At 73.6% G+C, this 55,612-nt stretch carries 55 protein-coding genes (2 of these 55 running past the window's edge); 23 read left to right on the top strand and 32 right to left on the bottom strand.

Annotated features, from left to right (window positions below):
* On the top strand, positions 1-353 hold the 3' portion of the coding sequence (locus AB0I91_RS25935) for a superoxide dismutase (RefSeq protein ID WP_499639256.1). Its footprint begins 235 nt before the window's first position; the window shows 353 of its 588 coding nt (coding positions 236-588); its start codon lies off the left edge, out of view; its stop codon occupies positions 351-353.
* 4 nt (positions 354-357) lie between these two features.
* Here AB0I91_RS25935 and AB0I91_RS25930 read toward each other — a convergent pair whose 3' ends face one another.
* From AB0I91_RS25930 to AB0I91_RS25920, 3 genes are read right to left on the bottom strand one after another with little or no spacing between them, the layout of a single operon-like run.
* Positions 358-663 (bottom strand): GNAT family N-acetyltransferase, encoded by a 306-nt coding sequence (locus tag AB0I91_RS25930; RefSeq protein WP_498784346.1) that lies wholly within the window; start codon positions 661-663, stop codon positions 358-360.
* A gap of 26 nt (positions 664-689) precedes the next feature.
* Positions 690-1,676, bottom strand: coding sequence for a hypothetical protein (locus AB0I91_RS25925; protein WP_499639254.1), 987 nt, complete (start codon positions 1,674-1,676; stop codon positions 690-692).
* Positions 1,673-2,167, bottom strand: a complete 495-nt coding sequence (locus AB0I91_RS25920) for a SigE family RNA polymerase sigma factor (RefSeq protein WP_499639252.1) — start codon at positions 2,165-2,167, stop codon at positions 1,673-1,675. The genes AB0I91_RS25925 and AB0I91_RS25920 overlap by 4 nt, the downstream gene beginning before the upstream one ends.
* Positions 2,168-2,341: 174 nt before the next feature.
* Here AB0I91_RS25920 and AB0I91_RS25915 point away from each other — a divergent pair, with 174 nt between their 5' ends.
* Positions 2,342-3,076, top strand: coding sequence for a GNAT family N-acetyltransferase (locus AB0I91_RS25915; protein ID WP_499612409.1), 735 nt, complete (start codon positions 2,342-2,344; stop codon positions 3,074-3,076).
* On the opposite strand, the gene AB0I91_RS25910 is transcribed toward AB0I91_RS25915, so the two are convergent.
* Both AB0I91_RS25910 and AB0I91_RS25905 read right to left on the bottom strand, forming a co-directional pair.
* Entirely contained in the window at positions 2,999-3,907 is a 909-nt protein-coding gene (locus AB0I91_RS25910; RefSeq protein ID WP_498784338.1) for a S1C family serine protease, read from the bottom strand. The genes AB0I91_RS25915 and AB0I91_RS25910 overlap by 78 nt on opposite strands.
* Positions 3,908-4,014: 107 nt before the next feature.
* A complete protein-coding gene (locus AB0I91_RS25905) occupies positions 4,015-5,232 on the bottom strand; it encodes an SGNH/GDSL hydrolase family protein (RefSeq protein ID WP_498784336.1) in 1,218 nt (405 codons plus the stop codon).
* A 191-nt stretch (positions 5,233-5,423) separates the two neighbouring features.
* Here AB0I91_RS25905 and AB0I91_RS25900 point away from each other — a divergent pair, with 191 nt between their 5' ends.
* Entirely contained in the window at positions 5,424-6,188 is a 765-nt protein-coding gene (locus tag AB0I91_RS25900) for a hypothetical protein (protein ID WP_498784334.1), read from the top strand.
* Between the two features lie 41 nt (positions 6,189-6,229).
* Here AB0I91_RS25900 and AB0I91_RS25895 read toward each other — a convergent pair whose 3' ends face one another.
* The 3 genes from AB0I91_RS25895 to AB0I91_RS25885 form a co-directional block, all read right to left on the bottom strand.
* Positions 6,230-7,375, bottom strand: coding sequence for a glycosyltransferase (locus tag AB0I91_RS25895; protein WP_499639249.1), 1,146 nt, complete (start codon positions 7,373-7,375; stop codon positions 6,230-6,232).
* Between the two features lie 103 nt (positions 7,376-7,478).
* Entirely contained in the window at positions 7,479-8,624 is a 1,146-nt protein-coding gene (locus AB0I91_RS25890; RefSeq protein WP_498784329.1) for a glycosyltransferase, read from the bottom strand.
* A gap of 49 nt (positions 8,625-8,673) precedes the next feature.
* Positions 8,674-9,165, bottom strand: a complete 492-nt coding sequence (locus AB0I91_RS25885) for a MarR family winged helix-turn-helix transcriptional regulator (RefSeq protein ID WP_498784327.1) — start codon at positions 9,163-9,165, stop codon at positions 8,674-8,676.
* Between the two features lie 74 nt (positions 9,166-9,239).
* On the opposite strand from AB0I91_RS25885, the gene AB0I91_RS25880 reads away from it, so the two are divergent.
* The 3 genes from AB0I91_RS25880 to sigJ all read left to right on the top strand — a co-directional run bounded on the left by AB0I91_RS25880 (position 9,240) and on the right by sigJ (position 13,043).
* Complete coding sequence (locus AB0I91_RS25880; protein WP_499639247.1) at positions 9,240-11,255, top strand: MMPL family transporter; 2,016 nt, start codon at positions 9,240-9,242, stop codon at positions 11,253-11,255.
* Between the two features lie 82 nt (positions 11,256-11,337).
* Complete coding sequence (locus AB0I91_RS25875) at positions 11,338-12,078, top strand: SDR family oxidoreductase (RefSeq protein ID WP_498784323.1); 741 nt, start codon at positions 11,338-11,340, stop codon at positions 12,076-12,078.
* Positions 12,075-13,043: an RNA polymerase sigma factor SigJ gene (gene sigJ / locus AB0I91_RS25870; protein WP_499639245.1), complete on the top strand. Its 969-nt coding sequence runs from the start codon at positions 12,075-12,077 to the stop codon at positions 13,041-13,043. Before AB0I91_RS25875 ends, sigJ begins: the two co-directional genes overlap by 4 nt.
* 111 nt (positions 13,044-13,154) lie before the next feature.
* Here sigJ and AB0I91_RS25865 read toward each other — a convergent pair whose 3' ends face one another.
* Entirely contained in the window at positions 13,155-13,877 is a 723-nt protein-coding gene (locus tag AB0I91_RS25865; protein ID WP_498784319.1) for an SAM-dependent methyltransferase, read from the bottom strand.
* A gap of 224 nt (positions 13,878-14,101) precedes the next feature.
* Here AB0I91_RS25865 and AB0I91_RS25860 point away from each other — a divergent pair, with 224 nt between their 5' ends.
* The gene (locus AB0I91_RS25860) at positions 14,102-15,976 is read left to right on the top strand and encodes a pectate lyase-like domain-containing protein (protein ID WP_499639243.1); all 1,875 of its coding nucleotides are present in this window, start codon (positions 14,102-14,104) and stop codon (positions 15,974-15,976) included.
* 49 nt (positions 15,977-16,025) lie between these two features.
* Here the strand turns inward: AB0I91_RS25860 and ilvD are convergent, their stop codons facing one another.
* From ilvD to AB0I91_RS25840, 4 genes are all read right to left on the bottom strand, one after another.
* Positions 16,026-17,723 (bottom strand): dihydroxy-acid dehydratase, encoded by a 1,698-nt coding sequence (gene ilvD, locus AB0I91_RS25855; protein WP_499639241.1) that lies wholly within the window; start codon positions 17,721-17,723, stop codon positions 16,026-16,028.
* A gap of 92 nt (positions 17,724-17,815) precedes the next feature.
* A complete protein-coding gene (locus tag AB0I91_RS25850) occupies positions 17,816-18,544 on the bottom strand; it encodes a hypothetical protein (protein WP_499639239.1) in 729 nt (242 codons plus the stop codon).
* Positions 18,545-18,632: 88 nt separating this feature from the next.
* Positions 18,633-20,009, bottom strand: a complete 1,377-nt coding sequence (locus AB0I91_RS25845; protein WP_498784311.1) for a GntP family permease — start codon at positions 20,007-20,009, stop codon at positions 18,633-18,635.
* Positions 20,010-20,043: 34 nt separating this feature from the next.
* A complete protein-coding gene (locus AB0I91_RS25840) occupies positions 20,044-20,583 on the bottom strand; it encodes a gluconokinase (protein ID WP_499614847.1) in 540 nt (179 codons plus the stop codon).
* A 111-nt stretch (positions 20,584-20,694) separates the two neighbouring features.
* Between AB0I91_RS25840 and AB0I91_RS25835 the strand changes: the two genes are divergently transcribed.
* Both AB0I91_RS25835 and AB0I91_RS25830 read left to right on the top strand, forming a co-directional pair.
* A complete protein-coding gene (locus AB0I91_RS25835; protein WP_498784307.1) occupies positions 20,695-21,432 on the top strand; it encodes a FadR/GntR family transcriptional regulator in 738 nt (245 codons plus the stop codon).
* 232 nt (positions 21,433-21,664) lie between these two features.
* Positions 21,665-22,618: a hypothetical protein gene (locus tag AB0I91_RS25830; protein ID WP_499639237.1), complete on the top strand. Its 954-nt coding sequence runs from the start codon at positions 21,665-21,667 to the stop codon at positions 22,616-22,618.
* A gap of 12 nt (positions 22,619-22,630) precedes the next feature.
* Here AB0I91_RS25830 and dacB read toward each other — a convergent pair whose 3' ends face one another.
* Positions 22,631-24,181, bottom strand: coding sequence for a D-alanyl-D-alanine carboxypeptidase/D-alanyl-D-alanine endopeptidase (gene dacB / locus AB0I91_RS25825; RefSeq protein ID WP_498784304.1), 1,551 nt, complete (start codon positions 24,179-24,181; stop codon positions 22,631-22,633).
* A gap of 236 nt (positions 24,182-24,417) precedes the next feature.
* Here dacB and AB0I91_RS25820 point away from each other — a divergent pair, with 236 nt between their 5' ends.
* Positions 24,418-25,224 carry an SAM-dependent methyltransferase gene (locus AB0I91_RS25820; protein ID WP_499614855.1) on the top strand — a complete coding sequence of 269 codons (807 nt, stop codon included), beginning with the start codon at positions 24,418-24,420 and terminating at the stop codon, positions 25,222-25,224.
* A gap of 122 nt (positions 25,225-25,346) precedes the next feature.
* Complete coding sequence (locus tag AB0I91_RS25815; RefSeq protein WP_499639235.1) at positions 25,347-25,763, top strand: cold-shock protein; 417 nt, start codon at positions 25,347-25,349, stop codon at positions 25,761-25,763.
* A 52-nt stretch (positions 25,764-25,815) separates the two neighbouring features.
* Here AB0I91_RS25815 and AB0I91_RS25810 read toward each other — a convergent pair whose 3' ends face one another.
* A complete protein-coding gene (locus tag AB0I91_RS25810; RefSeq protein ID WP_498784298.1) occupies positions 25,816-26,727 on the bottom strand; it encodes a LysR family transcriptional regulator in 912 nt (303 codons plus the stop codon).
* A 74-nt stretch (positions 26,728-26,801) separates the two neighbouring features.
* Here AB0I91_RS25810 and AB0I91_RS25805 point away from each other — a divergent pair, with 74 nt between their 5' ends.
* Positions 26,802-27,848, top strand: a complete 1,047-nt coding sequence (locus tag AB0I91_RS25805) for an alpha/beta fold hydrolase (RefSeq protein WP_499639233.1) — start codon at positions 26,802-26,804, stop codon at positions 27,846-27,848.
* Between the two features lie 6 nt (positions 27,849-27,854).
* Here AB0I91_RS25805 and AB0I91_RS25800 read toward each other — a convergent pair whose 3' ends face one another.
* The 3 genes from AB0I91_RS25800 to AB0I91_RS25790 form a co-directional block, all read right to left on the bottom strand.
* Positions 27,855-28,106, bottom strand: a complete 252-nt coding sequence (locus AB0I91_RS25800; RefSeq protein ID WP_499639231.1) for a putative antibiotic biosynthesis monooxygenase — start codon at positions 28,104-28,106, stop codon at positions 27,855-27,857.
* 116 nt (positions 28,107-28,222) lie between these two features.
* Positions 28,223-29,302: a glycosyltransferase family 4 protein gene (locus tag AB0I91_RS25795; RefSeq protein WP_499639258.1), complete on the bottom strand. Its 1,080-nt coding sequence runs from the start codon at positions 29,300-29,302 to the stop codon at positions 28,223-28,225.
* Positions 29,303-29,307: 5 nt separating this feature from the next.
* Positions 29,308-31,455, bottom strand: coding sequence for an amylo-alpha-1,6-glucosidase (locus AB0I91_RS25790; protein WP_499639229.1), 2,148 nt, complete (start codon positions 31,453-31,455; stop codon positions 29,308-29,310).
* Between the two features lie 147 nt (positions 31,456-31,602).
* On the opposite strand from AB0I91_RS25790, the gene AB0I91_RS25785 reads away from it, so the two are divergent.
* Complete coding sequence (locus AB0I91_RS25785) at positions 31,603-32,649, top strand: glucose 1-dehydrogenase (protein WP_498784290.1); 1,047 nt, start codon at positions 31,603-31,605, stop codon at positions 32,647-32,649.
* A 75-nt stretch (positions 32,650-32,724) separates the two neighbouring features.
* Complete coding sequence (locus AB0I91_RS25780; RefSeq protein WP_498784288.1) at positions 32,725-33,090, top strand: DUF1330 domain-containing protein; 366 nt, start codon at positions 32,725-32,727, stop codon at positions 33,088-33,090.
* A gap of 4 nt (positions 33,091-33,094) precedes the next feature.
* Here AB0I91_RS25780 and AB0I91_RS25775 read toward each other — a convergent pair whose 3' ends face one another.
* Together AB0I91_RS25775 and bla are read right to left on the bottom strand one after the other, a co-directional pair.
* A complete protein-coding gene (locus AB0I91_RS25775) occupies positions 33,095-33,667 on the bottom strand; it encodes a D-alanyl-D-alanine carboxypeptidase family protein (protein ID WP_498784286.1) in 573 nt (190 codons plus the stop codon).
* Positions 33,667-34,605, bottom strand: a complete 939-nt coding sequence (bla, locus tag AB0I91_RS25770) for a class A beta-lactamase (RefSeq protein WP_499639227.1) — start codon at positions 34,603-34,605, stop codon at positions 33,667-33,669. The genes AB0I91_RS25775 and bla overlap by 1 nt, the downstream gene beginning before the upstream one ends.
* 83 nt (positions 34,606-34,688) lie before the next feature.
* Here bla and AB0I91_RS25765 point away from each other — a divergent pair, with 83 nt between their 5' ends.
* The gene (locus tag AB0I91_RS25765; RefSeq protein WP_498784283.1) at positions 34,689-35,576 is read left to right on the top strand and encodes a LysR family transcriptional regulator; all 888 of its coding nucleotides are present in this window, start codon (positions 34,689-34,691) and stop codon (positions 35,574-35,576) included.
* Positions 35,577-35,578: 2 nt separating this feature from the next.
* A complete protein-coding gene (locus tag AB0I91_RS25760; RefSeq protein WP_499639225.1) occupies positions 35,579-36,481 on the top strand; it encodes a serine hydrolase in 903 nt (300 codons plus the stop codon).
* A gap of 1 nt (position 36,482) precedes the next feature.
* Here the strand turns inward: AB0I91_RS25760 and AB0I91_RS25755 are convergent, their stop codons facing one another.
* A complete protein-coding gene (locus AB0I91_RS25755) occupies positions 36,483-37,679 on the bottom strand; it encodes an MFS transporter (protein WP_498784279.1) in 1,197 nt (398 codons plus the stop codon).
* 6 nt (positions 37,680-37,685) lie between these two features.
* Positions 37,686-38,255, bottom strand: coding sequence for an RNA polymerase sigma factor SigC (gene sigC / locus AB0I91_RS25750; protein ID WP_499639223.1), 570 nt, complete (start codon positions 38,253-38,255; stop codon positions 37,686-37,688).
* A gap of 63 nt (positions 38,256-38,318) precedes the next feature.
* Here sigC and AB0I91_RS25745 point away from each other — a divergent pair, with 63 nt between their 5' ends.
* Positions 38,319-39,035: a zf-HC2 domain-containing protein gene (locus AB0I91_RS25745; RefSeq protein WP_498784275.1), complete on the top strand. Its 717-nt coding sequence runs from the start codon at positions 38,319-38,321 to the stop codon at positions 39,033-39,035.
* Here AB0I91_RS25745 and AB0I91_RS25740 read toward each other — a convergent pair.
* The 4 genes from AB0I91_RS25740 to AB0I91_RS25725 form a co-directional block, all read right to left on the bottom strand.
* Complete coding sequence (locus AB0I91_RS25740) at positions 39,017-40,219, bottom strand: ATP-grasp domain-containing protein (RefSeq protein WP_499639221.1); 1,203 nt, start codon at positions 40,217-40,219, stop codon at positions 39,017-39,019. The two genes, AB0I91_RS25745 and AB0I91_RS25740, sit on opposite strands and share 19 nt — an antisense overlap.
* Entirely contained in the window at positions 40,216-41,286 is a 1,071-nt protein-coding gene (locus AB0I91_RS25735; protein ID WP_498784271.1) for a pyridoxal-phosphate dependent enzyme, read from the bottom strand. Before AB0I91_RS25735 ends, AB0I91_RS25740 begins: the two co-directional genes overlap by 4 nt.
* 97 nt (positions 41,287-41,383) lie before the next feature.
* On the bottom strand, positions 41,384-42,082 hold the full coding sequence (locus AB0I91_RS25730) for a DJ-1/PfpI family protein (RefSeq protein ID WP_499639219.1): 699 nt from the start codon (positions 42,080-42,082) through the stop codon (positions 41,384-41,386).
* Positions 42,083-42,157: 75 nt separating this feature from the next.
* A complete protein-coding gene (locus AB0I91_RS25725; protein ID WP_499639217.1) occupies positions 42,158-42,991 on the bottom strand; it encodes a LysR family transcriptional regulator in 834 nt (277 codons plus the stop codon).
* Positions 42,992-43,085: 94 nt separating this feature from the next.
* Between AB0I91_RS25725 and AB0I91_RS25720 the strand changes: the two genes are divergently transcribed.
* Positions 43,086-43,958 (top strand): SDR family oxidoreductase, encoded by an 873-nt coding sequence (locus tag AB0I91_RS25720; protein WP_499639215.1) that lies wholly within the window; start codon positions 43,086-43,088, stop codon positions 43,956-43,958.
* An 86-nt stretch (positions 43,959-44,044) separates the two neighbouring features.
* On the opposite strand, the gene AB0I91_RS25715 is transcribed toward AB0I91_RS25720, so the two are convergent.
* From AB0I91_RS25715 to AB0I91_RS25700, 4 genes are all read right to left on the bottom strand, one after another.
* Positions 44,045-44,941, bottom strand: a complete 897-nt coding sequence (locus AB0I91_RS25715) for an SDR family oxidoreductase (protein WP_498784264.1) — start codon at positions 44,939-44,941, stop codon at positions 44,045-44,047.
* Positions 44,942-44,976: 35 nt separating this feature from the next.
* A complete protein-coding gene (locus AB0I91_RS25710) occupies positions 44,977-45,747 on the bottom strand; it encodes an SDR family oxidoreductase (RefSeq protein WP_499639213.1) in 771 nt (256 codons plus the stop codon).
* Between the two features lie 398 nt (positions 45,748-46,145).
* Entirely contained in the window at positions 46,146-46,859 is a 714-nt protein-coding gene (locus AB0I91_RS25705) for a TetR/AcrR family transcriptional regulator (protein WP_499639211.1), read from the bottom strand.
* Between the two features lie 69 nt (positions 46,860-46,928).
* Entirely contained in the window at positions 46,929-48,095 is a 1,167-nt protein-coding gene (locus tag AB0I91_RS25700) for a PucR family transcriptional regulator (RefSeq protein ID WP_498784046.1), read from the bottom strand.
* Between the two features lie 294 nt (positions 48,096-48,389).
* Here AB0I91_RS25700 and AB0I91_RS25695 point away from each other — a divergent pair, with 294 nt between their 5' ends.
* On the top strand, positions 48,390-49,604 hold the full coding sequence (locus AB0I91_RS25695; protein ID WP_499614941.1) for a YncE family protein: 1,215 nt from the start codon (positions 48,390-48,392) through the stop codon (positions 49,602-49,604).
* A 138-nt stretch (positions 49,605-49,742) separates the two neighbouring features.
* Entirely contained in the window at positions 49,743-50,903 is a 1,161-nt protein-coding gene (locus AB0I91_RS25690; RefSeq protein ID WP_499639209.1) for an MFS transporter, read from the top strand.
* Between the two features lie 10 nt (positions 50,904-50,913).
* Here the strand turns inward: AB0I91_RS25690 and AB0I91_RS25685 are convergent, their stop codons facing one another.
* Positions 50,914-51,570 (bottom strand): response regulator, encoded by a 657-nt coding sequence (locus AB0I91_RS25685; protein WP_498784049.1) that lies wholly within the window; start codon positions 51,568-51,570, stop codon positions 50,914-50,916.
* A complete protein-coding gene (locus AB0I91_RS25680) occupies positions 51,563-52,687 on the bottom strand; it encodes a sensor histidine kinase (protein WP_498784051.1) in 1,125 nt (374 codons plus the stop codon). The genes AB0I91_RS25685 and AB0I91_RS25680 overlap by 8 nt, the downstream gene beginning before the upstream one ends.
* 85 nt (positions 52,688-52,772) lie before the next feature.
* Between AB0I91_RS25680 and AB0I91_RS25675 the strand changes: the two genes are divergently transcribed.
* The 3 genes in view from AB0I91_RS25675 to AB0I91_RS25665 are tightly spaced (at most 46 nt apart) and all read left to right on the top strand, a layout consistent with a single transcriptional unit that may run on beyond the window.
* Positions 52,773-54,200, top strand: coding sequence for a serine hydrolase domain-containing protein (locus AB0I91_RS25675; protein WP_499639207.1), 1,428 nt, complete (start codon positions 52,773-52,775; stop codon positions 54,198-54,200).
* A 46-nt stretch (positions 54,201-54,246) separates the two neighbouring features.
* Entirely contained in the window at positions 54,247-54,855 is a 609-nt protein-coding gene (locus tag AB0I91_RS25670) for a cyclodeaminase/cyclohydrolase family protein (protein WP_498784055.1), read from the top strand.
* On the top strand, positions 54,852-55,612 hold the 5' portion of the coding sequence (locus AB0I91_RS25665) for a bifunctional methylenetetrahydrofolate dehydrogenase/methenyltetrahydrofolate cyclohydrolase (RefSeq protein ID WP_499639205.1). The gene runs 148 nt beyond the window's last position; only the first 761 of its 909 coding nucleotides appear in the window; the start codon lies at positions 54,852-54,854; the stop codon falls past the right edge of the window. Before AB0I91_RS25670 ends, AB0I91_RS25665 begins: the two co-directional genes overlap by 4 nt.

The raw sequence follows: 55,612 nt of genomic DNA, 5'->3' as shown, positions 1-55,612 counted from the left end.
CCGCCGACCTGCTCCAGCCCGACCGCGGGTACGCCGTCCACGCGCACACCGACCCGTGCGGCAAGAACGGCACCGACGCCGGTCCGCACTACCAGCACGAGGTCGACCCCGCCGCGACGCCCGAGCGGCCGTCGGTCGACCCGGCCTACGCCAACCCGCGCAACGAGATCTGGCTGGAGCTGACCACCGACGGCCAGGGCAACGGCCTGGCCGAGACCACCGTGCCGTTCGCGTTCGACGACCGCGCGCCGTCCTCGATCGTGCTGCACGAGCAGCCGACCACCGCGACCGAGCACGGCCGGGCGGGCAGCGCGGGCGCCCGGCTCGCCTGCTTCACCGCGTCGTTCCGCTGAGCGCTCAGTCCACGGCGGTGCTCTTCGGCGCGCGGTAGACGATGTCGACGTACTCGCGGTGCCGCTCGATGTAGCCCTTGATGAACGGGCACAGCGGCAGCACGGGCAGCTCCCACGCCCGCGCCTGGTCGAGCGCGGCGCGGGCGAGGGCGCTGCCGACGCCCTTGCCCTCGAACGCGGGCTCCACCTCGGTGTGGGTGAACACGATCAGGTCGGGCGTGCGGAGGTAGACAGCCTTGCCCGCCGCCGTGCCGTCGACCACCGCCGCGAAGTGCTTCTCCGCGGGAACGTCGTGCACCTCGATGACCATGGCGGGATCCTCGCACGGCCCACCGCTCACGTCTCCTTGAGGACCACGGCCCAGTCGCCGCTGGTGCGCTCGACGATGACCGTGAGGTCCACCGTGGCCCCCGGCTCCACCGCGACCTCCCAGTACTCCTGACTGGTGTCCATCAGGTAGGAGGACCGGTAGGTCCACGTGGCGTGCTCGACCACCTCGACCCCGTTGACCAGCACCCGGATGCGGCCCGGGGTGTTGACGGCCACCCCGACGTAGACCGGCCGGCCCGGCAGGCTCACGGTGCTCCGCCACGTGCCGTTCGGCTGGTCGGGGTCGGCTCGCAGCTCGTAGACCCTCCGTTGGCCCGGGTTGGTGTTGTCCAGCGCCGGGTCGATGGGCTCCAAGGTCTCCGGGCGGGGCGGGAACGGGTAGTCCTCGGGCGCGACCGGGACGCCGACGGCCAGGCCCAAAGTGGCGTCGGGCGGCATCGGGCCGGAGTGCGGCCACCGCTCCTCCTCGTCCCAGAGCTGCTCTCCCGCCGACAGGGTCACCGTCACGGGCGTGCCGACCCCGATGCCGTGCTTCGCCCACTCGAAGGTGACGTTCATCGGGGGTCCGCAGGTCAGGCCGTCGCCGTACGGCACGCCGTTGACGACGAGGGTGGCGTACATCTGCTTGTCGTCGTCGTTCGCGTCGCAGGCGATGAACAGCTTCGGGTCGGGCGTGGTGGGCGCGAACCGGAGGGTGATGGCCGACGCGGGCGCCCGGCCGGACGTCTGCGCGACGATCCGCGTGCCTTCGTGGTGCTCGGAGAACACGATCGGCTTCGGCTCGGCGGGTTGGGACTCGCGCTGGACCGGCGTCCGCAACGCGAAGGCCACGCCCAGCACGGCCACGAGCGAGGCCGCGACCGCCGCCACCACCCGTCGCCGCCGGGAGGCCTCGACCCTGGCCTGGATACCGGACATGCGGGGGCCGTGCGCGGCGTCGGGCGGCAGTTCGGCGTGGTGGCGCAGCACCTCGGTGAGGTCGGTCAGGTTCATCGCCGCACCCCTTCCCGGGTGATGGTGTCGTCCAGCCGCAACCGGGCCAGCGCCTTGCTGGTCTGGCTCTTCACCGTGCCGACGGAGACGCCGAGGGCGTGCGCCGCCTGTGCTTCGGTCAGGTCCTCGTAGAACCGCAGCACGACCACGGCGCGTTGGCGGCGGGGGAGGCGTCCCAAGGCCTGCCACAGCCAGTCGCGCTGGTCGACGGCGGCCTCCGGGGACGCGCCGACCGGCTCGGGCAGCACGTCGGTCGGCCGTTCGTCGCGCCACTTGCGGCGCCACCAGGTGGCGTAGGTGTTGACGATGATCCGGCGCACGTACGGCTCCGGGTCGCCCTGCACCCGCCGCCACGCCCGCCACGCCCGCGCCAGCGCCGTCTGCAGCAGGTCTTCCGCGTGCCCCCTGTCCCTGGTCAACAGGAACGCCGTGCGCAGCAGGCGTGGTGACGCCCCCACCACGAACTCCTCGAACCCCTCGGGTACTCCCACCACCACGGCCCTTCGCCTCGTCCGACGCACCTACTACCAGTCGGCGTGCGCGGATGGTTGCCGTCGGCCGGGAATCCGGCCGGCCTGTCGACGACGTGCACTTTCAGGTGGTCCGCCCTCGGCGATCGGAGAAATCAGTGCACCTGGGTGGAGGCGATCGGGCAGGCTGTCGCGATGGGGTACGCGGTGCGCGACTACGTCGCCGGTGACGAACCGTCGTGGCTGCGATGCCGGGTGTCGTCCTTCCTGGGCACCGCGTGGCACGACGACGCGGTCGCGGCGAAGCCGGCGGTGTCCGGCGCGGAACTCGTGGCGGTGGACGGTGACGTGGTCGTCGGCATCCTCGACCTGGCGGTCGACGGCGAGCTGGCCACCATTGAGACGATCGCCGTGCACCCCGACCACCAGCACCGGGGGATCGGCGGCGCGCTGCTGTCGCGGGCTCGGGCTCGGGCCACGGCGTTGGGGGCGACCACGTTGGACGCCTGGACCCGGGACGACCCGCCGACGGTGCGCTGGTACCGCGCCATGGGCTTCGCCGAGAGCGACCACCACCTGCGGGTGATCGCCGACGGGGCGGCGCGCGCCGTCGTGCCCCGCCCCGGTCCGCGCGTGGCGCAGGCGTTCCCGCGCGCTGGTCGGGTGGAGGAGGCGGGGGCGCGTGGGGAGCCCTCGCACGCCGACCGGGCGGTGTCGCGGCGGGAGGTCACGCGCGTCGATCGGGCGGACGGGGAAGGGGTACGGGAGGTCGCGCGCGCCGATCAGGCGGACGGGGCGCGGTCGCGGCGGGAACTTGCGAGGGTGCGCGAGCACCGGCGGTTCGCGATGGCGTTACGTGGTGAGCTCGCTGGGCGTGGCGATGACGTCGACCATCGCGCCGTTGCGCAGGACCGTCACCGGCAGCGGTAGGCCGATGGCCTCGGCGAACAGCTGCCGCTGGATGCCCTGGGCGTCGCTGACCGGCGTGCGCGCCACGCTGAGCACCAGGTCGCCGTCGCGCAGCCCCGCCCGCTCGGCCGGACCGCCCGGCACGACCTGCACCAGCCGGACGCCCGCGCGTTGCCCGGTGCGCTCGGCGACGGCGTCCGGCAGCGGCGCGGGGGCGCCGATCACGCCGAGGTAGGCCCGCCGCACCCGGCCCTCGACCATCAGGGTCGACAGGATGCGCCGGGTGGTGCTGTTCATCGGGATGGCCAGGCCGAGGCCGATGCCCGCCAACGCGGTGTTGATGCCGACCACCTCGCCGGCGGAGTTGGCCAGCGCGCCGCCGGAGTTGCCCGGGTTGAGCGCCGCGTCGGTCTGGATCACGTCCTCGATCACGCGTCCGGCCCGGCCGTTGCTCACCGGCACCGCGCGGCCCAGCGCGCTGACCACCCCGGCGGTCACCGAGCCGGCCAGGCCCAGCGGGTTGCCGACGGCGATGACGAGCTGGCCGACCTGGAGGTGGTCGGCGTCGCCGAACCTCGCCGCGCCGGGGGCCTCCGCCGACGCCTTGAGCACGGCGAGATCGGCGAGCGGGTCGGCGCCGACGACCGTGAACGGCGACTCGGCGCCGTCGGCGAACACCGCCGTGCCGTCCCGCCCGCCGCCGACGACGTGCGCGTTGGTCAGCAGGTAGCCGTCGTCGGTGAACACCACCGCCGACCCGGTCCCGCGCGGCATGCGCACGCTGGCCACGTGCGGCGTGACCGACTTCGCGACCGCGATGACGGCCTGCGAGTAGGCGTCCAGCGGATCCATCGGCGCCTCCCTCGATTACACGATTACGCACTCAATCGTGCTCTCGCGCGGGCCGTGCTGTCCGGGGCGTTCGCCGACAGCGGACCCACCCCGGACAGCGCAGCGGCTCAGCGGCGCAGCAGCATGGCCAGGTCGACGGCGTTCGCCATGGCTTCCGTGCCCGCGTCGTTCGGGTGCAGGTGGTCGCCGCTGTCGTAGGCCGGGTTCAGCGTGGCCGGGTCGCCGGGCACGCCCGTCGCGGCGGCGAAGTCCACCACGCCGTCGAACTCGCCGGACGTGCGGATCCAGTCGTTGAGCGCGCGCCAGGTCGCTTCGCGCTCCTCGGTCCAGATGAAGGAACCCTTGAACGGCAGGATCGTGCCGCCGTAGACCTTCACGCCCGCGGCCCGCGCCTGCGCGATCACGTCCCGGTGCCCGGCGATCAGGTCCTCGGCCGACGCGCTGTAGCCGATGTCGTTGACCGCCTCCAGCAGGATCATCGCCTTGACGCCGGTCTGCGACAGCACGTCGCGCCGCACCCGCGTGACGCCCGCGACGCCCCAGAACGGCTCGTCCCGGTCGGCGATGAGGCGGTTGCCGCCCAGGCCCGCGTTCACCACGGACAGCGTGCGCCCCGGCACCGCGTTCAGCCGCCTGGCCAGGAAGTCCGGCCAGCGGCGGTTCGCGTTGCCGGTGGTGTTGGCGGTGTCGGTGATCGAGTCGCCGAACGCCACCACCGTGCCCGCGACCCGCCGCGCGGGTGCGACGTCGACGCCGTTGACGACCATCCAGCAGGGCGTGTCCCGGAACCCGCCCGACAGCGCGCCGGTCCGGTCGCCGGGCGCCAGGTAGTTGCCCTGCGCGGTGAACGGGTGGTTGGTCAGCGGGCCGGTGGCCTCCGGCACGTAGGCGCTCACCAGCAGCGTGGACAGCGCCTCGACGTCCAGCCGGACCGGGTCGCTGAAGACCTCCCGGCCGGCCGGCACCGTGACGTCCCGCCTGCCCTTGAACGTCAACGCGCGCAACGTGCCGGGCACCGCCGCGTCACCAGACTGCTGCACGGCGACCGTCGCGCGGCCCACCCGCAACGGCGTCGTGCCGAACGCGTTGGTCACCCGGACCCGCACCGACCCACCGCCGGCGCTGAGGAACACCACGTTGCGCACGGTCTGGTCCCGCAGCCCCTCGCCCGCCGGGCAGTCGCTCCACGGGATCTCGCTGCCCACCACGGGACTCGCCGCCCAGCCGGCCACCCAGGGCCTGCCGTGCGCGGTCGCGGCCGACGGCAGCACGGCCGTCGCCACGAGCGCGGCTATCACGGCCAGTGTCCCCACGTGTCTTGCCATGAAGGTCTCCCAACGCCGGTCGTCTTTGGTGGCGTCGCCGACCGTGGCAGCGGGTCGATTAACCGGTCAAGCGCCTCACGACGAGCGGCGCGATAGTTGCGATGAGTGGCCCGGACTTACGTGTTAAGCAGGGCTGCGGGTGGGTGGTCACACCGATGCGCCGGGCCCGCCGACCCGCCGAGACTGGCGGCATGGACTCGGTGCGGATCTACGACATCATGGCCTGCAACGTCTACTGGGACTTCGACGGTTCCGGCCTGCCGCGCGAGCAGCACAAGTTCCTGGTGTCGTTCCACCCGACCGACACGCCGACGCCGGAGCTGATCGAGTCGATCGTGGCCCGCGGGCCGGGTGGCTACCGGGTCGAGTTCGCCAACGAGCCCTTCACCCAGCGCAACCTCAACGGGCACATCCACGACTCCGCCATCGGCTTCTACTGGTACATGGTGAACCTGCCGACCGGGTACCTGCCGGAGGGCGAGTACACGATCGAGGTCACCGCGAAGGACGGTTCGGTGACGAGCCGGTCGCGCGTGCAGCGCCAGGAGCCGACGGACCGGATCGTGCCGGTCTACCGGGAGAACCGGGCGAAGGTCCTCGACGCGTTCACGCCGTCGCGCACCGCCGAACCCACCGGCGCCGTGCGGCGGGTCGACTGGCTCACCCTGGACGAGCTGGGCGGCCCGGACGCGTTCTACGTGTTCCGGCTCGCCGAGGGCGGCACGCTGCGCGAGTTCGACACGCAACGCCTGCTGTGGTGGGACAACATCTACCTCGACGCGGTCCGGTCGGGCGAGCCGACCACCGGCCTCAACCGCGGCGGGGTCGCCCTGCCGGTCCCGCTCGACCCGGGCAGGTCCTACGGCTACTTCGTGGAGATCACCGACGGCAACGTGCAGAGCGACGCCAACATCTGCGTGTTCCAGCCGCACCAGTTCTTCACGGTGCCCGCCTGACCGCGACCCCCGGGGTTGCGCGGTCAGGCGGGTGCGCGGTGTCAGGCGTAGTCGGGCAGGGTGCGGGCCACGTCGTGCGGCGACGGCATGGCGGCCACCTCGTCGGCGATCGCCCGCGCCGCGCCGAGGACCGCCTCGTCGGCGAGCAGGCGCCGCGCCTCGGTCGCGATCGCCTCGGCGGTCACGTCCGCGCCGAGCAGCTGCCGGCCCAGCCCGGCCTCGGTGACCATGGCGGCGTTGCTGAACTGGTCGGCGCCCTGCGGCAGGATCAGCTGCGGCACGCCCGCGCCGAACGTGCCCATCGTCGTGCCGCTGCCGCCGTGGTGCACCACGAGGTCCACGTGCGGCAGCAGGTCCGCCTGCGGCACCCACGGGAGCACGACGACGTCGTCCGGCAGCTCGCCGAGCGCGCCGGCGTCGACCGTGGGTCCGGCGGCGACGAGGACCTTGGCGCCCACGGCGACGAGGCCGTCGATGGCGGTGCGCAGCACGCCCGTCTCGCCGAACGCCGTGCCGAGCGTCAGGTACACCAGCGGTTCGCGGTGTTCGAGCACCCACGGCGGCAGCTCGCCCGGCTCGGCGAAGGGCACCGGCCGCAGCGGGATCCGGTGGCGCGCCGTGGCCAGGAACGTCGGGTCCTGCACCGACGGCGGGCAGATGTCGATGTACGGGTTGCCGAGCCCCATGACGTCGTCCTCGGGGATCTCGACACCGAGCTCCGCGGCGACGTCGAGGAGGTGCCCGCGCGCGGTGCTCGCGAACTGGTCCGCCTGCCACATCCGGCCGAACGAGTGGCACAGCCCGGGCACGCCGGCCACCTTCGCGGCCAGTCCCGCGCCGGGGTTGCCCAGCTCGTGCACCACCAGGTCGGGCTTGAGGTCGGCGATGACCGGCGCGAGCTCGGCGGCGAAGTTGCGCGGCAGCACCGAGGCGAACGCGGCCGCGATCCGGGCCGGGTCGGCGTCCTGCGGCTTGCCCACGGCGACGCCCTCGTTCGCGAGCTCGAACGCCGCGCGCAGGTCCATGCCGCCCACGACGTGCTCGATGCCGTGCGAGGTCAGGGCGTTCGCGAACGCGGCGCCGGTGAAGTAGGAGACGTCGTGGCCCAGCTCGCGGGCGGCGATCGCCAGCGGCAGCAGCGGGTAGGTGTGTCCGTGTAAACCTAGGCTGGAGAAGAGGATTCGCACTGGTTCGAGCGTAGCGAGATTTTTTCCACGGTGGGTGAATTTCGTCCGATTGGCGCTCTTCGCACCGTGAGGCGAAGATCACCTCACGGCGTCCGCGCCGCGGTCAGGCGTAGTCCGGCAGCACGCTCACCACGTCGGCCGGCGACGGCATGGCGGCGACCTCGTCGGCCATCGCCCGCGCCGCGTCGAGCACGGCGTCGTCGGTGAGCAGGCGGCGCGCCTTGTCGGCGATCACCTCGACCGCCACCTCCGCGCCGAGCACCTGGTCGCCCAGCCCGGCCTCGGTCACCATCGCGGCGTTGCCGAACTGGTCGGCGCCCTGCGGCAGGATCAGCTGCGGCACGCCCGCGCCCAACGTGCCCATCGTGGTGCCGGCGCCGCCGTGGTGCACCACGAGGTCCGCGTGCGGCAGCAGGTCGGCCTGCGGCAGCCACTCCCGCACGACGACGTTGTCCGGCAGGTCGCCCAGGTCGCCCACCTGCACGACCGTGCCGGTGGACACGAGCACCTTCGCGTCCAGCGCGGCGAGGCCCCCGATGGCGGTGCGCAGCACGTCCACCGTCGTGAACGCCGTGCCCAGGGTCAGGTACACCAGCGGTTCGCGGTGGTCGAGCACCCACGGCGGCAGCACGCCGGGCTCGGCGAACGCCACCGGCCGCAGCGGGACGCGGTCCGTCGCGGTGGCCAGGAAGTCCGGGTCCTGCAACGAGGGAGGGCAGATGTCCAGGTAGGGGTTGCCGAACCGCATGACGTCGCCGTCGGGCAGCTCCACGCCGTGCTCCGCGGCGACCTCGGCCAGGTGCAGGCGGATGTCCTCCATCGGGCCGCTGGGTCGCCAGTACCTCCCGAACGAGTGGCACACCGCGGGCACGCCGGTGGCCCTGGCCGCGAGCGCGACGCCGACGTTGGCCACCTCGTGCACGACCAGGTCGGGCTTGTGCTCGACGATGATCGGGACCAGGTCCGCGGCGTGGCGGCGCGCCAGGATCGAGCCGAACACCTTCGACACGCGCCTGGGGTCGAAGTCCGCCGCCTTGCGCGCGGCGGGGCTCGCGTTGCCGAGCTCGAACGCGTCGAGCATGTCCATCCCGCCCGTGACGTGCTCGATGCCGAGCGCGGTCAGGGCTTTCGCGAACGTGTCGGTGGTCGCGAACGTGACGTCGTGGCCCTGCTCGCGGGCGGCGATGGCCAGGGGCACCAAGGGGAACGTGTGCCCGTGCGAGCCGAGGCTAGAGAAGAGGATCTCCACTCGTGAGAGTTTGTCGCTTTGGGTTCGGCGCGGTCCGGTTACCCGCTGGTCACTGCGGGTCCGGCGAGGATGACTTCGGGTCCGGTGACCGCGTCAGCCCCGCCCGCACCGCCACGGTCGCGTCGATGCTCGCGGTCAGGAACCGGGCGATGACCTCCTTGTCGGCGTCGTCGAACTGCCGCCACGCACGGGTGAACGCGTGGTCCAGCGGCTCGAAGAAGTCGCGGCCCAGCTCCAGCGCCTTGGCCGGGACGCGCAGCTCGACCTTGCGCCGGTCGTGGGGGTTGCGCGCGCGTTCGACGTGCCCGGACGCCTCCAGCCGGTCGAGCACGGACGTGGTCGCGGACGCGCTCAGGTGCAGGGCCTCGGCCAGCCTGGTCGGCGACATCGGCTCGTCGCCCCACCGCGCGTCCATGATCACCGCGAGCGCGTCGAGGTCGGTGCGGTGCATCCGCTGCCGCTCGCCGAAGATCTCCACGAACCGGTCGGTTTCGACCGTGAGCTGCCGGAGCAACCTGACCAGGACCGAGTGGTCGGCCATGCGCCCTCCCGTTATTGTTTCGACGGTCGAATTATTGGATCGTCGAACTACATGGTCTCGGAGGTCATTGTCCCGTGCACACGACCCGGTCCCGCACGCGCTGGTTGCTGCCCGCCCTCGTGGCGGTCGCGTGGCTGGCGCTCGGCGGGTTCTCCGGCCCGTTCGCGGGCAAGCTGAGCGAGGTCGCGGTCAACGACAGCACCGCGTTCCTGCCCGCCTCCGCCGAGGCGACGGAGGTGTCCGAGCGGGTCAAGGCGTTCGGCGACGCGCGCGGCCTGCCCGCGGTCGTGGTGGCCGAACGCGCCTCCGGCCTCACCCCGGCCGACCGCGACTACCTGGGCGGCCGGGAGTTCCCCGGCGAGGCGTCGCCGGTGATCCCGTCACCGCGCGACGACCAGGCCGCGCAGGTCGTCGTCGCCGTCGACCCGGGCGACCCGGCCGGCGCGGTGGAGGCCATCCGGGCGAAGCTGACGGACCCGCCCGAGGGGCTCACCGTGCTGGTGACCGGGCCCGCCGCGCAGGTCGCCGACCTGAAGGAGGCGTTCGGCGGCATCGACGGCCTGCTGCTCCTGGTCGCGGGCGCGGTGGTGGCGCTGATCCTCGTGCTCGTCTACCGCAGCCCGTTGCTGCCGCTGGTGGTGCTGCTGTCCGGGGTGTTCGCGCTCGGGGTGGCCAGCCTCGCCGTGTACCTGCTCGCGGACGGCGACGTGATCGACCTCAACGGCCAGAGCCAGGGCATCCTGTTCATCCTGGTGTTCGGCGCGGCGACGGACTACGCGCTGCTGCTGGTGTCCCGGTTCCGCGAGGAGCTGCGCGACACCGAGGACCGCTACCGGGCGATGCGGGTGGCGTGGCGGGCCACCATCGAGCCGATCGCCGCGTCGGCGGGCACGGTCGTGCTCGGTGTGCTGTGCCTGCTGTTCAGCGACCTCAACTCGAACAAGGGCCTCGGCCCGGTGGCGGCGATCGGGATCGGCGCGGCGCTGCTCGCCTCGGTGACGTTCCTGCCCGCCGTGCTGGTCCTGCTGGGGCGGTCGGCGTTCTGGCCGTTGCGCCCGAAGCTCGGCTCGCCGCACCCGGAGGCGAGCGGGCTGTGGGCGCGGGTGGCCCGCGTGATCTCCGCCCGGCCGCGCGCGACGTGGGTCGTGACGACGGTGGTGCTGCTGGTGGGCGTGGCGTTCGTGCCGCAGCTCAAGGCGTCGGGCACGGCGCAGTCGGACGTGTTCCTCACCGAGGTCGACTCGGTGGCCGGGCAGGAGGTGCTGTCCCGCCACTTCCCGGGCGGCAGCGGCGCGCCGACCGTCGTGCTGGCCCGTGCGGGGCAGGCGCAGGCGGTGGCCGGTGCGGCGGACGTGGACGGCGTGTCCTCGGTGCGGCCGGCGGGCGAGGCGGCGGGGCTGGTGCGGCTCGACGTCGTGCTGGAGGACCCGGCGGACTCCGAGGCGGCGCTGGCGACCGTGCAACGGCTGCGTGAGGCCGTGCGCGCGGTGCCGGACGCCGACGCCAAGGTCGGCGGGCCCACCGCCACCCAGCTGGACACGCAGCTCACGTCCGAACGCGACCGGCTGGTGATCATCCCGATCGTGCTGCTGGTGATCTTCCTGGTGCTGGCGCTGCTGCTGCGGTCGCTGCTCGCGCCGTTGCTGCTGATCGCCACGGTGGTGCTGTCGTTCGCCGCGACCATGGGCGTGGCGGCGCTGGTGTTCAACGGGATCTTCGACTTCCCGGGCGCCGACCCGGTGGTGCCGCTGTTCGGGTTCGTGTTCCTGGTGGCGTTGGGGATCGACTACAACATCTTCCTGATGACGCGGGTGCGCGAGGAGTCCGCCGAGCTGGGCACGCGGGCGGGCGTGCTGCGCGGGCTGACCATCACCGGCGGGGTGATCACGTCGGCGGGGGTCGTGCTCGCGGCGACGTTCTCGGCGTTGGCGGTGCTGCCCATCCTGTTCCTCGCGCAGATCGCGTTCATCGTGGCGTTCGGCGTGCTGCTGGACACGTTCGTGGTGCGGTCGCTGCTGGTGCCGGCGCTGGGCGTGGACGTGGGCAGGCGCATCTGGTGGCCGTCCCGGCTGGCCCGGGGGAGTGACTGAGACCGGGTGATGTCACAGTCCGCGCCGGCCGGGTCGTCCTGTCCGTGACAGGGTTTTCCGGCAGATCACGAGGACGGGTTCGATGATGAGGATCGCGGTGGTCGGCGGTACGGGCGCGGCGGGGCGTCGGGTGGTCGACGAGGTGCGGCGGGTCGGGCACGAGCCGGTGGTGCTGAGCCGTGCGGACGGGGTCGACCTGCTCACCGGCGCCGGGCTCGACGCGGCGCTGGCGGGGGCCGAGGCGGTGGTCGACGTGTCGAACCCGGCGAACTGGCGGAGCCTGGAGGAGGTCGAGCGCTTCTTCACCGAGGGCACCGGCCACCTGCTGGCGTCGGCGGCGCGGGCGGGCGTGCGGCACCTGGTGGTGCTGTCGATCGTGGGCTCGGACGTGGTCGACCTCGACTACTACCTGGGCAAGCGGCGTCAGGAGGCGCTGGTGGCGGCCGGGCCGGTGCCGTGGACGGTGCTGCGGGCCACGCAGTTCTTCGAGTTCGCGTGGCAGGTGCTGGCGGGCGCGACCGGCCCGGTGGCGCAGGTGCCGCCGATGCTGTCGCAGCCGGTGTCGACGGCCGACGTGGCGGCGCGGCTGGTGGAGCTGGCGGTGGGTGAGCCGCAAGGGCTGGCCTTGCCGATCGCGGGGCCGGAGCGGATCCGGGTGGTCGACATGGCCCGGCGGGTGGTGGCGCGGCGGGGTGACGCGGTGCGGGTCGAGGAGGCGGCGGAGGGTCCGGCCGGGCTGTCCACGGGCGCGCTGTGCCCGGCGGGCGAGTACACCGAGGGCAGGGAGACGTTCGCCGAGTACCTGGAGACGGTGGGCCCGTGACCGACCGCCGCACCCGCCCCGCGACCGGCCCCGCCGCCGACCGGGTCGCCGACCCCGCGACCGACCCCGTGACCGACCCCGCCGCCGATCGGGTCGCCCGGCTGGCCGCCGAGTACACCCGCCTGCGGCCACGACTGGTCGGTGTCGCGTACTCCCTGGTCGGCACGGTCGCCGAGGCGCAGGACGTGGTGTCGGACTGCTGGCTGCGGCTGGCCGCCGCCGACGAGCAGGAGACCGTCCGCGACGTCGAGGCGTGGGCGGTGGTGGCGGTGGCGCGACGCGCGGTGGACGTGCTGCGGTCCGCGCGGGTGCGGCGCGAGGAGTACGTCGGGCCCTGGCTGCCCGAGCCGCTGGTGGACCCCGTCGCCGACGACCCGGCGGATCGGGTGACGCTGGACGACGCGGTGAGCTTCGCGCTCATGGTCGTGCTCGAAACCCTCACGCCCGCCGAACGCACCACGTGGGTGCTGCACGAGGTGTTCGGCATGCCGTTCCCGGAGATCGCCGGCGTCGTCGGCCGCAGTCCGGCCGCCGTGCGGCAACTGGCCGTCCGGGCCCGGGCGCACGTCGCGGCCGGCGCGCCGAGGGTCGACGTCGGCACGGTCGAGCACCGCCGCGCCGTCGACGCGTTCCTGCGCGCCGTCGGCCACGGCGACCTGCGCGGCCTGCTGGCCGTGCTCGACCCGGACGTCGTGCTGACCAGCGATGGCGGCGGCCTGCGCGGGGTGGCCCGTCGGCCGGTGCTCGGCGCGGACCGGGTGGCGTGGTTCCTGGTCGCCGTGCGCCGCAAGATGCCCGCCGGTCAGGGCATCACGCCGGTCGCGGTGAACGGCGGTCCCGGGTTCGCCGCGACGACCGGCACGGCCACCAGGTTCGTCTGCTCCTTCACCGTCCACGACGGGAAGGTCCGGCGGGTGGACATCGTGGCCACGCCCGACAAGCTGCCGCCCGAGCCGGCCGGGTAGGCCACCGCACGCCGCCGGGCGTCACGTCCGGCGGCGTGCGGGCCGCGACGGCATGACCGGGCTGTCGGCCGGGGCCTGGTCGACCCCCCGTCGTGATAGCGCTCGCGCTCCCTACGGCGTCGGCCGCAGCACGAGGGTGACGAAGCCGAGCACGCCGCGATAGCCGTTGAGCCAGCTGTCCCGGTGCGCGGCGGAGGTGGCGAGCACCTGCTCGCGGTCCGGGTGGTCGGGGTGGTCCAGCGCCCACGCGGCCAGCGAGCCGGTCCAGCTCCACTCGTACTCGTCCCACTCCGCGAGCGTGCTCACGTGGCCGTGCACCGGGGTCCAGCCGTCGGCGACCACGCGCGCGACCGTGGTCGCCAGGTCGGCGTACTTCTGCGGGCCGTCCTCCAGCTCCGCCCGCAGCTCCGGGCTCGGCTCGCGTTCCCAGAAGCAGTCGCCGAGCACTACCACGCCGTCCTCGGCGAGGTGGCCCCGCGCGGCGGCGAGGGCGGGCAGCAGCTCGCCGAAGGCGTAGGCCGCGCCGACGCTGAGCACCACGTCCGCCTTGCGGTCCGACCGGTACGCGGTCACGTCCTGCTGGAGGAGTTCCAGCCGGTCGGCCACGCCGAGCCGGGCGGCGTCGGCGAGGGTCCCGTCGAACCCCGCGCCGGAGATGTCCACGCCCACCGCGGTGATGCCGTCGTGCTCCTGCGCCGCGCGCAGCAACCACGCGCCCTCGCCGCAGCCGAGGTCGAGCAGGTGGGCGTCCGGCCGACGGATCGCCCGGTCCAGGAGGTCGCTGACGGTCGCGTCGCCGAGGGGCGCCGCGATCGGGTGTTCCGCATGCGCCAAGGCGCTGATTGTCTGTCGATCCACCTTCAGTGACCAGCACAACGCGCAGGGGAACCGCGCGCGCGTTTCCCGGTCGTACCGGGACGAATTCGTGCTCGTCGAGCATGGCGCGGGAGCGGATCGTGAAGTAGAAATAGCCAACTCCACACCGCCAACGCCTGACCTCCCCGAACCTGAGAGAGCGCTCTCACGTTCGAGTGGTCGGCGTCACTACCCTCAGAGGCATGTCAATGACGATCATGCGCCACGCCAGACGCGAGAGCGCTCCCGCGAGACTGCGCCGGGTGTTCGTGCTCGGTCTCGCCCTGGCCGCCGCCACCACGGCCGCGGCGCCGGCCGTGAGCGCCGACCCGCCCCGGCGCACGCAGGACCTCGGCGTGAACGTGAAGGTGTTCGACCCTTCCATGCCGGTCGCCGAGATCCAGGCCGCGCTCGACGCCACGCACGCCGCCCAGGTCGACAACGAGATGGGCGCCCAGCGGTACGCCTACCTGTTCAAGCCGGGTCACTACGGCACGGCCGAGCGGCCGTTGCAGATCAAGGTCGGCTACTACACCGAGATCGCGGGCCTCGGCGCCTCCCCGACCGACGTCGTGATCAACGGCAAGGTCGAGGTCTACAACCGCTGCCTTACCGAGGGCGGCACGGCCAACTGCCTGGCGCTGGTGAACTTCTGGCGCACCCTGGGCAACCTCACCATCAACATCGACGGCAAGGGGCAGGACGGCTGCCGCGCCGGCGCCAACTTCTGGGCCGTGTCCCAGGCGGTGTCGCTGCGCCGGCTCAACGTCACCAGCGGCACGTTCACGCTGATGGACTACTGCACCGCCGGCCCGCAGTACGCCAGCGGCGGCTTCATCGCCGACTCCCGGCTGCCGGCCGTCGTCAACGGCTCGCAGCAGCAGTGGCTGACCCGCAACAGCGAGCTGGGCAGCTGGTCGAACGGCGTGTGGAACCAGGTGTTCTCCGGTGTCGCGGGCGCGCCCGACGACGCGGCGTTCCCGAACCCGCCCTACACCACGCTCGACACCACGTCGCTGAGCCGTGAGAAGCCGTACCTGTTCGTCGACGACAAGGGCCGCTACAACGTCCGCGTCCCGGCCGCCAAGCGCGACACCAGCGGTGTGTCGTGGGCGAACGGCGTGACGCCCGGCCGCACGATCCCGCTGTCGGAGTTCTTCGTCGCCAAGCCCGGCGACTCGGCGCGCGACATCAACAACCAGCTGGCGCGCGGCAAGCACCTGCTGCTCACGCCGGGCGTCTACGACATCGCCCGCAGCATCGAGGTCAAGCGGGCCGACACCGTGGTCCTCGGTCTCGGGCACGCCACGCTGACCGCCGTGAACGGCTCGACCCCGCTGGACGTCGCGGACGTGCCGGGCGTCGTCATCGCCGGCGTCACGATCGACGCGGGCACCGAGCTGTCGCCCGTGCTGCTGCGCGTGGGCAAGAAGCACGGCAACCGGCCGGCCGACCCGGCCAACCCGACCACGCTGTCGGACGTGTACTTCCGCGTCGGCGGCCCGCACGTCGGCAAGGTCGACACCGCGCTGGAGGTCAACAGCGACCACGTGCTCATCGACCACACGTGGGTGTGGCGCGCGGACCACGGCGTGGAGGGCTTCACCGACACGCAGCGCTGGAACACCAACACGGGCCTCACCGGCGTGGTCGTCAACGGTGACGACGTGACCGCGACCGGCTTGTTCGTGGAGCACTTCCAGCGGCACAACACCGTCTGGAACGGCGAGCGCGGCACCGTCGTGCTCTACCAGAACGAGCTGCCCTACGACCCGCCGACGCAGGCGGACTGGATGAAGGGCGACGTCGAGGGCTGGGCCGGCTACAAGGTCGGCGACCACGTCCGCGAGCACACCCTGCACGGCGCGGGCGTGTACGTGTTCAACCAGAACAACCCGACGATCCACACCGAGAACGGCTTCGAGGTCCCCGAGACGCCGGGCGTGAAGCTGCGCCACATCATGACCGTCAACCTCAGCGCGGGCGTGATCGACCACGTCGTCAACGGCGTGGGCGGCCCGGCCGACCTGACCGGAGTCGGCGTTCCGGTCTACATCGCGGAGTACCCGGCTCCGTGAGCCTGAAGCGGTGCCCGACCCTCGCGAGGGGGTCGGGCACCGCTCCGCGTCAGCCGCAGACCGCGCCGCCGGAGGCGGAGCCGACGAGCTTCGAGTACTTCGCCAGCACGCCCCGCTGGTACCGCGCGGGCAGCGGCGTCCAGCCCTCGCGGCGGGCGGCCAGCTCGGCGGCGTCCACGCCGAGGTCCAGCGTGCCGTTGGCGACGTCGAGCGTGATCGGGTCGCCGTCGCGGACGAACGCGATCGGACCGCCGTCCGCCGCCTCCGGTGCGACGTGGCCGACGCACAGGCCGGTCGTGCCGCCGGAGAACCGGCCGTCGGTGAGCAGCAGGACGTCCTTGCCCAGCCCGGCGCCCTTGATCGCGGCGGTGATGGCGAGCATCTCGCGCATCCCCGGCCCGCCCTTGGGGCCCTCGTAGCGGATGACGACCACGTCGCCGGCGGTGATCGTGCCGTCCTCCAGCGCGTCCATGGCCGCGCGCTCGCGGTCGAACACGCGGGCGGTCCCGGTGAACACGTCGGAGTCGAACCCGGCGGACTTCACCACCGCGCCGTCGGGCGCGAGCGAGCCGCGCAGGATCGTGATGCCGCCGGTGCGGTGGATCGGCTCGCTCATCGCGCGCAGCACCGTGCCGTCGGGGTCCGGCGGCGCGATGTCGGCCAGGTTCTCGGCGACCGTGCGGCCGGTGACGGTCAGGCAGTCGCCGTGCAGCAGGCCCGCGTCCAGCAGCGCCTTCATCACCACGGGCACGCCGCCGATGCGGTCGACGTCGGTCATCACGTGCCGTCCGAACGGCTTGACGTCGGCGAGGTGGGGCACCTTCTCGCCGATCCGGGTGAAGTCGTCCAGGCTCAGCTCCACCTCGGCCTCGTGCGCGATGGCCAGCAGGTGCAGCACGGCGTTGGTCGACCCGCCGAACGCCATCACCACGGCGATCGCGTTCTCGAACGCCTCCCGGGTCATGATCTGCCGCGCGGTGATGCCCTTGCGCAGCATCCCGACCACGGCCTCGCCGGACTTGCGGGCGAACCCGTCGCGCCGCCGGTCCGTGGCGGGCGGCGCGGCGCTGCCCGGCAGGGACATGCCCAGCGCCTCGGCCGCGCTCGCCATGGTGTTCGCGGTGTACATGCCGCCGCACGCGCCCTCGCCGGGGCAGATGGCGCGTTCGATCAGGTCGACGTCCTCACGGCTCATCAGGCCGCGGGCACAGGCGCCGACGGCCTCGAACGCGTCGATGATCGTGACCTCGCGCTCGCTGCCGTCGGTCAGGGTGACCCGGCCGGGCAGGATCGAGCCCGCGTAGAGGAACACGCTGGCCAGGTCGAGCCGCGCGGCGGCCATGAGCATGCCGGGCAGCGACTTGTCGCAGCCCGCGAGCAGCACCGAGCCGTCCAGCCGCTCGGCCTGCATGACCGTCTCCACGCTGTCCGCGATGACCTCGCGCGACACCAGGGAGAAGTGCATGCCCTCGTGGCCCATGGAGATGCCGTCGGACACCGAGATCGTGCCGAACTCCAGCGGGTAGCCGCCCGCCGCGTGCACGCCGTCCTTGCTCGCCTTCGCCAGCCGGTCCAACGACAGGTTGCACGGCGTGATCTCGTTCCACGACGAGGCGACACCGATCTGGGGCTTGGCCCAGTCGTCGTCACCCATCCCGACCGCCCGCAGCATCCCGCGCGCGGCGGTCCTCTCCAGGCCGTCGGTGACGTCGCGACTGCGCGGCTTGATGTCCGGGGTCTCGTTCATGGCACGAAACCTAACGCCCCGGCGGGGCCGTCGCACCGGCGACCGGCCGGTACCGGCCCCGACCGGTCGGAGCGGTCGAGGCCGGGAACCCGTCACAGCTCGGTGTAGCTCTTCAACCCCACCAGGGTGGTGAGCTTCATCGAGTTCGCGCCGGCGGGGGAGGGCAGGCCGAACCGCTTGTCCACCAACCGGTCCAGGCCACCGCAGCCGCGGGCCGCGGGCACGGCGAACGCGGTGTCCTCGATGGTGAACCGGACCACCGGCGGATCGGCGGAGATCCGGTCGGGGCCGCTGGTCCGGACGGGGCGGAACACGAGCGGGTCCGCGTCGTCGCCGATCGAGCACGTGTCGGGCAGCAGGCCGTTGAGCACGCGCAGCTTCAGGTGCTGCACGCCCATCCGGTCGCCGTCGGAGAGGAAGTCGGCGAACCCGGCGTACTCGATGCGCAGGTCCGTGCGCAGCACCGGGTGGTGCCCGGGCACGCCGAGCAGGCCGCCCGGCACGCGGGTCGGCTCGGCCCGCAGCGCGCCGAAGACCTGCGCGAACTCGCCGTCCAGCCGCCCCTCGGCGAACGTCAGCCGCATCGCGCCGGTGCTCTGCTCGGGCAGGGTGCCGAACTTGATGGCGCCGGTGGACACCAGCACCTCGCAGCGCCACTGCGCGGGGTCGGCGCCGGCGGGGATCGCGGGGCAGTCGGCGAAGTCGAACGCGGGCGTCGGCGCGGGCTGCGCGGCGGCCTGCTGCGGGACCGCCGCGGCCAACCCGATCAGCGCGGTGCCCGCCAGTGCCGCGACGGCGGCGCGGCGGAAGGTTCTCGTCATGCCGCCGAGCCTCCCGCCTCGCGCCGCGTCCATGATCCGGCGGATCCCGGAGATCACCCCCGGTTCGCCCCCGAGGCGCGGCCGGGGGTCAACCGAGCAGGAACAGCACCGCGGACAGGCCGAAGCCGACCAGGCTGATCATGGTCTCCATGACCGTCCACGTCGTCAACGTGGTCCGCACGTCCATCCCCATCAGGTTGCCGACCAGCCAGAAGCCCGAGTCGTTGACGTGGCTCGCGATCACCGAGCCCGCCGCCAGGGCGAGCACGATCGCGGCCAGCTCGACCGCGCTGAACCCGCCCGCCTGCACGACGGGCTGCACCAGACCCGCGGCCGTGGTCAGCGCGACCGTCGCCGAGCCCTGCGCGATCCGCAGCGCGGCGGCCATGACGAACCCGGCCGCGAACACCGGCAGCCCGACGTCGGTCAGCCCGACCGACAGCGCGTCCCCGATGCCGCCGGCCCGCAGCACCGCGCCGAACATGCCGCCCGCGCCGGTGATGAGGATGACTGCGCACACCGGCCCGAGGGCTGAGTCGACCAGCTTCTCCACCGACTCCTTGCGCAGCCCGAGGGCGTAGGAGGCGACGAGCACGGTCACCAGCAGCGCCACCGGCGTCGAGCCGAGCGCGCGGGCGACCTGGAACCAGGACGCCTCGCCGTCGACCCACCCGGCGGCGCGCGCCGCGTCCAGCCCGGTGTTGGTGAAGATCATGACGAGCGGGAGCAGCAGGAGCGCGACGACCGTGCCCGGGCGCGGCGGGTTCTCGTGGTCCTCGACCTGCGGTCCGCCGCTGAGGATCGTCGGCACGGGCAGCTCCAGCCGCCTGCCCATCGCCAGCCCGAACAGGTAGCTGGTCAGGTACCAGGTGGGGATCGCGATCAGCAGGCCGAACGCGATCACCAGGCCGACGTCCGCGCCGAGCAGCTCGGTCGCCGCGACCGGACCGGGGTGGGGCGGCACGAACACGTGCATCACGGAGAACGCGCCCGCAGCGGGCAGGCCGTAGCGCAGCACGCCGCCGCCCAGCCGCCGGGCCACCGCGAACACGATCGGCAGCATCACGACCAGGCCGGCGTCGAAGAAGATGGGGAAGCCGAACACCAGCGAGCTGACGCCGAGCGCGAGCGGCGCGCGCTGCTCGCCGAACCGGCGGATCAACGCCTCGGTCAACGACTGGGCGCCGCCCGTGACCTCCACGAGCCTGCCCAGGATCGCGCCGAGGCCGACGAGCAGCGCGACGCTGCCGAGGGTGGTGCCGAACCCGCCGACGAGGGTGGGCACCACCGTGTCGGCCGGGATGCGCGCGGCGAACGCGGTGAGCAGGCTGACCAGCACCAACGCCAGGAACGCGTGCACCCGCAGGTACATGATGAGGAACAGCAGCAGGGCGACCGCGCCCGCGGCGATGCCGAGCAGGGCGCCCGTGCCGAAGGTCTGGACCCAGTCGTCGTTGGTGGTCATCGGCAGCTCCGTCGCTCTCGAGGGTTCCGGCGGGTCAGGGGGTGGCCGGGTGTCCGGCGGCGAGGTCGAGCCGGGTCACGGCTTCCTCGACGATCAGCTCGGGCGCCGAGGTCACGTCGACCTCGGCGCCGTCCTCGTCGGACCGCAGCGGTTCGAGGGTGTCGAACTGCGACCGGAGCAGGGACGGCGGCATGAAGTGGCCGGAGCGGTGCCGCATCCGCTCGCCGATCACGTCGGCGGCGCCGTGCAGGTGCAGGAAGCGGACCCGGGCGCCCGCCTCCCGCAGCACGTCGCGGTAGGCGCGTTTGAGCGCCGAGCACGTGACGACCGCGCTCTCGCCGGCGGCGGCGCGGGCGGTGATCCAGTCGCGGATCGCGGCCAGCCAGGGCGCGCGGTCGTCGTCGGTGAGCGGGGTGCCCGCCGACATCTTCCCGATGTTGGCGGCCGGGTGGAACTCGTCGGCCTCGGCCATCGGCCAGTCGAGCCGGTCGGCCAGCACCCGGGCGACGGTGCTCTTGCCGGATCCGGACACGCCCATCACGACCACGCAGGTCGGCTCGGCACTCGTGGTCATGGGGTGCACCTCTCGGCTGCGACGACGAGACGATCAAAAGTAGTACCTTTGGCGGCGAAAGGTATCACCTTTGATCGCGCTGAGGAAGGCCCGCCGGGCTACGCTGCTGCCGTGCCGGTACCACGTCGTGAGGGCGTCCCGGGCGGCGACGCCCTGCACACCTCCGTGCTCGACACCCTCGGGCTGGAGATCACCAGCGGCGACCTCGCCGAGGGGCGGGTGCTGACGCTCGACGGCATCCAGGAGCGGTTCGGGGTGTCCCGGACCGTCGCCCGCGAAACCATGCGGGTGCTGGAGTCGATGGGCCTGGTGACGTCGCGGCGGCGGGTCGGCATCACCGTGCAGCCCCCGTCGTCCTGGCAGGTCTACGACCCGAGGTTGATCTGGTGGCGGCTGGCCGGGCCGCACCGCGACGCCCAGTTGCGCGCGCTCACCGAACTGCGGATCGCGGTCGAGCCGGTGGCCGCGGCGCGGGCGGCGTGGAACGCGTCGGCGCGGGAGCGCGACCGCCTGCTCGACCTCGCCACGCGGATGCGCCGGCTGGGCGAGGCGGGGCGGCTGGAGGAGTTCCTCGAGCTGGACGTCGCCTTCCACGCGCTGCTGCTGGAGTCGGGCGGCAACGAGATGTTCGCCGCGCTCCAAGGGGTGGTCGCGGTCGTGCTGCGCGGGCGGACGAGCCTGGGGCTGATGCCGGAGAAGCCCGTGCCCGGCGCGTTGGACCTGCACGAGGAGGTGGCGCGGGCGGTCGCGTCCCGGCGCCCGGAGGCCGCCGAACTGGCCATGCGCGCGTTGGTGGCCGAGGTGCGCGACGCCGTGGTGCCCGTGAACGGCCCGCGCGCGGTTCGCTGACCGCCGCGACCGGGGCCTCCCGCGACCCGGGAAGATCGTCCGGGATCGACGGTCGTGGCCCGCGGAGCCGCCGCCCGCCGGATGCGGTCCACAGTGGACCTGGCTCGGCGTGGCCGTTCGGGGACTGCGCGTCACCGCTGTCGGCCGTGAGGCGACGTGCTTCGTCACCGGTACCGGGAACGCGCGGCCCCCGTTCGTCGTCGAAGGCGCGAACCACGAACGGGGAGGCGCCGTGAACTACCCACAGCAACCGCCGAGCGGGCAGGACCCCTACGGGCAGCCGGGCCAGTACGGCGGCTACCAGTACGGCGGGTTCGCACCCCAGCCTCCGCCCGCGCCGAAGAAGCGGACCGGGGCGATCGTGGCCGCCGTCGTGGTGGTCGTGCTGGTGCTGGGCGGCGTGGCGTTCACCGGGTTCGTGCAGCCCGGGTTCTTCGTGGGCGCGGCGGACCCGACGACGACCACGACCACGCCGCCGACCACCGCGTCGTCCACGACGGCGAAGGGCGGCGACGCGGAGAAGCTGCTGGAGGCGCTGGTGGCCGGGCTGGACTCCCAGGACGCCGCCGCCCTCAAGAAGCTCAAGTGCGCGAAGGCCAAGTCCGGCGTGGACAACGCCATCAAGGACGTGTCCGCGCTCAAGAAGGCCGAGCTCGTCGGCAGCGACGAGGTCACCGACGACAAGGTGGAGGGGACCGTCGAGGTCACCACGTCCTCGCGGACGTCGCAGGTCGAGGTGACGGTCGTCCGCGAGGACGGCGACTGGTGCTGGCAGGACATCGCGCGGGCCAACGGGCCGTCGGCCAGCGGACGCCCGACCGCGACCGCCCCACCGACCACCGACGGCGAGCCCACGGCCGGCGGCAAGCCGGTGCCGCCGGAGGCGCTCGCCGCCATGCGGTCCTTCCTGGACAGCGTGAACGCCGGTGACGCGGCGACCGCCGCCGGCCTGCTGTGCCCGGACGCCAACAACGACGCGGCGGACGTGGAGAAGCTGGTCGGCTACGACCCGGACCTGGCCATCGACCCGGACATGGACGGCGGGACGACGGGGGAGGACTCCTTCCAGGTCTACCTCAAGGGCACGGCCAAGGGGCAGAAGTTGGGTGGCTACTCCACGAACCTCTGGGTGACCAGCTACGACGGCCCGTGGTGCGTGCACGGGTTCCGCGCGGTCGTCATCTGATCGCCGCCCGGCTCAGCAGGACTTGGTCCAACTGCACTCCAGCCGTTCGTCGGCGACCGGCTCGGGCGCGACCCTGACCGCGGGCGGGGTCGCGCCGTCCCGGTGGCCGGCCAACCGGACCGCGACGGCGTCCTCGAGCGGTTTCGCCGACGTGAGGGTGTCGTTGCTGATCATGGCGAACACCAGCGGGGTGCCGTCGGCGGTCGTCACGTAGCCGGACAGGGCGCTGACGCCGGTCAGGGTGCCGGTCTTGGCCCGCACGTTGCCCTCGGCCGGGGTGCCGCGCATCCGGTTGCGCAGGGTGCCGCCGACCATCCGGTCGCTCTTCCCGGCCACGGGCAGCGAGTCGTACCAGGGCTGGAACCACGGCTCGCGCCGGGCGGCGAGCAGCAGCGCGGCCACCTGGTCGGGCGAGACCTGGTCCATCCTGGACAGTCCGGAACCGTCCCGCAGCGACAGCGCGGCCGGGTCCACGCCCAGCTCGCCGAGCCTCGCCGTCATCGCGCGCAGCCCCGCGGTCCAGCTGCCCTCGCCGAACACGGCCCGGCCGGCGGTCTTGACCAGGATCTCGGCGTGCATGTTGTTGCTCAGCTTCATGAACGGCACCATCAGCTGCGACAACGGCATCGACCGGTGCTCGCCGAGCAGCCGTGCGTCGGCCGGGGTCGCGCCCGTGCCCGTGCCGCCGAGCACGTGCACGCCGTGCCGGGCCAGGGCGTCGCGGAACAGGGACGTGACCAGCCCGGTCGGTTCCCAGACCGTGCTCCACTCGCTCTCGACGGCCCCGCCGGCGGGGATGCTGCCGCGCACCGCGATCACGTTGGCGCCGTGCTGCCGTTCGACGGACACGCTCGACGCCGAGCCGGGCGCGCCGGTGACGGCGGTGTTGGCGATCGTGACGTAGTCCGTCGGCGGGTCGGTGGTGACCGTGGCCGGTTGGCCCGCCGCGCCGGGCGCGACCCGGACGATGACGGTCCCGGCGTCGTAGTCGGTGTCCGGGGAGACGGTCAGCGCCGAGATCTGGGCGTTGTAGTAGTACGGCTCGTCGTCCCAGGCCCAGCCGGTGCCCAGGCGCACGGAGTCGAACCAGGTGTCGTCGGCGACGAGCTTGCCGCGGACCAGCCGGACGCCGCTGCGGGCGACCTCGGCGGCCAGCGCGTCGTAGTCGGCGGCGAGCATGGTCGGGTCGCCCGTGCCGCGCAGGTGCAGGTCGCCCGCCAGCACCCCGGCGCGCTCGCGGCCGGTCGCGGCCACGGTGGTGCTGAACCGGTGGTCCGGGCCGAGGATGTCGAGCGCCGCGGCGGAGCTGAACAGCTTGCCGTTGGACGCGGGCTGGCCGCGCTCGTCGCCTTCCCGGGCGAACACCACGGTGCCGGTCTCGGCGTGGCGGACGACGAGCCCGACGTCCGCGCCGTCGAGGGCCGCGCTGGTGATGATCGCGTCGAGGTCCCGGCTGAGCGCGTCGTCGGCCAGCGCGGACGCGGGCGTCGCCAGGTCGGCGGCCGGCGCCGCGGCGAACGCGACGGCGGCCAGGACGAGCGCGAACGACCGTGATCTGGGCATGGGAGCTCCTCCAGGGACGCCGGTGCGACTTCTGGTCAAGGATTGTCCACGTATCGGGATGCCTTGTGAAGTTCTGACACGCGAAGGGTGGTGGCGGACGACGACCTTCGGGCACGGTCCAACCCCTGCGCGGGAGCGCACCGATTGCGAACCCCGATAGGGGCTCTCGTGGCGGTTCGCCCGTTGTAGCGTGCACCCGAGCAATCACGGTCCGTGGCGAACCGAGGAGCGGCAGCGTGGAAAGACCTTCGTGGGTGGGCCCCGACATCGACCTCTCGCGACCGAGCCCGGCGCGCGTCTACGACGTGCACCTGGGCGGCGCGCACAACTTCCAGGTGGACCGGGAGGCGGCGCAGCGCATCGTCGAGGTCATGCCGGGGTTGCCGCGGATCCTCCGCGCCAACCGCGCGTTCCTGCGCCGCGCGGTGCGCTACCTGGTCGGCCGGGGCGTCACCCAGTTCCTCGACCTCGGGTCGGGCATCCCCACGGCCGGCAACGTGCACGAGGTCGCGTGGAGCGCCGACCCGGACTGCCGGATCGTCTACGTGGACGTCGACCCGGTCGCGGTCGCGCACAGCCGGGCGATCCTCAGCGAGCACGCCAACGCCACGGCGGTGCAGGGCGACCTGCGCCGGCCGCGCGAGGTGCTGACCCACCCGGACGTGGTGCGGACGCTGGACTTCACCCGGCCGGTCGGCGTGCTGATGTTCGCGGTGCTGCACTTCGTGCCGGACTCCGACAAGCCCGCCGAGATCGTCCGGGAGTACCTCGACGCCACCGTGCCGGGCAGCTACCTCGCCCTCTCGCACGCCAGCCTGGAGGGCGAGGCCGACCGGGCCGAGGAGGCGACCGAGCAGTTCCGCAACCGGGTGACGGACTTCTCGATGCGCACCCGGGCCGAGATCACCGACCTGCTCGCGGGCGTGGAGCTGGTCGACCCCGGTGTGGTGTACCTGACCGAGTGGCGCCCGGAACCCGGCGACGAGGACCCGGACCCGAAGCAGATGTCGACGTTCGCGGCCGTCGGTCGCAAGGCGGGCTGAGCGCGCTCCGAGGACGGAGGAGTCCGGACGTCGTGCCCACGAGTCGCGCGCCGGCGTCCGGGATAGGATCGTGGTGATGTCGCCACAGGTGTGGCGCGTGCTGCTGGTAAGGGGTTGCGGTGGTGGTGAAGGGCAAGGTCGTCCGGTTCGACGAGGTGCGCGGGTACGGGTTCGTGTCGCCCGACGAGGGCGGCGAGGACGTGTTCATCCACGTCAACGACATCGACTTCGACAAGAGGCTGATGGCGCCCGGCGCGCTGGTCGAGTTCCTGGTGGAGATGGGCGACCGGGGGCCGAAGGCCTCCCGGGTGAGCCTGGTGCGGGAAGCGTCCGTGCGGGCCGGGACGCCGTCGTACCACTCGGGTGACGACGTCAACGGCAACGACATGTTCTGCGAGGTCGTGTCGACCAAGCGCTACTTGCAGGAGGTCACCGAGACGCTGCTGGCCTCGGCGCCCGGCATGACGGCCGAGCAGATCCTGAACGTGCGCAAGAACCTGGTCGGCATGGCGCGCAAGTACAACTGGCTCGAGGACTGAGCGCCGGTCACCCGATCGCCGGGACCTCCCGGAGGGCCGCGCCTCGCACCGGTCACCCGGCCGGCGTCGTGCCGCGCGCCCTGGTGAGGTCCCGGGCCAGGGCGGTGAAGTTGGCGGCCGCCGGGGAGTGGTTCGGCACGGGCAGCGCGATCGCCAGGTCGACCAGCCGCACGGTGGGGCTCAGCGGCAGGAACGCGACCTCCGGCCGCGGCTGGGCGGCGGACGAGCCGGGCACGATGGACACCCCGCAGCCCGCCGCGACGAGGCCGACGATGGTCGGCATCTGCACGGCCTCCTGCGCGACCTCGGGGGTGAACCCGCCGCGTCGGCACAGCGCGGTGATCTCGTCGTGCAGCCCGGGTCCCAGGTGGCGCGGGAACAGCACGAACGGCTCGCCGGCCAGCGACCGGACGTGCACCCGCCGCCGGCCGGCCAGGCGGTGGTCGTTCGGCACCACGGCGACCAGCGGCTCGCGCGACACCGGCACCAGCTCCAGGTCGTCGGACGGGCCCGGCAGCGGCGGGCGGAGCAGGCCCACGTCCAGCGCCGCCGCGCGCAGCCGCTCGACCTGCGGCACGGTCGGCAGCACGGAGAAGGACAGGGCGACGGCGGGGTAGCGCGCCCGGAACTCGCGGATGATCATCGGCAGCGGGTGCAGCACCGACGAGCCGACCATCCCGATCGACAGCGAGCCCTCCTCGCCCCGCCCCGCCGCACGCGCCCGACGCGCCGCGGCGTCCACCATGGACAGCGCGGCGCGCGCGTCCGCGACGAACGCCTCACCGGCCCGGGTGACGTGGACGTTCCTGGTGTCGCGGTGGAACAGCGCCACCCCGAGCTCGGTCTCCAGCGCCTTCACGGTCTGGCTCAACGGCGGCTGCGCCAGGCCGAGCGCGGCGGCGGCCCGGCCGAAGTGCAGGTGGTCGGCGACCGCGACGGCGGCCCGCAGGTGCCTGAGATCCATATCCACCCCGTATCAATCGCACCGATTCTGTGCACGATCAGATCAGGTGACCGGTCCGGCGGCATCCTGGCCGCATGCTGAAGACGATCCTCACGCTCGCGATGGCCGCGACGATCACGCAGGCGCCGCCGTCCGACCAGGTGGTGCGCAAGGACTGGAAGGTGCGTGGCGAAGCCGGGCACCTGGGTGTCCGCGAGGTGCGGACGGCCCGGTCGGCACGCGGCCGGCCGGTGCTGCTGCTGCACGGCGCCCGCGTGCCGGGCGTCGCGTCGTTCGACCTGCCCGTGCCCGGCGGGTCGCTGGCGGCCGACCTGGCGCGCGAAGGCCACCGGGTGTTCATCGTGGACGCGCGCGGCTACGGCGCCTCCGTCCGCCCTGAAGCGCTCGACGCGCCACCGTCGGCCAACCCGCCCGCCGTGACCGGCGAGCAGGTGGTGCGCGACATCGCGTCGGTCGTCGACCGGCTGCGCGCGACGACCGGCCACGACCGCGTCGACCTCGTCGGCTGGGCGACCGGCGGGCACTGGGCCGCCTGGTACGCGAGCGAGCACCCGGACCGGGTCGCGCACCTCGTGATCTACAACAGCCTGTACGGCGCGATCGACGGGCACCCGGTGCTCGGCCGCGGCTCGGACTACGAGGACCCGGCGCGGCCCGGCCACTTCGACGACGCGCGCCACGGCGCGTACCGGCTCTCGACCGGGCCGGGCCTGCTCCGCGGTTGGGACGCCGCCATCCCGGTGGACGACAAGTCCGCGTGGCGCGACCCCCGCGTCGCGGCGGCCTACGTCGAGCACGCGGTGGCGAGCGACCCGACGTCGGCCGACCGCGAGCCGCCGAGCTTCCGCGCCCCGACCGGCGCGCTGAAGGACAGCTTCCACCTCGCGACCGGCCGACGCCTCTGGCACGCGGGCACGATCACCGCCCGGACGCTCGTCCTGCGCGGCGAGCACGACTTCTGGTCACGCGAGGGCGACGTGACCACGCTGGTCGCCGACCTCGACCGGGCGGCGGACGTGCGGGCGGCGCGCCTGGACGGCGCGACGCACTTCGCCCACCTGGACCGGGCCGGGCACGGCCGGGACCGGTTGCTCGACGAGGTGGTGCGGTGGCTGCGCTAGCGCCAGTCACGACCGCCGGGAGAGCAGGCGGACGCGGAGCCGTTGCAGCGGCGGCATGAGCCCGTAGATGACGACCGGCACCGCGATCGTCGCCAGCACGAGGGTCCGCAGCACGGTCGGCGCGCCGTCGAGGAGGTCGCCGAACAGCAGCTGCAGCACGGTGAGCGTCGGGAAGACGGCCACCCAGATCATCAGGGCCAAGTGGTGCCGCGGCGGTGGCCCCACGCGGGTCACCGCCGCCGTGTCGTTCTCGGTCATGGCGCCAGCTTCGGCCCGACCCGCCGGAAACGACAACTCCTGTTGCCGTTTCCGGGAATCGCTCAGGTGGAGCGCCGGCCGGGCGACCCTGGCGTCGAGCCAGGAGGTCGACCGGGTCAGCGGGCGGCGGCGGTGCGGGTCGTGGTCACCGCCTCCAGCACGTGCGGGGACTCGGCGGCGGCGGAGCGGTAGACGTCCTCGTAGCGGGCGGCCATCAGCTCGACGTCGAACCGGCGGACCGCCTCGGCCCGGCACCGCTCGGCCGACAACCGGTCGACCCGGCGCAGCGCCGCGACCAGCGACGCGTGGTCGTCGCACACGAAGCCGGTCTCACCGTGCGCGACGACCTCCGGGACGGAGCCGCGGCGGGTGGCGACCACGGGCGTGCCGCACGCCATCGCCTCCACCATCACCAGCCCGAACGGCTCGTCCCAGCTGATCGGGAACACCAGGCAGCGCGCGGCGGTCAGCAGGTGCAGCTTCTCCTCGCGGTCCACCTCGCCGAGCCACTCGACGCCCGGGCCGAGCAACGGCGCGATCTCGCGCCGGAAGTACTCCCGCTCCACCGGCTCGCGGCACTTGGCCGCGATGCGCAGCGGGACACCGGCCGCGGTGGCGGCGGCGATCGCCTCGGGGATCCCCTTGAACGGCGCGGTCCGCCCGAGGAACAGCGCGTAGTCCTCCTTGTCCCGGCGGAACGGGAACGTGCCGACGTCGACGGCGTTGTGCACGGTGCCCGCCCAGTCCAGGTCCGGCGCGAGCCGGCGTTGCGCGTTGGAGACGGCCACGAGGTTCACGCTGCCGTTCAGGCCCCGGTAGTAGCGTCCCGTCTCCCCGGTCACGGGCAGGTGGGCGGTGACCACGGTCGGCAGCGAACGGCCGCGGGCCAGCAGCGGTCCGGCGAGGCTGTGGTCGTGCACGACGTCCACGTCCAGGTCGGCCAGGATGGCGGGCAGCGCGGCGGCGTGCACCACCTCCGGCACGCCCTGCCCCATCCGGTCCGGCTGCGCGCGGTCCCACGTGGCCCGGAACTCGGCGGCCGTGCCGTTGCGGCCGACGCCGACCAGGACGACGTGGTTGCCGCGCGCGACCAACCGGTCCGCCAGGTCGGCGCACATCGACTCGATGCCGCCGTAGGCCGAGGGCGGCAGCTCGAACCAGGGCGGGGCGATCATCGCGACGCGCAGCGGTGTCACCGTGCTCACCCCCTGTCGTCCAGGCCCGGGTGCACCCCTACCGGCGCACGGACCAGTTCGACGTCCTCGGGCAGGCCGCGCACCCGGACGTCGTCGCCGTCGACCTCCAGGTCGACGCGCGCGCCCAGCATCGGTATGCCGTCGAGGGCCAAGGGCTGGAACGACTCCGGCAGCACGGGCGCGAGCCACACCTTGCGGCGCGGCGAGTACGGCTCCACCCGCAGCAGCACGCGCAGCAGGTGCACGGGCGTGGCCGACGCCCACGCCTGCGGCGAGCACGACGTCGGGTACGGGATCGGGTCCGGGTACTCGGCGCGGTCGAAGCCGCACAGCAGCTCGGGCAGCCTGCCGCCGAACGCCTCGGCGGCCTCCAGGACGGCCATCGTCACCCGCTGCGCGGCCTCCACGAAGCCGTACCGCATGAGCCCGTGCACGATGAGGGCGTTGTCGTGCGGCCACACCGACCCGTTGTGGTAGCTCATCGGGTTGTACGCGCCCATGCCGGACGCGAGGGTCCGCACGCCCCACCCGGTGAACATCTCCGGCGACAGCAGGTGCTCGACGACCCGCTCGGCCTTGTCCCCGTCCACGATGCCGCTCCACAGGCAGTGCCCGATGTTCGAGGTCAGCGCGTCCACCGGCTGCTTGTCCCCGTCCAGGGCGACCGCGTAGTAACCGCGGTCGCGCAGCCAGAAGCGGTCGTTGAACTCCGCCTTCAGCCGCGCCGCGCGCTCGCGCCAGCGCCGGGCGCCGGGCAGGTCCTCGAAGTCCTCGCAGATGCACGCACGCGCCAGGTAGGCGTGGTAGACGTAACCCTGGACCTCGCACAGCGCGATCGGCGGCTTCGCGATGCTCCCGTCGGCGAAGTTCACCCCGTCCCACGAGTCCTTCCACCCCTGGTTGACCAGTCCGCCGGCGGTCGCGCGCTGGTACTCCACGAAACCGTCGCCGTCGCGGTCCCCGTAGTGCTCGATCCACTCCAGCGCGCGGTCGACGTGCGGGATCATGGCCTCGACCTGGTCGCGGTCGATGCCCCAGCGGGACAGCTCGCCCAGCAGCATCACGAACAGCGGCGTGGCGTCCGCCGTGCCGTAGTAGACGTTGCTGCCGCCCAGCGCCAGCGAGGCGTCCGCGCCGAACCTCATCTCGTGCAGGATGCGGCCCGGTTCCTCCTCGCTGTTCGGCTCGACGCGCGTGCCCTGGTGGTGGGCGAGGGTCCGGACCGTGCCCAGGGCGAGGTTGGGGTCGATGGGCAGCGACATCAGCGACGCGAGGATCGAGTCGCGGCCGAACAGCGTCATGAACCACGGCGCGCCGGCGGCGACCGCGATGTCCGAGGGCCGGTCCGGGTCGAAGATCCGCAGCGCGCCCAGGTCCTGCCTGCTGCGCAGCAGCGTCGCGCCCAGCGCCGGCCTGCCCGTGTACCGCAGGACGGGCACGTCCTCGCGCCACCGGCGGGCGCGCAGCACCGGGACGGACTCGTCGATCGGGCGTTCCGGCGGGAACATCGTCTCGGTCGTCCGACCGTCCACGACGGGCTGCACGGTCACGCACGTCGACCACTCGCCCTTGGGCGGGATGACGGCGCGGAAGGTCAGGGTGGACGGCGAGTAGTCGGCGCCCTCCGCCCGCACCCGCACGCCGCGGCTCTGGCCGTCCAGGCGCCGGGTCAGGCGCAGCTCGTCCGGCTCGACCTCGCACTGGTGCCGCCCCCGTGCGCGGACCCGGCTCTCCTTGACCTCGAACAGGTCGGCGAAGTCGGCCTCCACGTGCACCGAGACGACGTGCGCGACGGACTCCCGGCCGAAGTTGCGCAGCGTGATGTCCTCGCGCATGCCCGCGCCGACGTACCGCTCGCGGCGCACGAGCAGGGTGCTCTCGGCCTCGTGCCCGCGGGACCGGCCGCGGCCGACGAACGTCATCCGGAACGGGTCGCGGGTGAGCGTGGTGATGTGCTCGACGGTCGCGCCGTCCACCCGCAACGCCCACCCGGACACGATCCGGGTGTCCTGGAAGAACACGCCCTGGGCGGCGGCGCCGTCCACGTTCCCGTCGCTGCCGCAGACGCAGAACGAGGTGCCGTGCACGAGCGTCACGGTGTCGGGTGACAGCGTGACGGGCTCACCGTCGTAGGCCCAACCACCCTCGGTCATCGTCGGCCTCCTCCGCCGGGTGTTTCCTCCTGCCGACCGGGTGCACCACGGGTGCCACCCCTCGACGAGGGCAAACAACACCCATCCCACCGGGGGACGTCGGCGGCCGGGCCCGCATGCGGGTCGCGCGCGGGGGTAGCCCAGACCATGCGCGCGCTCACGCTCGACCCGAAGAAGGCGGATTCGCTGCAGGTCACCGAGGTGCCGGAACCCGAGCCGCGGCCCGGTGACCTGCTGGTCGAGGGACTGGTCGTCGGTGTCTGCGGCACGGACAAGGAGATCGCCCGCGCCGAGTACGGCTGGGCGCCGCCGGGACGCGACCGGTTGGTGCTCGGCCACGAATCGCTCGGCCGGGTGGCGATGGCGCCTCCGGAGAGTGGTTTCGCGGCCGGTGACCTGGTGGTGGGAGTGGTTCGGCGACCCGATCCGGCGCCCTGCGGCGCGTGCGCGCACGGCGAGTTCGACAACTGCCGCAACGGCGGCTACACCGAGCGCGGCATCAAGGAGTTGGACGGGTACGCGGCCGAGCGGTGGTGCGTCGAGTCGGACTACGCGGTGGCGCTGGACCCGGGGCTGGCGCACGCCGGCGTGCTCATGGAGCCGACGTCGGTGGTCGCGAAGGCGTGGGAGCAGGTCGCCCGGGTGGGTGAGCGGGCGTGGTACGAGCCGGAACGCGCGCTGGTGACGGGCGCGGGGCCGATCGGGCTGCTGGCCGCGATGATCGGCGTGCAGCAGGGGTTGGACGTGCACGTGCTCGACCGGGTCGAGGACGGCCCGAAGCCCCGGCTGGTGCGGCGGCTCGGCGCGACCTACCACGACGGCGACGTGGACGAGGTCGCCTCCCGGCTGCGGCCCGACGTGGTGATCGAGGCGACCGGCGTGGGCAGCGTGGTGATCTCCGTCGTGCGCAACACCGCACCGTACGGCGTGGTGTGCCTGACCGGCATCTCCTCGGGCGGCCACACGGTGGACGTGGACGTCGCGGGCGCGAACCGGGTGATGGTGCTGGAGAACGACGTCGTGGTCGGCTCGGTCAACGCCAACCTGCGCCACTACCGCCAGGCGGCCGACGCGCTGGCGAAGGCCGACCGGGACTGGCTGGACGGCCTGATCAGCCGCCGCGTGCCGCTGGAGAGGTTCGCCGACGCGTTCGACTCCCGGCCGGACGACGTCAAGGTGGTCATCGCCCTCTGAGGTCATCACCTCTGGACCGGTGCGGCAGGTGGACTCACCGATGCGGACGTGATCGCGTGCGTCCATGCTGTCGGCATGGCTGTGGACCCGCGTGGCGCCGACCTGAAGCGACTGCTGGCCGAGGACCCCGGCGGTCCGGTCGTCATGCTGAACCTGCTGCGGTTCGCCGAGGGCGGTGTGGCGTCGTACGAGGAGTACGCGCGGCACCTGCGCAAGACGTTCCTGCCCCGCTACGGCGCGGAGGTCCTCTACGCGGGCGCGGGCTCCACCGCGCTGGTGGCCGAGGACGGGCAGAGCTGGGACGCCGTGGTGATCGTCCGCTACCCCGACCGCGCGGCGTTCGGCCGCATGGTCGCCGACCCGGAGTACCAGCAGGTCACGCACCTGCGCACGCGGGCGCTGACCGAGGCGGTGCTCCAGGCCACGATCCCGTGGGCCTGAGCGTTCAGGAGCCGCTCGCGCTGGGCAGCATGGGCGGGCAGCCGGCGGTCGCGTACGCGGGGTCGTGCTCGAAGTGCCACTCCTCGTTGAGGTAGCGGCGGCACCAGCCGAACGCGGACCCGTTGCGCTCGACCCAGGCGGCCGACTCGAGCGGCTGCACGTCCACCGCGATCCCCTTGACGTGCATGGACTTCTCCGGCGGCAGGACGTACCGCGCGGCGAGCTCCGCGGTGCCGAACCGCCGCACGGCGTCCTCGAACTCCCGCCGCTGCTGGCCGGTGCTCCGCTTGCCGTCGTTCAGGCACAGCCCGACGCCCTGCGCGCCGGCGGCGGCCCGCAACCGGCGCCACGCCTCCAGCACGTCCGGGCGCAGGCCGTCGGGCCGTTCGTCGACGTACCGCGCGTCCAGCGGGCAGACCTGCCCGGTCTCCGGGCCCGGCACCTCCTCCACGATCGCCACCGGGCGGCCGGTGACCGGGTGGTGGACCAGGACGACCCGGCCGGTCGCGCCGAGCGCGCCCACCGAGGCGACGGCCGCCAGCAGCGCCAGCAGCAGACCGATCACGACGCGTCGCATCAGGTCAGCGAGTCCACGGCGTAGGCGGCGGCCTTCGCGACCAGCGCCTGGTCGTACCCGGCGTCCGCGGTCGCCTTGCTGGACATGATCGAGACCACGAGCGGCGCGGCGTCCGGCGGCCACACCACGGCGATGTCGTTGACCGTGCCGTAATCGCCGGTGCCGGTCTTGTCGGCCACCGCCCACCCCTGCGGCACGCCGGCGCGGACGCGGTGCGCGCCGGCCTTGGTGGCGTTGCGCTCGAGCAGGTCGCGGAGGAACGCGCGCTGGTCGGGCCCGAGGGCGTCGCCGAGCACGATCCGCTGGTAGTCGGCGCCGATGGCGCGGGGCGAGGTCGTGTCGCGGGGGTCTCCCGGCACGGCGGTCGTGAGGTGCGGCTCGAACCGGTCCGATCGCGTGACGGTGTCGCCGAGGGTGCGCAGGTAGGCGGTCAGCCCGGCCGGGCCGCCCAGCTCGCGCAGCAGCAGGTTGCCCGCCGTGCCGTCGCTGTGGCGGACCGCCGCGTCGCAGACCTGGCGGAGGGTCAGGCCGGTGGCCACGTGCTGCCGGGTGATGGCGGAACTCGCCATCAGGTCGTCCTCGGTGTACATGACGACAGTGTCCAGGTGGGACGGCGGGTTGCGGTGCAGGACCGCGGCCGCCGCCAGCCCTTTGAACGTCGAGCAGAACGCGAACCGCTCGTCCGCCCGGTACGCCAGGGTCGCCCCGGTGCCCGTGGCCACGGCGTACACGCCCAGTCGTGCGTCGAACTCCCGTTCCAGCCCGATCAGGTGATCGTGCGGCACGGCGGAAGGAGTGGGGGAGGCGGCGGACGTGCCGACCGGCGCGGAGGAGGGCGCGGACGGCGGCGCCGGTTCCCGCGCGCAGCCGGCCAGCGGGAGCAGCGCCGCCGCGCCCAGGAACGCACGGCGGCTGACGGTTCGGTACGGCGGTGTCACGCCGTCGAGCTTCACAGGCGGTCGTGGATGCTGTCCAAGACACCGAGGCGGGCATCGATGCCGATCTGGCATAGTCGCGGCTCGTGGACGTGGTCGAGGCGTGCAAGGCGTTCGTGGCCGTGAGCGGGCACGGCAGCTTCACCGTCGGCGCCGCGGCGGCGCGGATACCGCAGTCCGTGGCCAGCCGGCGCGTGGCGGCGCTCGAGAGGCACTTCGGCGCCCGGCTGTTCACCCGGACCTCGCGGAGCGTGGCGCTGACGCCGTTCGGTCGGGAGATGCTGCCCTCCGCGCGGCGGTTGGTCGACCTCGCCGAGGCGATGGAGCACGACGCCGAGCGCGCCAAGCTGCGCCCCTTCCGGCTGGCCGTGCCCGAGGTGTGCGCGCCGCGCCCGCTGGCCCGGCTCGTCGCCGACGCCCGCCGCCACGACCTGGACCTGGACCCGCGCCCGGCCGGTCCGGCCGAACGCGCGGAGCTGGCCCGCACGCTGGACGTCCGGGCCGCGCTGGTCGCCGTGCCGCCCGACGAGGGCGCCTGGCGGGTGCCGCTCGGCCTCGCCGGTCACGCCGACCCCGGCCCCGTCCCGGCGGTCTACGTGGAGACCCTGCGCGCCGGCCGAGCCGAGCGCAACGCCCGCCGGCGGCGGATCCGGCTCCAGCCGGAGGACGACGTGCCGCACGTCCGCGACCGCCTCACGCGCCTGCGCGACGCGGTCGGCCTGCAACCCGCCCAGGTGGTCGTGGCGGCCTCGCTGGTCGCGGCCACCGCCGACGTGCTCGGCTCCACCGACCTCCTGCTCTGCTCACCGGGCCAGGCCCACGAGCTCGGGCTGCACTGGCGGCCGGTCGGCGAGCTGGACCTCGCCCGCGGCTACGACGTCGCGGCCGGGCTGCGCGAGGACGCCCGCCGGATCCGCGACCTGCCGCCCGCCGCGATCGGGCACTGCCTCGGCGTCCCGGCCGCAGGAGCGTGACGATGGGGACGACCAAGGTCCTGCGTGCGGCGCGGGAAGTGCTGGAGGACGCCGGCCTGCGCGGCTCGTTCCTCGTGCGCGACCTCGACACCGGCGACGAGCTGGGCCTCGACGCCGAGGTGGAGTACCCGGTCGCGTCGCTGGTCAAGGTGCCGCTCGCGATCGCCACGCTGGAACGCGTCGACCGGGGCGAGCTCGACGCCGCCACCCCGGTCGTGGTGCCACCGGACCGGGTCGCCGCGCCAGGCCCGATCGGGCTGCCCAAGTTCCGCCACCCCGCCACGATCGCGCTGGACGACCTGCTCTACCTGAGCATCGCGATCAGCGACAGCACCGCCGCCGACGCCCTCTTCGCGCTGACCCCGCCCCACGCGGTCGCCGCCGAGCTGCGCCGGCTCGGCCACGACGGCATCGCCGTGCGCCACCTCATGCGCGACCTCGTCGACACGCCCGCCGAGCGGTTCACCCCGGCGGAGGGCCACCTCGCCCACTCGCTGGCCATCGCGGCCGCGACCGAGGGGCGCGGGCACCCGGTGACGCAGCTGGACATCAGCCGCGCGAACGCCGGTTCCGCCCGCGCGTTCGTCGACCTCCTGCACGGCGTGTGGCGGCCGACGACGATCCGGCCCGCCGTCGCCGGACGGGTCCGGGAACTGATGGGGGACAACGCGTTGCGCCACCGGCTCGCACCCGACTTCAGCTCCGACGCGTCACGGTGGTCGTCCAAGACCGGCACGCTGCTCAACCTGCGGCACGAGGTCGGCGTGGTCGAGCACGCCGACGGCCGGGCGTTCGCCGTCGCCGCGCTCACCGAGTCGCGCGTGCCCGCCGTGGTGCAGCCCGGGGCGGAGGCGTTGATGGCGCACGTCGCCCGCACGCTGCGCGACGAGCTGCGGGCGTCGTGAGTCAGCGGAAGTCGCGCGCGGACGGCACGAGCGCGGCGGCGGCCGGCGCGGCGAAGCAGACCACCGCGCACACGGCGAGGACGACGCCCGCGCCGAACCCGTCGATCGCCGGTGCGATCAGGGCCAGGCCGACCGGCGCGAGACCGTAGGACAGCAGGAAGTCCAAGGACGACACCCTGGCCAGGGCCGAGGGCTCGACCTCGCGCTGCGCGGCGGTGAACCACGGCACGTTGAACAGCTCGATCCCCACCCCCGCCACCACGTACGCGGCGATGACGACCACCGCGTGCACCGGCAGCAACAGGCTCAACGGCACGAACCCGTAGCACGCCAACCCCGCCAACGCGGTCCAGCCCTGCGCCCGGGAACCCCACCGTCCGGCGATGATCGCGCCACCCAAGGCGCCCACCGTGTACGCGGTCATGGCGGCGGCGAGCACCGCACCCGTGCCGTACCGGTCGCGACTCACCAGGGGCAGCACGACACCCGTCGCCGAGTAGCCCGTGGCGATCACCGCGGTCAACGCGCCCAGACCCGCGACGAACCACGGGTGCCGCCGCGCCTCGCGGACCCCCTCGAAGAACTCGACCGCGAAACGTCGACGGGCCACCGGGACGACGACTCCGCCGGCAGGAGGGATCACCGCCGCGCCCAACCACAGCACCGCCGTCGCGACGATCAACGCGGGCGTGTCGACCACCAGCGCCAGCAACGCCGTCAGGCCCGGCGCGACCAACGTGGTGACCCGCACCGCCAACGTCATCGCCGCGTTCGCCCGCCGCCGCCGGTCGGGGGCGACGACTTCCGCCGTGAGCGCCTGGAACGCCGGTCGGCACGCGCCCTGCCCCGCGCCGACCACGGCCGCCGCCACGGCCATCACCACGACCGACCGTCCCAACCCGACCGCGATGACCGGCGAGGCGACCGCGGCGACCAGTCCCGCCCACCACACCACCCGACGCCGGGAGTGCCGATCGGCCAGCACACCGGCGACCGGCACCGCGACCAGGAACCCGGCGGTCCGGGCGGCCAGCACGATCCCCAGCTCCACCGCGGTCATCGACCGCTCCAGCACGGCGAACCCGAGCACGAACGGCAACGCCCACGTGGCCAACCCGGACGCCGTGGTCCCGATCCACAACCGCAGGAACGCCGCGTCGCGCACCAGCGGCCGGCCGGACCGGACGTCGGGTCGCACGGACGCTCAGCCGACCTCGGTGGCGCCGGACCGGCCGGTCGCGCGCAGCAGGTCGTCACGCGCCCGCGCGACGCGGGACCGGATCGTGCCCACCGGGCAGCCCGCGATCTCGGCCGCCTCCGCGTAGGACAGTCCCAGCACCTGCGTGAGCACCAAGGCCTCGCGGCGATCCGGGTCGAGCGCGTCCAGCAGGAGGTTCAGCTCGACGGTGTCCTCGAAGCCGGACCCGACCGGCCGCCGGTCCGCCTCGCGCTCCCAGTCCGAGCCGGGCGACAGCCGTGGCCGTGACCGCGCCATCCGGACCTGGTCGACCACCACCCGGCGGGCGATCGACAGCAGCCAGGTGCGGGCCGACGAACGCCCGGCGAACCGGCGCAGGCTCACCAGGGCGCGCGCGTAGGTCTCCTGGGCGAGGTCGTCGGCCACGCCGACGTCGGCGAGGTGGGCGATGAACCGCCACACGTCCCGTTGCGTCGCCCGCACGAACCGCTCCAGCGCGTCCCGGTCGCCGGCACGGGCCCGCAACGCCCAGCGCGTCACCTCGTCGTCGGGGTTGGTCACGTTGGGGGAGGTCACGACTTCGAATCGTAACCACAGAAAGTCGGGAACTCGTGCGCCGAATGGAGCGACTACTCGGGCGTGGACTGCCGAACCTGCCGTGAAGTGTTGTCCGCGCGCCTCGACGGCGAAGCCGAGCCCGCGCCCGCCGCCGAAGTGGACGCGCACGTCGAGCAGTGCGCGGACTGCTCGACGTGGCTGGTCCGGGCGCAGGCGTTGACCAGGGCGATCCGGGTGCGCCCGGCGCAGCCCGCGCCGGACTTGGTCGCCGCCGTGCTGGCGGACGCGCCGCCGCGCCACGTCGCCCTGACACCGCGCCTGGCGCTGGCCGCGGTCGCGATCGTCCAGTTGTGGCTGGCGCTGGCGCAACTGCTCGCGGGCGCCACGTCGCCGCCCGCGCACGGCATCTCCGGGCACCTGTTCAACGAGGGCGCGGCGTGGAACCTGGCGCTGGGCATCGGCTTGCTCGTCGCCGCCGTGCACGCGCACCGCGCCGCCGGGCTGCTGCCCACGCTCGGCGGTTTCGTCGCGGTGCTCGCCGCGTTCTCCGCGCACGACCTGCTCACCGGCGCCACGACCGCGGCCCGCGTGCTGACGCACGTGCCGGTCCTGGCCGGTCTGGTGCTGCTGTTCCTGGTCCACCGCGCGCACCGCGACCAGCCGACGCCCGGCACACCGGCCAAGCACGAGCACGACGAGCACGACGGCTCGGACGAGTCGGAAGACGACCGGCCGCCGCGCGCGGGGAAGCGCGGCCGGGGCGGCCTGAGGCCCACGGCTCACCGGCGTGCTGCCTGAGCGGTGGACACGATGGGCGTGATCGCGCCCGCGGCGGCCAGCGCGCGGTGCAGGGCGAGTTCGGCGGTCGGGCCCTCGGCGAGCACGATCCCGGTGCACGAGCGCTGGTCGGTCAGGTGCTCGACCACGTCACCGGGACTCGCGGTCGGGTACCACTCGGGCGAGCCGGGCAGGCCGGTCACCCGGTCGAGCCCGGACCAGCCACTGAGGACACCCGCCCGCGCGGGGTAGGCCAGGACGAACGCGACCCCGGTGCCGGGCTTGAGCGGCTCGGTCAGCAACGCCGGTTCCACCGCCAGCGCCATCGAGACCATCGCGTCGTAGACGTTGACGTCCAGCGACCGGCACAGCGCCTCGCCGACGAGCGCGCCGCCGATCCGCGCGTTGACCTCGACCACCTCGGGCCCGTCGGCGGTGAGCACGAACTCGGTGTGCGCGAACCCGCGTTCGTGGCCGGCGACGGCCAGCACCCGGGCGATCCACCGGCCGAGCTCGGCGAGGTCGGCGGCGGGGAACGCGACCGGGAACGCGGCGGCTTCCTCCCGCCGCACCGGTTCGGGCGAGAGCTGGCGGCTGAACACGCCCAGCAGCCGCGTGCGGCCGGCCCACGTGACGGTCTCGGCGCTGTAGAGCGGCCCGGCGAAGTACGGTTCGGCGATCAGCCTGCCCTTGAGCGGCGTGCGTTCGGCTTCGCGCAACGCGTCGTCCAGTTCGGCGCGGGTGCGCACCAGCCACACGGCGCGCGACGACGTGCCCGCGGAATCCTTGACCACCAACGGGAACCCGTCGGCCGACGTCGGGTCGACCGGCCCGCCGCGGCTGAGCCCGTGCTCGTGCAGCAACGCGCGGACCGCGCCCTTGTCCCGCAGCACGCGCACCGCGTCCACGTCAGGTCCCGGCAGACCCAGGCGCCGCGCCAGTTCCGCCCCCGGCACGGCCCACGTGTCGGTGGAGCTGATCAACCCGGCCAGGTCCGGTATCGCGCGCAGGGCCGCCTCGCACGCCGTCACGTCCGCGGTGTCGATGTCGACGACGCGCACCCGGTCCGGGCCGAGGGTGCGGAGTTCGTGGGTGTAGATCGACCGGTCGCCGGTGAGCAGGCACAGGTCGTGGCCCGCGTCCCCGGCGGCGTCGGCGAGCCTGCCGAGGCCGAAGGTGAGGGCTTCCAGCAGCGCGATCGTCACGGCACGGGGTCCTTCCGGCGTTCCTGCGCGGGCACCCGCGGACCGTGCGCCCGGCGCGCCCAGTCCATCGCGGCCCACGGCGGTGCCAGGTCGTCGAGCGAGGCGATCTCCACCGGCGCCAGCAGCGCCGGGTCGAGGGCTTCGCGGTGGCGGGCGAAGACGCGGGCCGCGTACCGGTGACCGGTGTCCGCGCCGATGACGAGGTGCGTGCGGCCGGGGTCGCGTTCGGCTTCCCAGCGCGCGGCGAGGTGCGCGGCGCCGGTGGACAGGCCCGCGAACACGGCGTGCTCGCGCAGCAGCCCGACAGTGGCGGCCATGGCGTGCTGGAAGTCCAACCAGTGCACGCGGTCGTACAGCTCGTGGTGCACGTTGCCGAACGGGATGGCGCTGCCGATGCCCGCGATGATGGCGTCGGGGTCGGTGAACCGCTCGCTGCCGAACGTGACGCTGCCGAACGGTTGCACGCCGACCAGCCGCACCTCCGGGTCGTGCCGCCGCAACGACCGGGTCAGCCCGCCGCTGGACGCGCCGGTGCCGACGCTGCCCACCACCGTCAGCGCCTCGGCCGGCAGGGCGCGCCGCAGGTGCTCGGCCAGTTCGGCGTACCCCAGGTGGTGGACGGGGTCGTGGTACTGCCGCATCCAGTGCAGGTCCGGGTCGCGGGCCAGCAGTTCGCGGACCCGGGCGACCCGGCGGTTCTGGTCCAGCCGCAGGTCGTCCGACGGCGGCATCTGGTCCACGGTGACGCCGAGGATCTCCAGCTGGGCGCGGATGGTGTCGTCCACGGTGGTGGAGGCGACGATGTGGCAGCGCAACCCGTGCCGGTGGCAGGCCATCGCCAGCGCCAGCGCGTAGATGCCGCTGGAGCTGTCGACCAGGGTCTGTCCTCTGTGGACCACCCCGGTGTCGAGGAGGTGCCGGACCGCGCCCAGGGCGGCGTAAACCTTCAACGTCTCGAAGCGGATCAGCACGATGCCGGGGGACAACCGCACGAGCGACGGCGTCTTCACCGCGTCGGTGATGTGGTCGTGCACCGGTAAGCCGGGGTGGTCGAGCACTGCCGTCACCGCCCGATCGGACGCAGGTAGGTGGCCAAGTCGGCTCCCGGACGTAGAGGTCGTCGGCACGGGGCGTTCGGTTCCCGGCAACCGCCGGTCGAGGCGCTCAGCCGCGCCAGACCGTGCCGCGCCGTTCGTGCTCCAGGACCGTCTCCACCCGCTGGGCGAGCTTCGCGCCGAGGAACCGCTCCGCCAGCCACAGCGCCACGTCCAGCCCGGAGGTGATGCCGCCGCCGGTGATCAGGTCGCCGTCGTCCACCACGCGGGCGTTGACGACGGTGGCTCCCTGCGCGGCCAGGTCGGCTTTCGCGCCGGTGTGCGTGGTCGCGTTGCGGCCCTTGGTCAACCCCGCGGCGGACAGCACCATCGTCCCGGTGCAGATGCCGACCCGCAGCACGTCGGCGGCGGCCAGGCGGCGCAGGAAGCCCTGGTCGGCGATGAGCCGGTTGACCCCGGGCCCGGTCTTGTCGGCGTACCCGCCACCGGGCACGACCAGCACGTCCGCCTGCTCAGGCGACCAGCCCGCGGCCACCTGGACCTTGGTGCCGTACGTGCAGGTGACCGTGCCGGGACGACCGGTGGTCACCAAGGTCGTCGTCAACGCGCCGCCGCTCATCCGCCCGGCGAGGCCCAGCACCTCCACCGGTGCGATGAAGTCCTGCTCCTCCACCCCGTCGAACAGCAGCACCTGCACCCGCAGCGGCGTCGCCGCCGACGCGGTGGCCGCACCACCCGACATCGCCCCCACTGCTCCCATCGTGCCGACGGACAGCGCCGACGCGCGCAAGAACGCACGACGTTCCACGGTGACCTCCCCGGTTCCGGTTCACCACAGTGGTCGGTCGAAACGCCCGTCCGGTTCCTGGCGGTCGGCGAGTCGTCACCGGGTGGCCGCGCGGACGAGTGCCGCGGTGGCCGTCGAGCGGGACTGCTGGGGCCAGGCGATCGAGAGGGTCGCGGGCGGCGCGTCCGGCACGTCGAGGTAGGCGATCCCCGGTCGCGGGTAGCGGTCGACCACGGACTCGGGCAGCAGGGTGACCAGCTCGCCCAGTTCGACCAGCTTGAGCAGTTGGGGCAGGTCGCGGACGTCGTGCCGGGCGACGATCCCGTCGAGGTAGTGGTGGAGCTGGTCCAGGCGCGTGGCGTCGTCGACGGGCAGCCCGAGCTCGGCGAGGGTGGCGTGCCCGCGTGCCGCGAGCGGGTGGTCGGTCGGGACGGCGGCGACGTGCCGCTCGACGGCCACGGTCTCGGCGTCGAGGCCGGTGCGGTCGAACGGCTCGTAGATCAGGGCGGCGTCGGCCTCTCCTTGGCGCAGGAGCCCGGGTTGCTCGCCCCACCGGCACAGGCGGACCGCGACCGGCAAGGACGACGCCGGGTCGGCCGCGTACCCGGCGAGGACGGCCTCCAGCAGCCCCGCGTCGCTGTCGGCCTTGACCGCCAGGACGAGCTTCGGCTCCGCGGCGCGTTGTGCTCGCCGGCCGGCCGCCTGCAGCGCGTCGAGGGCGATCCGGGCCTGGTCGAGGAGGACGGAGCCCGCGGCCGTCAGCGCGACGCTGTGGGTGGTCCGCTCGAACAGCGTGACGCCCAACTCCGCTTCCAGCTTGCGGATCGTGCGCGACAGGGGAGGGGCCGAGATGCCCAGCCGCTCGGCCGCGCGCGTGAAGTTGAGCTCTTCGGCGACGGCGACGAAGTAGCGCAGGGGACGTGACTCCAAGCCCGCCTACCTCCGATCGGTATGTCCCTGAGGGTAACAACCCGGTGCCGGCTGATCCTTCCGGCGCGGCGGCGTCGCGGGCAGGGTTGGTCGCATGATCATCGTCAGTGGTGCCAACGGGAAGCTCGGTCGAGCGGTGGTGGAACGGCTGCTGCGCCGGGTCGGGCCGGACCGGATCGGTGTGTGCGTCCGCGATGCGGAGCGGGCTCGCGGGCTGGCGGAGCGGGGCGTTCGGGTCAGGCAGGGCGACTTCGCGGACGAGGGGAGCCTGGCGCACGCGTTCGAGGGCGCGTCACGGGTGTTGGTCGTGTCGGTGGACAACAGCGGCGAGACGGCGGTGCGCCTGCACGAGACCGCGATCAACGCCGCCGGCAAGGCCGGGGCCGAGCGCGTCGTCTACACCAGCCACGTGGGCTCGAACCCGTCGTCGCCCTTCGCGCCGATGGTCGACCACGCCGCCACGGAGGTGGTGCTGCGGGAGTCGGGCCTCGCTTTCACGTCGCTGCGCAACGGTTTCTACGCGTCGACCGTGGCCATGCTGCTCGGTGGCGCGGCGGAGACGGGTGAGCTGGCCGCGCCGGAGGACGGCCCGGTGTCCTGGACGTCCCACGACGACCTGGCCGAGGCGGCGGCGCTCGCGTTGACCGAGGACGTCTTCGACGGCGTGACGCCGGCCCTCACCGGTCCGGTGGCGGTGGACCTGGCAGAGGTCGCGGCGATCGCGTCGGAGGTGACGGGCCGGCCGATCCGCCGGGTCGTCGTGTCGGACGACGACTACCGGGCCGGGCTCGTCGCCCACGGTCTGCCCGAGCACGTCGCGGACTTGTTGGTGGGGATGTTCGCGGCGAGTCGTCAAGGCGAGTTCGCCCGGGTCGACCCCGCGCTCGCCGGTCTGATCGGACGGCCGACCGTGCCGCTGCGCGACGTCCTGGAAGCCCGGCCCCGGTCGGCCGATCTTGCCCAATAACCTCTAAAGCTTCAGTGTCGACCGAGTTCAACTCTCGGACGTGTGCCCCGGCGCAGCTTGCACAATCGGCCCTGACAAGCTGTCGGCTACCCGGCCGGCTGGACGGTGAGCAGGTCGTCCAGGTCGATGCGGGTGAGGAAGTCGCGGCGGACGCGGTCGGCGACCTCGGAGACCTCTTCGGAGCCGTCGTCAGCCGGGTCGACGTGCACCCGGAAGGGGCGTTCGCCGCGAGGGAGGGCGACGATCCGGGCGATCTCGTCGGCGACGAGCGAGGCGTCGGCGTCTTCGGGCGCGAGGGCGGCGAGCTTGTCGGCGACCTGCTCGACCAGCCCGGCGTACCTCGTCCCGTACTCGGCCTCCACGGCGGTGTCGGCCGGGCGGCCGGAGTGGGCGAAGTGGTTGGTGCCCGAGGTGAACGAGCCGGGCACGACGATGGACGTCTCGACGCCCCAGCGGGCGAGTTCGCCCGCGTAGCTCACCGCGAGCGAGTCCATGCCCGCCTTGGCCGCGAAGTACGGCGCGAGGTAGGGCGGGGTGCCGCCCTTGACGCTGGAGCTGGACACCCAGATCACCAGGCCGTGGCCGCGGTGGCGCATGCCGGGCAGCACGGCGCGGTTGACCCGCTGGGTGCTCAGCACGTTCACGTCGTACAGCTCGGCCAGCTGGTCGGGGGTGAACGCCTCGGTGGGCCCGGTGGCCAGGTGGCCGGCGTTGTGGACGAGGACGTCGACGCGGCCGTGCTCGGCCTCGATCCGGGCGATGGCGGCGTCGACGGACTCCTGCGAGTTCACGTCGAGCTCGATCGCGCGGAGGTCGACGCCGTGCTGCCGGGCGTAGTCGGCGGCGGCTCGGACCCGGGGCGCGTTGCGGCCGGTGGTCTCGCGCATCCCGGCGTAGACGGTGTCGCCGGTGTCGGCGAGGGCGCGGGCGGTGAGGGCGCCGAAGCCGCTGGACGCGCCGGTGATGACGATGACGTTGCTCATGGCGGTTCCTTCCGGTGTGGACGGAGGTGTGGTGATCAGGCGAGGCCGCCGTTGGCGAAGAGGACCTGGCCGTTGACCCAGCGGGCGGGGCCGGCGAGGAACGAGACCGCGTCGGCGATGTCCTCGGGCCGGCCGAGCCGTTCGAGCGGGGTGGCCTTGGCGAAGTTGGCGATCAGGTCGTCGTCCTTGCCCTGCAGGAACAACGGGGTCGCGGTGGGGCCGGGTGCGACCGCGTTGACGGTGATGTCCTTGCCGCGCAGTTCGCGGGCGAGGATCAGGGTGATGCTCTCGACGGCGGCCTTGCTCGCGACGTAGGCGCCGTAGGTGGGCAGCTGGGTGCGGGTGACCGAGGTGGAGAAGTTGACGATCGCGCCGCCCCGGCGGAGGCGGCGGGCGGCCTGCTGTGACACGACGAACGTGCCGCGGACGTTGGTGCGGTGCACGCGGTCCAGGTCGTCCAGGTCCAGTTCGGCGATCGGCGCCAGGACCATGGTCCCGGCGGTGTTCACGACCACGTCGACGCCGCCGAACGCGGCCTCGACGGCGTCGAAGGCGGCGCTCATGTCGTGCTCGTCGGCGACATCCCCACCGACCGCGATGGCCTGCCCGCCGCGAGCGGTGATGTCGGCGACGATCGCCTCGGCCCTGCCTTTGTTGCCGGCGAAGTGCACGCCCACCGCGAAACCGTCGACGACGAGCCGCTCGGCGACCGCCCGCCCGATCCCCCCGCTGCCGCCGGTGACGAGGGCGACCCGGGTGGTGGTGGGAGTGGCGTTGGTGGTGTCGGTGGCGGTGTTCTCGGTCATGTCATTTCCTTTCGGCGCAAGGGATGCGCAGTGCGTGCCGGAGATGGAGCCGGCGAGGGGGTGGCCATGGGCCGCGAGGGAGGGGCGGCGGGGTAGTGGCGAAGGGGCGGACGGAGAGCCGCTCGACTTGGTGTGCGGGCGCGCGAAAGAGGCGCGTGGATGCGCCGGGCGCCGGAAGTACGGGCCAGGCATGGCGACTGTCCAGGCCCGCTGGGTGGGGCTGCGCTGGTGGCTGGGCCGGGGCCTGCGACGGTGTGGCCGTGTGCGGTGGCAGCGGTGCCGGCTGTCGGGGGTGGCTGCGGTCCGGCTGTCCGGGGTGGGCTAAGGCTGGTGTGTGGCGGGTGAGGCCGGCCGTGGGGGAGTGGCGGGCAGGTTCGGGAGGTGGGGGGTGGTGGTGTTTAAGGCTCGGTGGGGGTTGCGAGGTGGGTCAGCCATTCGGTGAGGAGGGCGAACTCCGCCGGGCTGAAGGACTTCGGCCGCTTCGAGCGCAGCAGCGCGCCGAGGGTGGTCGCCGCCTGGGCCACCGCCTGGGTCGTCGTCACCGGCGTGTCCGCGGGGTTCGCGTCGGGTTCCGGGGTCAGGATTCCCGGCAGCACGATCTCCCTCACCCGCACCGAGAGCTCGGGGTCGCGGTCCGCCTCCGGGCGGTTGAGCAGGGACAGGGCGACGCCCGTGTTGGCGGCCATCACGACGTCGGCGGCGCGGTCGGGTTCGACGGCCAGGCGGCCGACCCGGGCGACCCGTTCGAGCACGCCGCGCAGTAACTCGTTCGCCTCGCGGACCGCCTGCGGCGGGGAGGACAGCCGGGGCGTGTACATCAGGCGGTACACGTTCGGGTGGTCGAGGGCGAAACGCGTGTGCCCGTCCCACCCGCGCCGGAGGTCCGCGACGGGGTCCTCGGTCGGCACCGCGGCGCGCTTGGCCGCGAGGTACTGCGCGAACCCGTGATCGACGACCGCGGCGAGCAGGCTGTCCTTGTCGCCGAAGAGCCGGTAGATCACCGGTTGCTGCACCCCGGCCTTCTCCCCGACGCCGCGCGTGGAGATGTCGCCGTTGGGCGAGCTCTCCAGCAGCTCGGTGGCCGCCGCCAGGATCGCTGATCTGTTGTCCATGTTAGCAACGATAACACAGGGTCCGATCGGTGACAACAGCTCGCTGTTAGCGCCGATAATCCCAGGTGGTCACCGTGACGGGCGGTGGTCGAGCCAGGTTCGCAGCGCCCACCAGTGGCGCAGGGTGCCCAGGACGGTCGACGGGTCGTCCGCGCCGCTGTCGTCCCACGGCGTGCCGGTGAGCTCGGCCAACCGGTCGAGCCGGTACCGGACGGTGTTGGGGTGCACGTGCAGCGCGGCGGCGGCGTGACCGAGGCGTTGGCCGTGGTCGAGGTAGACCAGGGCGGTGCCGACCAGTTCGCGGTGGAAGTCGTCGTCGTGGTCGAGGCCGTCGAGCGAGCCGCGCAGCAGGTCGGCGAGCACCGGTTGCGCGGCCAGTGCCACCTCGCCCGCCAGGTCGGTGAGGTCGTGCACCCCGCGCCGCCCCGCCCGACCGGCGATCCGCAACGCCGCCACGCACAACGGGTGGAGGTCGCGCATGACCGCGAGCCCCGTCGCGGGCGCGACCACCAGCAGCACGTCGGTCCCGAGGTCGGTCGGCGGTCGGACGGCCAACCCGGTCAGCCGCCCCTCCACCAACCCGTAGACGCCGCCGCACCCCAGCAGCCGCTGTTCCAGCGCCCGTGCCTCGCCCGGCAGGGTCACGTCGGAGACCAGGCAGTGGTAGAGCCCGTCCGATGACAGGCCGGCGCGCCGCAGCTCGGCGGGTTCCGGCGGCGTGCCGTCGCCGTGCACGAGCAGTCGCCGCAGCAGGTGAGTGTTCGCGTCCCGGTTCGTGCGGGACAGTTCGAGCTCGGCCGTGTGGTAGCCGTTGATGACGTGCCGCTCCAACGCCCCGGTGTAGCGGTCGAGGTCGACCAACCCCTCCAGCAGCACTTCGTCGGGCACGCCTGCGGCCCGGCTGCGGGCGATGGCGATGTTCATCGCCGTGGTGCGGCCCGCCTGGACGCCGCGCAGCAGGCCGTCGATGGAGATCCCCTGGGCCGCGCGGTCCGCGCCCAGCGCCTCGGCCGCCTCGAAGTCCTGCGCCTCCGGCTCCTCGGACCGCTCGAAGAAGTCGAGCCCGGTGGCCAGCAGGACCTCGACGTGCCGGCGGTTCTCCGCCTCCGGCAGCCGCGCCACCTCCGGCGACTGGCCGCGCGCGGCCCGGACGAGCTCCTCGACGACGCCGCGATCGGTCGCCATGCCCCTGAGCACCTGCCCGAGCAGGCGACCTCGATCGCGTGCTGCCGACACCGGCCACATCCTCCCGCCGCGACGTTGTGGCAGTGGCATAACGAGCACGCGGCTCGTTGGGCGCGGGCCCCTACCGCGGGCCCGCCGCGAGCCGGTATCTATTGCCTACTGAACGGTAACAGTCCGGCCGGACTCGGGGCCACGGGTCCGGGAACCGGCGTGGACGAATCGAAAACCCTGCACGGATGTGACAACTCGCGCATCCGGTTTGGAGCTCTCGTGGACAAGAAATCCGGGTCGGGGGCACGCGAGCGCGCACCCCGCACACGCCTGCTCGGCCTCCTGGCCGCCTGCGTGCTGGCCGCGACCACCGCCCCTGCCGTCGCCGCGTCCGCCGTCGCCGCCCCTCCCGCGGGCACGGCGCTGCGCGAGGTGATGTTCGTCGGGAACAACTGGGACGGCACCGCCGACGTGATCGCCTCCAGCGGCGACTTCGCGAAGATCGGCCGGGTGAACATCATCCCCGACCGCCAGGAGCGGCTGTGGGAGATCTACCTCAACCCGATCAAGCTGGCGTTCTTCCTCGGCATCAGGTCCGGCCCGGGTGAGGGCCACGACCAGTTCGTCGACGACATGTACACCACGCCCGACGGTCGCGCCGTGGTCGCCTCCCGGCCGAGCTTCGCCGACGTGGTGTCCATCGACCTGGCCACCGGGCGGGTGAACTGGCGCTTCCCGGTCTCGGGCTTCCGCTCCGACCACATGGCCGTCTCGCCGGACGGCCGTCGGGTCGCGGTGTCCGCCTCGACGTCCAACACCGTGCACGTGCTCGACATCGAGACCGGGCGCCAGGTCGGCTCGTTCGCGACCGGCGACAAGCCGCACGAGAACGTGTTCACCGACGACGGCCGCTACCTGTGGAACATGTCCATCGGCGAGGTCAACACCGCGCTGGACGACCCGGCGCTGGACTTCACCAAGGGGGACCGGCGCGTCACGGTGGTGGACGCGGCGACGTTCCAGCAGGTCAAGGTGATCGACATGAGGCCGCGGCTGGACGCGTTCGGCCGCTCGGACCTGTCCGACTCGGTGCGGCCGGTGGCGTTCACGCCCGACGAGTCGAAGCTGTACTTCCAGGTGTCGTTCTTCAACGGCTTCCTGGAGTACGACGTCGCCGCCGACCGCGTCACCCGTCTCAAGGAACTGCCCAAGAACCCGAACACCAGCGAGGACCGCACGACCTGGGTCAACGACTCGCGCCACCACGGCATGTCGATGAGCCCTCAGGGTGACAAGCTGTGCATCGCCGGGACGATGGACGACTACGCCGTGATCGTCGACCGGGCGACCCTGCGCGAAGGGGCGCTCGTGCCCGCGTCCAAGCCCTATTGGGCGACCGTCAGCGGTGACGGGCGCAGCTGCGTGATCTCGGAGAGCGGCTCCGACCAGGTCACGGCGATCGACTTCGCCACCGGGCGCAAGCTGGTGTCGGTGCCGGTCGGCGACCACCCGCAGCGGGTGCGCGTCGGCCACGTGCCCACCGGCTGGACGGGCCCTTCGGCGGGCTGACGACAACAGGGGAGCGGTGGTCGGCGAGGGTTGTCGGCCACCGCTTTCGACTGCTCCGGACCGAGGTTGTAGGTTATAACCTATCAACCGAGGAGGTCCTGATGCGCGACCGCGTCGAGCCGGCCGTGGCGGAGCCGCATGCCGGGTAGGGGGAACCTGCTCGCGGTGCTGCTCGCGCACACCGTGCTGGTCCAGGTCGTCACGTTCGTGCTGCGGCCCACGTCCACCTACCGCGCGCTGGAACTCGGCGTGCCGACGGGGTGGCTCGGCCTGCTCTCGGCGGGGTTCGCGATCGCGCCGCTGGTGCTGGCGATCCCGTCCGGGCAGGCCGTCGACCGGCTGGGCGAACGACGGGTCATGCTGGCGGGCGCGGTGCTGATGTGCGCCGCCGCCGCGACGTTCGCGTTCGTCGGCGGCGGTGTGGCGGGGCTGGTGGTCGGTAGCGTGCTGCTCGGCACCGGTCACCTGTGCTCGGTGGTCGCGCAGCAGGCCCTGGTGGCGAACACGACCGAGACCTCGCGCTACGACGCGGCGTTCGGCTACTACACGTTCGCGGCGTCGTTGGGGCAGGCGGTCGGACCGGGCCTGATCCTGCTGTTCGGCGGCGATCGGACGATCCCGCGCACGGACACCGTGTTCGTGGTGGCGTTCGTGGTCACCGTCGTGCTGATCGGCGTCACGGTGGCGTTGCGCTCGCCCGCCGTCCGTCGTGCGGCCGCCGTGGACGGCGAGCCGGAGGGCGTGCGCGACCTGCTGCGTCGACCGGGTCTGGTGCGGACGCTCGCGGTCAGCTGCGTGGTGATCGCGGCGGTCGACATCACGTTGGTGTACCTGCCCGCGCTGGGCGCCGAGCGCGGCATCCCGTCCGGTGTGGTCGGTGTGCTGCTGGCGGTGCGCGCGGCGGCGTCGATGACCTCACGCCTGCTCCTCGGCCGGTTGGCCGCGTGGCTGGGCAGGCGTCGGCTGTTGACGGGGAGCGTGGCGCTGGCCGCGGTCGGGCTCGCCGCGTCGGCCGTGCCGATGCCGGTGTGGCTGCTCGGCCTGGTGGTCCTCGTGGTGGGCCTCGGCCTCGGTGTCGGCCAACCGCTGACGATGTCGTGGCTGGCGGAGGCGACGCCGCCGGGGCTGCGCGGTCGGGCGATGTCGTTGCGCCTCACCGGGAACCGCCTCGGCCAGGTCGTCGTGCCCAGCGCGGCGGGGTTGCTCGCGGCGGGCACGGGCGCCGCCGGCGTCCTCGTCCTCACGGCCGCGAGCCTGACCGCCGCCGGTGTCGCGGCCGGACGACGCCCGCCGCCGTGACCGGCGTGGGTCAGGGGTCGGCGAGACCGGCTTCGTAGCCCGCGATCACCAGTTGTGCCCGGTCGCGGGCGGCCAGCTTCGCCATGAGGTGGCCGATGTGCGTCTTGACCGTGTGCCGGCTCAGGTGCAGGGCCTGCTCGATCTCGGTGTTGGACAGCCCTTGCGTGATCAGGCGGAGCACTTCCCGTTCCCGAGGGGTCACGCGGTCGAGCGGCCGTCGGGCGCGGGGCGGCGCGGGGGTGCGGAGGAAGTCCGCGATGAGCCTGCGGGTGACGGTCGGCGCGAGCAGCGCTTCGCCCGCCGCGACCGTCCTGATGGCGTCGAGCAGCCGGTGCGGCGGGACGTCCTTGAGCAGGAACCCGCCGGCGCCCGCCCGCAACGTCTCGTACACGACGCCGTCGAGGTCGAACGTGGTGAGGATGAGGACCTTGGGCGGGTCCGGCAGCGCGGTGATGCGCCGGGTGGCGGCGACGCCGTCCAGGTCGGGCATCCGGACGTCGACGACCGCGACGTCCGGCCGGTGCCGGGCGGCCAGGTCGCACGCTTCCCGGCCGGTCCGCGCCTGCGCGACCACCTCCACCCCGGGGTCCGCGTCGACCAGCAGCCGGAGGGTGTCGAGGAACATCGGCTCGTCGTCGGCCAGCAGCACGCGGATCGGCTCAGCCACGGCCGCCACCGGGCTCGAACGGGAGCGTGGCGCGGACCGCGAACCCGCCGCCGGGAGCGGGGCCCGCGTGCAGCGTGCCGCCGTGCAGCGCGACCCGTTCGCGCATGCCCAGCAGCCCGTGCCCGTCGGCGCCGGGCGCGGCCGTGCCCTCGTCGACCACCGAGACGACGAGCCTGCCCGGCTCGACGGCGGTGACCAGGCGGCAGCGCGGCGGGCGGCCGTGACGCCGCACGTTGGTCAACGCCTCCTGCACGATCCGGTAGGCCGAGACCCGCACCGCCGCCGGTGCGCCGGACAGGTCGGCCTGCTCGGCGGTCACCGTGACGCCGGCCGACCGCGCGTCGTCGACCAGCCGGTCCAGCCCGGCGGGGCCGGCCGGGGCCGACGGCTCGCGCAGCCCACCGAGGACCGTCCGGACGTCCGCGAGGGCCGACCGGCTGACCTGCTCGATGCCCCTGAGCGCCGCCTCCCTCTCGTCGGGGCGCGTGCCCGCCACGTGGTTGGCGACGGCGGCCTTCATGGCGATCAGGCTGAGGTTGTGCCCGACCACGTCGTGGATGTCGCGGGCGATGCGCAGCCGTTCCTCGGCCACCGCCCGCGCGGTGCGCGACTCGGCCAGCTCCGCCGCGTGCCGCCGGCGCGTGCGGACGGCGGCGGCGACCGCCCAGGCCCCGGTCACGACGACCGCGCTGAACAGCAGGGTGGACAAGGGGTTCGTGGCGAACGACTCCGTGCCCGCCGGCGCCGGGACGAGCGGCAGGCCCGGCACGGTCGCCACCGCGACACCCGCCGTCACCACGCACGCCAGCGCCGCGACCGCGCCCACCGCACCCGACCGGGACGACGACAGCACGACCGGGTAGAGCGCCACCGCGACGGCGGCCAGCGTCGACTCGTTCCCGGTGCCGATGACGATCGCCGCCGCGCCGACCGGCAGCACGGTGGCCAGCACGGCGGTGGGCCGGACCCGGCGGACGGCGAGCGGCACGCCGAGCGCGACGGCGCAGACCACGGCGAGCACGTCGACCGCCGGCGCGCGCAGCACCGCCCACGCCACGACCACGCCCGCGGTCACCACGTCCACCACCAGCAGCCCTTTCGGGCCGAGTCGCACCATGGTGGCACCGTAGCCGGGCGGCGACCGGCGGAACTCGGACCACGGTCCGATGGCACGCGACCGCGACGCCCCGAGACTGCCTGCCGTGTTCACCTCGATCCTGCCCGCCTTGCTCATCTCCGCCACGTCCCTCACCGCTCCGCCCACCGTCGACGGCGCCGCCATCGACGCGGTCGTCAGGCAGTACCGGGAGCAGACCGCGCTGCCCGGGGTCGCGGTCGCCGTCACGCGCGGCGCCACCGTCGTGCACACCGCCGGGTACGGCCACACGCCCGACGGCGACGCCGTGACCGAGCACACCACCATGGCCGCGGCGTCGGTGAGCAAGTCCTTCACGGCGCTGGCGGTGATGCGGCTCGTGGAGAGCGGCCGGATCCGGCTCGACGACCCGGTGCGCGCGCACCTGCCCGAGTTCACGATGGCCGATCCCCGCGCCGCCGACATCACCGTCCGCCACCTGCTCGACCAGACCTCCGGCCTGTCGGACACGACCCACCGGTCGTTCAGCGGGCCGCCGGTGCACACGCTGGCGGAGGCGGTGGCGGCGATGCGCGACTCGACGCTGGCCGCCGCACCGGGCGCCCGCTGGGAGTACCACAACCCGAACTTCCAGGTGGCCGCCCGGCTGGTCGAGGTCGTTGGCGGCGTGCCGTTCGCCGACCACCTGCGCCGTCACGTGTTCGACCCGCTCGGCATGGCCGACAGCCGCACCGCCGACACCGCGCGCGACCTGCCGCCGAGCGCGGAGGGGCACGTCAAGGTCCTCGGCCTGCCCGTGGCGCTGCCCGAACCACCCGCGTTCGGCAACGGCTCCGGCGGCGTGCTCACCTCCGCCCACGACCTGGCGGCGTGGCTGATCGCGCAGAACAACGGCGGCCGCGGGCCCGACGGCACCTCGATCGCCACGCCCGAGAGCATCACGGAGACGCACACGCCGACCGCCGCTTCGCAGTCGTACGGCCTCGGCTGGTTCGTGGGCGTCACGGCGTCTGGCGCGCCGCTGGTCGACCACGGCGGCGACCTGTTCACCTCCACGGCGTACCAGGCGCTGCTGCCCGGGTCCGGCTACGGCATCGCCGTCCTGGCCAACACCGGGATGCTGCACGGCGACGCCCAGGCGATCGGCGCACGCCTGGTCGCCCTGGTCGAAGGCAGGCAACCCGCGCCCGTGGACGACCCGTCCGTCGCCGTGGACGCGGTGTTGCTCGCCCTCGCCCTGGCGAGCGCGGCGCTGACCGGTCGCGGCGTGGCCCGGTCCCGGCGGTGGGCCGCCCGCCGGCGGTCGACCGGGTGGGCGGTGGCTCGCCTGGTCCCGCTGGCGCTGCCGCTGCTGCTCACGGCCACGGTCCACCGGGTCGTCGGCTACCTGTACCGGGGACGTGATGTGGCGTGGCTCCAGGTGCCGTACCTGTACCCGACGTTCATGGTCGCGCTCGCGGTGACGGCTTTGGGCTGCGTCGCCCTGCTCGCGGCCAGGGTCGTCGCGCTGGCCGGCCGCACGGGGCCGGGCTGATCCGCGATGGGTGGCAGCCGGGGCCCGGGCGAGCGATGATCTTCGCGTGACGGACGGTCTGTGGGACCTGAGCCTGGCCGAGCTGCGCGCGCGGACGGCGAGCGCGAGCCCGACGCCCGGCGGCGGGTCGGTGGCCGCGGTGACGGCCGCGTTCGGCTGCGCGCTGGTGCTCATGGCCTTGGAGATCACCGCCCGGCGCGACCCGTCGGTCGGCGACGCGATCACGGCGGGCAAGTCCCTGCTCGACCGCCTCGGCTCCGCCGCCGACCGCGACGTGGAGCTGTTCGAGGACTACCTGCGGGCACGGCGGCTGCCGCGTGCCACGGACGGGGAACGGGCCGCCCGGGAGGCCGCGGTCGCGGCGGCCTCGGCGGCCGCGACGGAAGGCCCGCTGACCGCCGCGTCGGACGCGGTGGAAGCCTTGGAGTGGGCGTTCTCGGTGCTGCCCGTCGTCACCGGCGCGGTCGTGAGCGACGTCCGCGCGGGCGCCGACCTGCTGCTCGGGTCCGTCCTGGCCACCTTGCGCGGAGCCGAGGCCAACCTGGCCTCGCTCGGGGACGACGCGGCGGCGTTCACCGCACGACTGGACGCCGTGCGCCGCGCCGCCGTGGCCGCGCACACCCGCATCGAGAACACCCAGGAGGAGTCCCGATGACCGCCCGCACCATCGACCCGGCCGACCTCGCCGAGTCCATCCGCGACGGGATCCGCGCCGACCTGGCGGCGATCCCGGAACGCCTCACCGTCGTCGGCTTCCTGGTCGACGGCGACCGGCCGGCCCGCACCTACGCCGAGTACACCCGGCGCGCGTGCGCCGAGGTGGGCATCGACTTCGACCTCCGCACGCCGCGCGCCGACGACGTCGAGGCCGCCGTCCGCGACGCCGGCGCGGACGACCGCGTGCACGGCGTGTTCGTCTACTACCCGGTCCGCGACCCCGAACGCGACCGCTGGCTGCGCGAGCTGGTCGACCCGCGCAAGGACGTCGAGGGCCTGCACTCGTTCTGGAGCCGCTGCCTCTACGAGAACCGGCGGTTCGTCGACGACGCCGGCACCCGCCGGGCCGTCCTGCCCTGCACCCCGCTGGCCGTGATGAAGCTGCTGGGCGAGGCGGGCGCGTTCCGCGGCGACGGCGACACCCCGTTGGCGTCGGTGAAGGCCTGCGTGTTCAACCGCAGCGAGATCGTCGGACGCCCGCTGGCCGCCATGCTGGCCAACGACGGCGCGGACGTCACGTCGTTCGACCTCTCGGGCTCGCTGGCGTTCCGGCACGCGGCCGGCATCCAGGGCCACCACGTGGACGTCGTGGCCACCGACCGGGCCACCGCCCTCGCCGAGGCCGACGTGGTGGTCACCGGTGTGCCGTCACGCGACTTCCCGCTGGTCCGGGCCGACGAGATCAAACCGGGCGC

The sequence above is a fragment of the Actinosynnema sp. NPDC049800 genome (assembly GCF_040656635.1).
Taxonomy (GTDB): Bacteria; Actinomycetota; Actinomycetes; order Mycobacteriales; family Pseudonocardiaceae; genus Actinosynnema.
This window is presented reverse-complemented; position numbering and strand designations above follow the sequence as displayed.

What these genes read in the sequence shown, in the direction of transcription:
- AB0I91_RS25930 (WP_498784346.1), bottom strand. Translation starts at nt 663, where the DNA reads ATGGTCATCGAGGTGCACGACGTTCCCGCGGAGAAGCACTTCGCGGCG.
- AB0I91_RS25925 (WP_499639254.1), bottom strand. Translation starts at nt 1,676, where the DNA reads ATGAACCTGACCGACCTCACCGAGGTGCTGCGCCACCACGCCGAACTG.
- AB0I91_RS25915 (WP_499612409.1), top strand. Translation starts at nt 2,342, where the DNA reads ATGGGGTACGCGGTGCGCGACTACGTCGCCGGTGACGAACCGTCGTGG.
- AB0I91_RS25910 (WP_498784338.1), bottom strand. Translation starts at nt 3,907, where the DNA reads ATGGATCCGCTGGACGCCTACTCGCAGGCCGTCATCGCGGTCGCGAAG.
- AB0I91_RS25905 (WP_498784336.1), bottom strand. Translation starts at nt 5,232, where the DNA reads ATGGCAAGACACGTGGGGACACTGGCCGTGATAGCCGCGCTCGTGGCG.
- AB0I91_RS25900 (WP_498784334.1), top strand. Translation starts at nt 5,424, where the DNA reads ATGGACTCGGTGCGGATCTACGACATCATGGCCTGCAACGTCTACTGG.
- AB0I91_RS25885 (WP_498784327.1), bottom strand. Translation starts at nt 9,165, where the DNA reads ATGGCCGACCACTCGGTCCTGGTCAGGTTGCTCCGGCAGCTCACGGTC.
- AB0I91_RS25875 (WP_498784323.1), top strand. Translation starts at nt 11,338, where the DNA reads ATGATGAGGATCGCGGTGGTCGGCGGTACGGGCGCGGCGGGGCGTCGG.
- AB0I91_RS25860 (WP_499639243.1), top strand. Translation starts at nt 14,102, where the DNA reads ATGTCAATGACGATCATGCGCCACGCCAGACGCGAGAGCGCTCCCGCG.
- ilvD (WP_499639241.1), bottom strand. Translation starts at nt 17,723, where the DNA reads ATGAACGAGACCCCGGACATCAAGCCGCGCAGTCGCGACGTCACCGAC.
- AB0I91_RS25850 (WP_499639239.1), bottom strand. Translation starts at nt 18,544, where the DNA reads ATGACGAGAACCTTCCGCCGCGCCGCCGTCGCGGCACTGGCGGGCACC.
- AB0I91_RS25845 (WP_498784311.1), bottom strand. Translation starts at nt 20,009, where the DNA reads ATGACCACCAACGACGACTGGGTCCAGACCTTCGGCACGGGCGCCCTG.
- AB0I91_RS25840 (WP_499614847.1), bottom strand. Translation starts at nt 20,583, where the DNA reads ATGACCACGAGTGCCGAGCCGACCTGCGTGGTCGTGATGGGCGTGTCC.
- dacB (WP_498784304.1), bottom strand. Translation starts at nt 24,181, where the DNA reads ATGCCCAGATCACGGTCGTTCGCGCTCGTCCTGGCCGCCGTCGCGTTC.
- AB0I91_RS25810 (WP_498784298.1), bottom strand. Translation starts at nt 26,727, where the DNA reads ATGGATCTCAGGCACCTGCGGGCCGCCGTCGCGGTCGCCGACCACCTG.
- AB0I91_RS25805 (WP_499639233.1), top strand. Translation starts at nt 26,802, where the DNA reads ATGCTGAAGACGATCCTCACGCTCGCGATGGCCGCGACGATCACGCAG.
- AB0I91_RS25800 (WP_499639231.1), bottom strand. Translation starts at nt 28,106, where the DNA reads ATGACCGAGAACGACACGGCGGCGGTGACCCGCGTGGGGCCACCGCCG.
- AB0I91_RS25790 (WP_499639229.1), bottom strand. Translation starts at nt 31,455, where the DNA reads ATGACCGAGGGTGGTTGGGCCTACGACGGTGAGCCCGTCACGCTGTCA.
- AB0I91_RS25785 (WP_498784290.1), top strand. Translation starts at nt 31,603, where the DNA reads ATGCGCGCGCTCACGCTCGACCCGAAGAAGGCGGATTCGCTGCAGGTC.
- AB0I91_RS25780 (WP_498784288.1), top strand. Translation starts at nt 32,725, where the DNA reads ATGGCTGTGGACCCGCGTGGCGCCGACCTGAAGCGACTGCTGGCCGAG.
- AB0I91_RS25775 (WP_498784286.1), bottom strand. Translation starts at nt 33,667, where the DNA reads ATGCGACGCGTCGTGATCGGTCTGCTGCTGGCGCTGCTGGCGGCCGTC.
- AB0I91_RS25760 (WP_499639225.1), top strand. Translation starts at nt 35,579, where the DNA reads ATGGGGACGACCAAGGTCCTGCGTGCGGCGCGGGAAGTGCTGGAGGAC.
- AB0I91_RS25720 (WP_499639215.1), top strand. Translation starts at nt 43,086, where the DNA reads ATGATCATCGTCAGTGGTGCCAACGGGAAGCTCGGTCGAGCGGTGGTG.
- AB0I91_RS25715 (WP_498784264.1), bottom strand. Translation starts at nt 44,941, where the DNA reads ATGAGCAACGTCATCGTCATCACCGGCGCGTCCAGCGGCTTCGGCGCC.
- AB0I91_RS25710 (WP_499639213.1), bottom strand. Translation starts at nt 45,747, where the DNA reads ATGACCGAGAACACCGCCACCGACACCACCAACGCCACTCCCACCACC.
- AB0I91_RS25705 (WP_499639211.1), bottom strand. Translation starts at nt 46,859, where the DNA reads ATGGACAACAGATCAGCGATCCTGGCGGCGGCCACCGAGCTGCTGGAG.
- AB0I91_RS25690 (WP_499639209.1), top strand. Translation starts at nt 49,743, where the DNA reads ATGCCGGGTAGGGGGAACCTGCTCGCGGTGCTGCTCGCGCACACCGTG.
- AB0I91_RS25680 (WP_498784051.1), bottom strand. Translation starts at nt 52,687, where the DNA reads ATGGTGCGACTCGGCCCGAAAGGGCTGCTGGTGGTGGACGTGGTGACC.